Raw genomic sequence first — 56,645 nt, 5'->3', positions numbered from 1 at the left:
CGGGCGCCTCGCGCAGGCGCTGCGCCGTGCCCGTGGGTCATCTTGTGCCGTCCGCGCTGGAGCTCGTCGGCTTCGGCAGCGAGGACGAACCGCCGAGTCCGAAGGCGTGAGAGCCGCCGCGCGTGCTGCGCGGCACCTCCTCGAACACCACCCGCTCCGACAGTTGCGCCACCGCTGCTTCCCGCGCGGTGTGCCGAGCCGGTGGACTGTTCGCCGATCTCGACCACTCGATAGTCAACGCGTCCCCGCCCTCCTCCTGGTGGCGGCGATCGATTCCGCTGTGCGTGCGCGTGTTCCGTTGTGCCCGGGGGCACGCACGCCTCTTTCCCGATGGGAGAACAATGTCTGAATTCGTGTCCGGTGACCGTCTCGTAGTGGTCACCGGCGTCGACGAACGCCTCGGCTACGCCACCGCCCTGCGCTTCGCCGCCGACGGTGCGTCCCTGATCGTCCACACCCAGGATCAGCAGCGAGGCGAGCGCACGCTCGACCGCTTGGTCGCCGACGGGATCGACCCGCGCAGGGCCAGGGCGGTCACGGCCGATTTCCGGCGGCTCGCCGAGGTCGACGCGCTCGCGACCCGCCTGCGCGCCGAACTGCCCACGCTCGATGTCCTGGTCAATGCCGCCGCCGTCGCGGGGCCACAGGGCCGCGTACACACCGAGGACGGATTCGAGCTCACCTTCCAGGTCAACTACCTCGCGCCGCAACGTCTCACGATGGCGCTGACCGACGCGCTCGCCGCTGCTCACGGCCGCGTGGTGAATGTGACCTCGAAGATGCACGTCGGCGGCAATATCGACTACTCGGATCTGGACCGCAAGCGTGGCGTCTTCACCCCGACCGTGTTGTACGCGCAGTCCAAGCTCGCGTTGACCATGTTCACCCGTTCGCTCGCCGAGACCGGTCCCGGTGGCCTGACCGCGGTCAGCGTGCACCCGGCCGATTTCGAGATCGACATGCCGCGGCAGCGATCGCACGCCGAGGCGCTCCTCGATGAGCCCGCCGCGGTGATCGCCGCGCTGTGCGCACCCGAGAACGCTGTCGTCGACGGTGGCTACTACGTCGGTACCGAGCTCGCGTATCCCGCTGGGCTGGTACGTAATTCGCGAGCACGTGCCCGCCTGGCCTCCTGGTCGAACGAGCTGCTGGTGGCTGCCTGATGTCGAAACGTGCTTCGAAGCAGCGCGCCCGCCGCAAGAAGAAGGCGAACCACGGCAAGCGTCCGGGGGCCTGATCTCGCGATCGTCGCCGTTCGCGCTGGCTCAACAACCCCCAAAGTGGGGTCAGGGGTTCGAGTCCCCTTAGCTCCACAGAAATAGCAGGTCAGTCCCGGTCTAAGACCGGGCCTGACCTATTTTATTGCGCTAGCCCCCCGTTTTGGTCTTAGATCCTGTTTGCCGGTGCTGCCTACGCGGTCGGGGAAGCGCTCAAACGGGTTCGTATCCAAGCTGTTCGGCACTTGGCGGAGTGTGAGCGGAGCGAGTTGATCATGCAGGAAGGCGTCACAGGTTCGTGCCTTCGGCAGGACACGCAAACTTGGGCAACCGAGAAACGCCTGGTCATTATGGGTATTAACGCAATCCAACCGTCGCGGTGACGTTTGTTGGTCGCCCGCCAGAATTGCGGCCACTGTCGGGCGGCGGTCCGGATGCTGACCGATTTCCTCTGGGCGGTCAGCATCATCTAAGAGATCGATCGGGAACAGGGGCCTTCGCCTTCCCTGCGCTCGCAACCCGGTGAAACCGTCGGGCAACCGTGGTGAAGCCGGGGCACCGCAATCTTCTTCTCGACAGCGACCGAGCCGGTCGCGAATCCGAGGAGGAGTCATGACGAGTAACCACCCGCCTGCGATCTCGGCGACCGGGCTGCGGAAGTCCTACGGCGATCATCGTGTGTTGGACGGGATCGATCTGCGGGTCGACGCCGGAACCATCTTCGCCCTGCTGGGTCCGAACGGTGCCGGGAAGACCACCACCGTGCAGATCCTGTCCACCATGATCGCCGCCGACGCGGGCGAACTGCGCGTCGCGGGGCACGATGTCGGGCGCGAACCCGGCGAGGTCCGGGCCGCCATCGGTGTCACTGGTCAGTTCGCGGCGGTGGACAACTTGCTCACCGGCGAGGAGAACCTGGCCATGATGGCCGTGCTGCACCACCTCGGGCGGCGCGAACGCAAGGAACGCGTCACCCGTCTGATCGAGCAGTTCGATCTGGTGGATGCCGCCCGTAGACCCGCATCCACCTACTCCGGTGGTATGCGCCGACGGCTGGACATCGCCATGGGCCTGGTCGGCGACCCGCAGGTGCTGTTCCTGGACGAACCGACCACCGGACTCGATCCGCGCAGCCGACGAGCGGTCTGGCGCTTGGTACGGGAGTTGGTCGCCTGCGGCACCACTGTCTTCCTCACCACGCAATACCTCGAGGAGGCCGACCAACTGGCCGATCAGATCGCTTTGATCGACGGCGGCAAGGTGGTCGCGCAGGGAACTCCGGAGCAGCTCAAGCGCCTGGTCCCGGGCGGCCATGTGAACCTGCGCTTCACCGACGCCCGGGCTCTCGCCGCGGCGGCGCTGCTGCTCGGCGCCACCACCCGCGACGAAGACGAACTGACGCTGCAGATTCCGAGCGATGGCGGCGTCGACACCCTGCATACGCTGCTCGACCGGCTGTCCGCAGCCGCCATCCAAGCCGCCGAATTGTCCATCCACACCCCCGATCTTGACGATGTTTTCCTCGCCCTCACCGGCCAGCCGAAGGAGTCCGTGCGATGAGCACCACCATGAAGTACGCCCTGACCGATTCCATGATGATGGTGCGACGCAGCCTGCTGCACATCGTGCGCTACCCCGCCATGACGGTGCCGCTCGTCATCGGACCGATCGTCTTCCTCCTGTTGTTCGTCTACGTCTTCGGCGGCACCCTCGGGGCCGGTCTCGAAAACTCCGGTGGGCGCGGCGATTACGTCAACTATGTGACCCCGGGCATTCTGCTGCTGGCGGTTTCGGGCGCGGCGACGGCCACCGCTGTATCGGTGTGCACAGACATGACACAGGGCATTGTGGCGCGGTTCCGCACCATGTCCATCTTCCGGCCATCCCTGCTGACCGGACATGTGGTCGGCAGCATGGTGCAGACCTTCCTCAGTGTCACGGTCGTCATCGCTGCCGCGGTAGTGGTCGGATTCCGGCCGAGCGCCGGACTGCTCGAATGGCTGGGCGCCGCAGGCATGATGGCGCTGCTGACCATGGCGATCACCTGGATCGCCGTGCTGATGGGGCTGGTCAGCGACAGCGTCGAAACCGCGTCCAACCTGCCCATGCTGTTGATGATCCTGCCCTTCTTCGGCAGCGGTTTCGTACCCACCGACTCCATGCCGGCCTGGCTGGGCTGGATCGCCGAGCACCAGCCCTTCACCCCGGTCATGGAAACCCTGCGTGGCCTGATGCTGGGCACCGAGATCGGGAACAACGGCCTGATCGCCATCGCCTGGTGTGTAGCCATCACCGCCGCCGCGAGCTTCGGCGCCACCAAACTACTGAACCGGGAGCCCTAGCCCATTCCGGACCGTGTCGAGGGCTTCGGCTCGGACACCAGCCACATCCAAGGCGGCGTACGTCGAGACAGCCTCGACGTACGCCGCCCTGTCGGCGTTCTGGGCGCCGGCCCGAGTTCGGTTGCTGGACATGGTCGGATGGATCTGCCGCGGCGGGTGCAGCCGCTCGGCCAGTGCGACCATACGGGCGCCGGGCGCCGGTCGGCCCCGAGAGATCTGCACCTGAGCGAGCGCCAGCAGGCCGGCCCCGCAGGCCGTCAGCTCCGCGAGGAATCCACCCGGCTGCGCCGCTGGTTGCTCCAGCAGCGCGAGCACCTGCCGGGGCAGGTCCGCCACCAGCTCGGCGACCAGATCCAACCGGCTGTGATAGGCGTGGGCCAGCACGATCGCGGACAGGCTTTCCAGCGCCCACACCTGTACCCCGCGCGGGTCCGGTCGGTAGAACGGGTTCGCGGGATGCGATAGCAGCCCGGCGATTTCCCGCCAGCGCCACAGACCATCCTCGATGTCGCCGCGCGCCAATCGGATCTCGGCATTCGCCACCAGCGTGTACGGGTGCGCGAACGGATCGGCTGGATCGGGCACCCGCGACAGCCACCGCTGCGCCGTATCGACGTCGCCGAGTTGCAGCGCGGCCATGGCCATCGCGACCATGAGGTCATTGCGGTCGGGCCTGGGGCCGACCTCCTCGATCAGGCCGAGCGCGTATTCGCAGTGCGTGGTGGCCTGTTCGGCGCGTTCGGACAGCAAGGCGAGTTTTCCGATCCGGCAGTGCGCCTGGTACCGCAGCCACACGCTGTTCGCGCGCTGTGCGCTCCCGTCCAGGACGGTGAGCACGCGCTCGGTAGCGGTGAGCGCGGTATCCCGGTCGCCGAATTGTTCGGCACGGAAACTCGCGACCAGCCAGGCGATTCCGGCGAGCAGGGGATACGGTGACGCGCACCGCTCATCGAGCGCGGCGGGGTCGGTCGACAACTGGGGTACAGCCGTGACGATGGCCGCCATCGCCCGGACCGGAGTGTCCGGCAGCGCGGGTGGTAAGCCTCGCAACACCACCAAGGATCTCAATTCGAATCCGCCCTGGGTCGCGCCACTGAGCGCACAGACGACGGCGGCGGTCCGGGTGACCTCCGCCAGCTCCGGACCGGGCCGGAAATGCGAAAGCACCCAGGCGCATTCGCGCGCCGACTCCGCGATTCGCGGGTACTGCGCCCCGGTGTACCACCAGGCCCCCAGCGTCGCCCAGACGGCTGCCACCGTCGGCCCGTCCGCCCGGTCCAACCCGACCCGAAGCGCCCGCGCCAGATTGTCCTGTTCGGCGCGCAGCCCGACGGGATCGGCCAGGCCGGTGAACGCGCTCGCATTGCGACTGATGCCGAAATCGCGGGCCCACGCCAGGAATTCGGTCCGCGCCCGGTCATCCTCGCCCGCTTCGGCTCGTCGGGTAGCGGCGAACTCCCGAACGGTCTCCAGCATGCGGAAACGCGTGCCGGACGCCGCCTCGACAACCTGGATCAGCGACTGATCCACCAGATGCTCGAGCAGATCCAGGGTGTCGTCGAGCTCGCCGCCGCACAACCGATTCCCCGCCTCGGCGGTGAACCCGCCTGGGAAGACCGACAGCATCCGCATCGCTGCCCGGCCCTGTTCGTTGAGCAGGTTCCAGCTCCAGTCGACTACCGCGTGCAAGGTCCGATGCCGTAGGGGTGCATCACGAGATCCTCCCCGCAGCAGGGCGAACCGATCGATCAGCCGACGTGACACATCGGCGACGGTCAGCACCCGCACCCGGGCCGCTGCCAGTTCGATGGCGAGGGGCAGTCCGTCCAGATGCGCGCACAGGGCCGCCACCTCCGCCGGGGGCAGGTCGATGTCCGGCCGCACCGCGCGGGCGCGCTGGGCGAAGAGCTCGGCGGCGGTGTCGGGCGGCAGTTCCGGCAACGTGTGCACGGCCTCGGAGCTCAAACCCAGCGGTGCGCGGGTGGTGATGAGCACGCGGAGTTCGCCGGTCAGTGACACCAGAGCGCTGACCAGTTCGGCGACGCCGGCGCGGACCTGTTCACAGTTGTCGAGAATCAGCAGGGCGGGTCCCGATCCCAGAGTTTCGGCGATTCCGCTGACCAGACCTTTCCCGGTGCCCGCCGGCGAGGTGGTGCCGGTACCGAGCGCGCCGGCCACCGTCGCGGCCACCGTATTGTCGTCGCCGATGGCGGCCAGCTCGATCAGATGTATCGTGCGGTGCTCGGCCACCTGGCCGATAGCATGTGCCAGGCGAGTCTTGCCCAGCCCACCCGGACCTACGATCGACACCACCCGCGCGGACCGCAGCAGCGCGGTCACCGTCGCGATATCGTCCGACCGTCCGAGCAAAGGATTCGGATCGTGCCGGATGCCTTCTCGCACAACGGGTTCGCTCGATCGCAGCAGCTCCCGGTGGACTGCTCGCAGCGCCGCACCGGGATCGGTGCCCATCTCGTCGCGTAGTGCCCTGCGGTAGCGGTCATAGCGGATGAGCGCGGTGGCGGACCCGGCCGTTTCACCCTCCGCTCGCAGCAACTCCGCCAGCACTTCCTCATCGCGCGGCGCACCCGCCGCGATTTCCGTCAGCGGCTCGACCGCCTCGGCGTACCTGCCGGTGCGGGACAAGGCCAGAGCGCGCAGTCGCAGCAGGGTCCGATACGCGGGTGCCCGGCTCACACGCAGCGCGGTCACCGGATCGTCGAAATCGGGATACTCCTCGACCGAACCGTCCCACAGCGCCAGCCCCGCCTCCGCCTGATCGAGGGTGGCGAGGTGGTCTCCGGATCGGGCATGCCGCTGTGCCGCCGCCGCCCGGATCTCCAGCGCGGCCGAATCAACTTGCTCCGGAACCAGATTCAGGCGATACCCATTCGATGTGCTCGCGATGAGTTCGGCGCCCAACTGTGAGCGGGTCCGCGACACCAGCACCTGAAGCGCCTTCGACGGGTTCTCCGGCATCGCATCGAGCCAGATCCCCGCCACCAGCGCCGAGGCACTGACCCCGGCCCGCAATTCGCCGGCGAGCAGGGCGAGCAGAGCACGCGAACGAGCTCCCTGGATCTCCCGGCCGGACAGCGCTACCCCGGACAGGAACGTCAACTCGATTCTCACCGACACACCTTAGTGGCGCGCCGACCGATCGGCGCGCCACTGAGGTGAGATCGAACTCCGGCTACTTCGCGGATGCGGGCATGGGCGAGTTGATGGTCGCGAAATACTGCGTCACCGCAGCGAGCGCCACCGGGGCCGAGACCAGCAGCTGTCCTGCGATGGTGCCGAGCGCGCCGGCCGCCATCGCACCGCCGAGACACCCGACCGCCGCAGCGGGAAGGAACGGCCCGAACAGTCCGACGATGGTGGCGGCGGCGACCGTGGCACCGGCGAGTCCGCCCAGTACACAACCCACTGCCGCTCCGCCGATGCCGCCGACCAGCGCGCCGATACTGATACCGAGGCCGACGGTGCTGGCCATGCGCGCCCACGCCGCCTGCTCCCGCTCATATGGGGTGCGCCAGCCCGACTGGTCTTCGAAGGGTAGCGCCACCGGCTGGTAGCTGGCGAGAGCGGGGTCGAGCCGCGGGGTCAGAGTGGCCGTATTCGCACTGATGTCGGCGTGGATCGGGAAGACGAAATCGTCGAAGCGGAAGCCTAATTCGGTTCCCGCGAGCAGCTTCCCGCCGGCGGACTCGATTCTGAATACGCCGTCCTCGACGGACATGGAACCGCTGTCGATGGTGATGGTGGCCGTGGTGGCGTCACTGGTCGCGGTGAACCCGACGCTCTCGGCAGAGTCCGCGGACGCGGTACCCGCGGACAGCCCGAGTGCGGCGATGAGCGCGGCGGCGGCAAGCGTGTGGGCGCGAATGGTCATGGCGTGGAGGTCCTCTGATCGCGGGAGAGTTGGCTACTTGGCCGGGCAGAGTGCGGCGGAGGTGATATCGATCAGCGCACCCAGCGCGGTGCCGTGGTCGGCGTTCACGGTCGCCACGATGGTTCGCTCGCCGTCGCGGGTGCCCATGCTGTAGGTGAAGGCGCCGTTGATCGCGCCCGCCATGCCGTACACCGTGGTGCCGCAGGGCAGCGTCTGCTCGAAGATGCCTGCGCCATAGCGGGTCTGCGGAATCCAGCCCGCACCTTCGGTGCTCACGGTCGTCCACATTTCCCGGTGCAGTTCCGCCGGCAACAGTTCACCGCGCAGGATCGCCTCCAGGAATCGGCTGAGATCAGCTGTGGTGGAAACGATTCCACCAGCCGCGTAGCCCCAGGAGGCATTGATATCGGTGACATCGTGGACCGGGGCGGCGGGGTCGAGGCTGGCGAGGCTGGAGTACATGCGGGAGTGCGGACCGCGAATCGTGAATTCCCCGTCCGGCGGCAGGTAGGTCCCGGACAGCTGGAAAGGCACGACGACCAGTCGTTCGAGTTCCGCGGCGAAGGTTCGGCCGGTCGCCTTCTCGATGATCAGGCCGAGCAGATCGTGGTTGACGTTCGAGTAACGGAAGCCGCCGCCGGGGGCGAAGTATGGCGGGAACTTCACTGCGATCTCGACGATCTCGACCGGACTCAGGTTGTCGAAACGGTGTTCCAGGTAGTTCTCGCCGACGAAGTTGTCGAATATCTTCTGATCCTCCAGGAAGTTCCGCAGACCGCTGGTGTGGTTCAGCAGATGCCGCAGTGTGATCGCGCCGCCGTCATTGCCATTGCCCTGCACCAGACCGGGCAACCACTTCTCCACGGTGTCGTCGAGGCTCAGTTCGCCGTCGGCGACAAGTCGCAGTGTGATGAAGGCGGTGAACGCTTTGGAGATGCTGCCGACCCGAATACGGTCCTCGGCCCGCTGCTGGCGGCCGTCGGTGATATCGCCGACACCTGCTCGGCCCCACCAGGAACGATCGCCTTCACGCAGTTCGGCCGTGGCTCCCGGCAGACCGGTGGCGACCGCACGCTCGAGTGCCTGCTGGACGGCTTGGCCGGCCTCGGGGGCGGCGTTGGCCGGCGTGGCGGCGGTGCTGCCACAGGCGGCGGTGCCGAAGGCGGTAGTGGCGATGACGAGAGTGGCGAGGCCGGTGCGAATTGCTTTGGTGCTCATGGTCTTCTCCTTGTGCGCGACCACTCGGTCGCTGTCGAGAAGAAGAATGCGCGGCCTCGGATTCACCGTGGTTCCGCCGCAGTTTCACGCCCCGGCCCACGGTGAAACCGCTCGAATCCCGCAGTGGGCCCCACCCGTAATGGTTCAGCGTGCTCACGCAGTAGTCAGTTGCTACCGGCCCGTTCGCCAGCTGCTCCACCTCCACGGCCGGGCTCCGCTGTAACTGATCGACCAGCTCGTGCCCGGCTATGCGCTGCGTCCGCGTCGAGCCTGAGCCACACGCAGTCGTCGGAGAAACGGTTTGACGGTCTGTTCAAAGGGCGATTCTTCATGAAGCTCAGTGCTGCGGCACGGATGGCTGCCAGATCTTTCCGCAACCGATCGTCGCCGGAGATCTCGCCCATAGCCCGGTTCATCTCTGATCGCTTGTCGGCAAGGATGTCGAACACCTGCTGAACAACTTTCGCGTTGTGCTCGAGTCTCATCAGTTCGGGTAGAAGGGGCAGGCGTGGACTGGCGAGCAGTTGTGCCGAGCGCTTCCGATCTCTCGGCCCTGGATATGTGCGAACTTTCCGATGTTGCTCTTGAGCAGCGCATCGCCGGTGTTGACTTCCGGGCCTACGAGTAGCCGATTGCAGTCGGGGTTGGTGCACATCTAGCCCGCACACGCCGCTACCAACGCTTTGGTTGCTGCCGAGAACCTGCCATTTGCCGTCGGAACCCCGTTTGTCGAATCAGGTTGTGCTGCAAGAGGAACCGTGCCCGCCTGCTGGTACACCACGGGTGGCACCGCTCTGGTGTGCGAGTTCCGTCAAGGAAGGTTGCCGGATCGGGCATGCGCGGGGATGCTGCGGGCATGATCGGCGAGCGTGGGCGCAGTGGACAGTGGGCGGTCGTGGCAGGGCTCCCCAGCGGAAACCTCGATGTCGGGCCTGCCGTAGCCGACGCTGCCGCCCAGTCGGATCTCGGGCAGCACCGCGCGACCTATCGCTCCGCGGAACCAAGCGCGCGGCGAGCCGTCATCGAGGCGGTCGGTGTCGTCCTTTTCGCGGTGGTGACTGTGATCGGGTTCGCGATCGGAGCGGAAATCCTCGGCATCCTCGGTCTCACCATCGTGTTGATGGTCGGCGGTCGGTTGCTGTTCGATCTGCTGTGGCTGGGCTACGTCAGCAGCCGCAATCGCCACGCGCGACTGGATCTGTACGAGCACGGAGTCGTCGTGATCGTGGAGGGAACTCCACGGGCCATTCGCTACGACACCACCACGCTGAAGCGTAACGTCGTCCAGCTTGTGAGAAGCCCGAAACCGGAACAGATTTCACACGCCTACACCCTCACCGACGCCATCGGCGATCCGATTGTGTTGCGACACACGATCGCTCAGCCGGCGACATGGGGTCCGGCTATCGACCGGGCCGTGACGGCCGCGCAATTGCCTCGGTCGATCGCGATGCTCGACGCGGGTGGACGGCTCGACTTCGAACACTTCTGGATGACGTCGACGCGGATCGGTGCCGGGAACCGGTCGGCGGCTTGGCTGCAGGTGACCGAGGTCGAGGTGAGCAAGGGGTGGGTGAGCATCTACGTCACCGGGCAGTCCGGACCATTGGAATCGCTTCCGGTGAGCCTGATTCCGAACTTCACGGTCTTTCTGAAGCTGGTCGAGCGGATGCGAACGGAGTACGGCGCGTCGTCTTAGTGCGGCTGTCAATGTCGCGTCAAGACAGGATCGATTGCGGCGCAATAGATATCAAGGAAGCGTCAATACGCGGTAGCGAATCTTTCGCGGCTCACGCGCCGGTGCCATCGTCTGAGATCGGTCCATCGGTGGAAGGAGCTTGGCGTGGCATCGAAAGTCGGGGTAACTCCGGAGCAAGTGCGTGGTGCGGCAGCGAAAATGGGTGATCTGCGTGATCGGCTGAACGCGATTCTCACCAATTTGGAGACGTCACTGGACGCCAGGGGAGCGGCCTGGGGCGGTGACGGCTACGGCAGCACCTTCGCGGATGGTGATCAGGGCTATCTCGCGGCCCGTGAGAACCTCACCGAGGGGATCCGCAACACCGCCATGACCTTCGACTCGTACTCCGATGGGCAGTACGAGGCTGCGACCTTACTGGCTCGGACCGAGCGGCGGTCAAAAGACTCGTTCTGATGTCCATCACTATTCCCAGCGAACTGGAATGGCTCGGCTGGATCGCTGGATCGGATTGGCCCGATGGCGACGAAGACAAGATGTGGGCCATCGCCGAGGACTGGCGCACGGCCGCCGCCGAAATTCGGGAACTGCTACCGGATTTGGCCGGCGCCAAGAAGGCGACCATCGAGGCGTACCCGTGGGGCAATGGCGTCGAGGCTATGACCAAGGCCTTGGACAAGCTGGACCGGGGCCCGGAGTCGCTGGAGGAATTGGCCGAGGTCTTGGACTATGTCGCGGAATCCGCGGATGCCCTGGCCACCGAGATCGAGTACACCAAGATCCTGGTCATCAGCTCATTGGGCATGCTCGCCGCCGAAATCGCGCTGGCATGGCTGTTTCCGCCGACCGCACCCGCTGTTCAGGCGGCGGCGATGGCTGTCACCCGGGTGGCGGTGCGGCTCCTCGCGAACAGGGCGATCGCCGCCATCGCGCGATTCGCCGCGAAGACCGGTATCGCCGCGGTCGCCAAGTTCACGGTGAAGCACGTCGCGATCAGCACTGTTCTCGGGGCCGGGCAGGATCTCGCGATTCAGGCGTACCAGGTCGGCGAGGGGCATCGCGACGGCATCGACTGGGGGCGAGTGGGCACCACCGCGTACACCGCCGCCGCGGCAGGTGCGGTCGGTGGTCCTGCCGGAGCGCTGTTCGGCAAGTTGGCCGGGAAAGTGCCTGTACCCGAAGGGAAATGGTCCGCCAGGGGCGTCAATGGATTGACCGGGGCGGCTGTCGGCGCGGGATCGGGAATGGTCGGCGCACTGGGGGCTTGGGGCGTCGGCGGTATCGCCAATGGGTGGACATGGGATCCGCGCCTGCTCACCAGCGGTGCGGCATATGGTGTGTTGACCGGTGGCAGCAAGGGCTTGCGTCATTCGCAGACCGGTGGTTCGCCCGGTGCGAACGGATTCAACGCGGCAGACCCCGCACACTTCGGCGGACCGGACGGCAGTAGCGCACCTGTGCGTCCCGACAGTGGTCATCGCGCCGGGAATCCGGCTGGCGATCTCTCCGGGGAGAATCGGTCGACCAGTGGTAATCAGACTGGGCTACAGTCGAATTCGGGTGGTACTGCGCGCAGTGGTGAGTCGCCGAGCAGCGGTGTGAGCTCGAACGGCGCGCCCGGCAATGAGAATGCCTCCGGTGGTCGCAGCGCTGATCTCGCGGAATCTGGCGCGCAGGAGGGAAAGAACGGCGCAACACCGCAACAGGTACCCGATGTATCTCCTCATGCGGAGTCGAATGCCGGTCAACCGCACGGCGAGTCCGGCAACGTGAAAGTGGCTGCTGCCTACACCTCTCTCGAAGGCGAAGTCGGTGCTCCGGTCCAGTCCGGTGGGGAGACTTCCAGCAGCGTTCGTCATGAGGCGGGTATGGCGAATCCGAGTGGCAGCGGTCAGCAGCCAGTTGCCACGAACGCAGCTAGTCCCGCACAGCCACCGGGTGGCGCGCTGTCGAGCCCCACACCATCCACGCCGCCCCCTGCCGGCGACGGCAGCCACGCCAAGCCGACCGCCGGTGCGGAAAACCGTCCGCAGCCGACCGCGCCCAGGTCTTCCGAACCGACTGCGTCACGCGCGGGTGTCCCTGAATCCCGCGCTGGTGCCGCCGAACACCACACCAGCCGACTCGAAGTTCAACCGAGCGTCGAGGCAGGTTCCGCCGGAAAGGAAGCCGCACCGTCGACGCACTCCGAAACCGGCGCACCTCGCGAGGCGCAGCCGCAGTCAGAAGTCGCGCCGAGGCCGGACGGCGAGCAGAAGCCTGAGGAGCCGAGGTCGCGGGAAGCCGAGCTCGATTCAGTTCGGGAGAAGCTGCGTGGGTTCGGTGTCGATCCGGAGGGAATGGCGCCGGAGCAGATGCGGATCGCCGCGGACGAAGCACTCGCGAAGCGGGTGGACGAGCTCGCGGAGCGGACTGCGGCGCTCGAGGGGGCCGGGCTGCGACCGGACGAACTGATGGCGCAACGCCGGGAGCTGCACAAGGAGATCAACGAGTTCATGAACCAACGCCGAGAGCTCCGGGCCGAACTCGACGGCTATCGACCCAGCACTGAGCTGAACCCGCTGCCGGATCCCCACCCGACCCCCGAGCCACAGCCGACCACGACTGGAGAACTGGCACCTGGCGGAGAGCAAACGCCGGAGGGCGAGCACGTACCCGCAGCACAAGAGAAGCCAGACGAGTTTCCCGATACGACATCGAAGATCCCGTATACGCCGCGGTACTTCAGCGTCCCGCCGATCGAACGATACGAGGCAGCTGCTCCTCCGGATGACACTATTTGGGAGCCGCAACCCGAGCCGGAGCCGGAGCCCGAGCCGGAGCCCGAGCCCGAGCCGGAGCCCGAGCCCGAGCCGGAGCCCGAGCCGGAGCCCGAGCCGGAGCCGGAGCCGGAGCCCGAGCCTGAGCCGGAGCCGGAGCCGGAGCCGGAGCCCGAGCCGGAGCCGGAGCCGGAGCCGGAGCCGGAACCCGAGCCCGAGCCGGAGCCGGAGCCCGAGCCGGAGCCGGAGCCCGAGCCGGAGCCCGAGCCGGAGCCGGAGCCCGAGCCGGAGCCCGAGCCCGAGCCGGAGCCGGAACCCGAGCCCGAGCCGGAGCCGGAGCCCGAGCCGGAGCCGGAGCCCGAGCCGGAGCCGGAGCCGGAGCCCGAGCCCGAGCCGGAGCCGGAGCCGGAGCCGGAGCCGGAACCCGAGCCGGAGCCGGAACCCGAGCCCGAGCCCGAGCCGGAATCACCTTGTTCTGACAGTGGGAGCTGATGACCGAGAAGTGCCCTCTAACTCCCGTCGCTGTCCGGGACTGCCCATGGGCCAGCCGAGGCGGAGCCGGCCCGTCAGATCGTCTGCGGGGAAAGCGGATTCGTCACTGTCGAACACCGCCAGATACGTCATCGCTCGCTCTCCGATCCTCGAACTCGAAAGGTGGTCGGCGAGTATGTGACTACCATCGGCTGATCGCTGCCGAGTTCTAGCTGCAGGGATCCGATGCGCAGGTCGGACAGGGATGCGAGTTGTCGGTGCGCAGGAAGCGAAGGTTGTCAGTTTCTCGGGCAGAGAGGGGTGATCTGCAACCCGTTCACCCGGACGTGGCCTGCATGCGCCATGCTTGTGGCGTGGTTATCGCGTCTGATGTCGTCCCCGTGCGTGGCAGTGAGTACTCGGTCCTGTTGCGTCGCGTCCGGGCGGCGGACCTGCTCGACCGGCAAGTGGGGTATTACGGGTGGAAGAGCGCGCTGACCGCAGGGGCCTTCGTGGCTGGTTGGGTAGCTTTTTTCGCCATCGGTGACTCGTGGTGGACGCTGGCGGTGGGGGTGTTCCTGGCCGCGGTGTTCTCGCAGATCGCGTTCCTCGGCCACGATGCTGGGCACAAGCAGATCTTCGCCGGGCGCCGGGCCAACTACCTGTACGGGCTGATCGCGGGCAACCTCGCCATCGGGCTGAGCATCGGGTGGTGGACCAGCAACCACAACCGGCATCACGCCCACCCCAATACCGAGGGCATGGACCCGGACGCGATGGGTGTGCTCGCGTTCTCCGGTGACCGCGCGCGGGACGGAAAAGGTTGGCGGCGCTTCATTTTCCGCTACCAGGCGTGGCTGTTCTTCCCGCTGCTGCTCCTGGAAGGCGGCAGCCTGCACTGGAAGAGCATCGTCGCGGTGTTCCGCTGGCCGATCCCGAACCGGGTCTGGGAAGGGGCGCTGCTGGCTGCCCACTTCATCGGCTTGCTCTCGGCGGCGTTCCTGGTGTTGTCGCCGGGTAAAGCGTTGGTGTTCATCGCGGTTCAGCAGGGTCTGTTCGGTCTGTACATGGGCTCCACCTTCGCACCCAACCACAAGGGCATGGAAGTTCTGCCGGATGGCGACAACACCGACTTCCTGCGTCGCCAGGTACTCACCTCGCGCAATGTGCGCGGCAGCTTCCTCGTCGACACCGCGATGGGCGGGCTGAACTACCAGATCGAGCACCACCTGTTCCCGTCGATGCCGCGCGCCAACCTGCGCCACGCCCAGCCGATGGTCGCCCAGTTCTGCGCCGAGATCGACGTCCCCTACTGCGAGACCGGCTTGTTCGAGTCGTATCGCCAGGCGATGGCTCACCTGAACGAAGTCGGCCGCCAGGCGGCCCGCTGACGCTTACTCGCCGGCCGCCGCGAGGTAGGCGGCGGTGAGTTCTGCGAGCACCCCGTCGTCGGGAAGCGGCGCGCCACGGAGATGGGTGGCGCGCAGTTCATCCATGAATCGCTCCCACATCGGGGGCCCGCCCGCGGCCAGTAACTCCGCGCGCACCGTCAGCTCGGGCGCCGTGTGCAACCATCGAGCGCCCCACGCGCCCAGTGCGGCCAGCACCGGAACGAGCTGAATCGCGGCCTCGGTGAGGTGGTATTCGACCTTCTGCCGGTGACTGGGGTCGTCGTCGCGAGTGAGTAGACCCGCGGCGACGAGTTTGGTCAGCCGCGCGGCCAGGATGTTCGAGGCGATGCCCTCGATGGACCCGGTGAGTAGTTCCCGGAAGTGCGTGTGTCCGCCGAACATGATGTCGCGCACAATGATCAGGCTCCAGCGGTCGCCGAGGAGCTCGACCGTCAGGTTGATCGGGCAGCCCGACTTGCCCGGCGGCACCGGCAATTTCTCCTGGGCAACTGGTTGCGACACAGGATCAGTCTAGGATACGTTCATCACTGCTTGCACATTGCAATCAGAAAGGGCACCTCGATGGCTCAGATGGTCCGCGTTCAGAACTTCAGCATTTCCAGCGACGGATACGGCGCGGGGGAGGGGCAGAGTCTGGAACGCCCCTTCGGTCACGCCGACCCCTCCGACTTCATGTTCTGGGCCGGCGCCACCGCGCACTGGCCCAACCGCACCGATCCCGGTGGCACCTACGGCCTCGACGACTACATCACTCGCGACTTCGCCTTCAACATCGGCGCGGAAATCATGGGCCGCAACAAGTTCGGCCCGCAGCGCGGACCGTGGGAGAACTACGACTGGCAGGGTTGGTGGGGCGACATCCCGCCGTTCCGCACTCCGGTCTTCGTCCTCACCCATCATGAGCGCCCGTCGTTCACCTTGGCCGACACCACTTTCCACTTCATCGACGCCACCCCGAAGGCCGCGCTCGCCCAGGCTCTCGACGCCGCCGACGGCAAGGATGTACGCATCGGCGGCGGCGTCGCAACGGTCCGCGAGTTCCTCGCCGCCGACCTCATCGACGCGATGCACATCGTCGTCGCACCGGTGGAAATCGGTAAGGGCGAACGACTGTGGGAAAGCCCCGACGAATACGACGACCGCTTCCACCACGAGCAGGTTCTCAGCCCCAGCGGAGTCGTCCACCACTTCTTCTGGCGGCGCTGAAGTATCGCGTGACTCGCGCGGTGGGTTGTCGCGCTCGAGCTCACGCGAGGTGGCATCGACATCAATGCTCGCAGAGGGAGAATTCGCGCTCGTACAGCTCGTTGTTGTGTTCGTCGACGAAGAACTTCCGCTCTCGCATCAGTTCCGTGCGGAAGGCGTCGGCCTGTGCCGCTGTCATCGTCGACGTCGTGGACCAGGGTTGTTGGGGTGGGATATCGGAGGTAGAGACGATGGTCACCGAAGGGTCGACCAGGAAGAAGGCCAGGATTTTGCGGTGGCCGTTTCGGGTGGGGTCGTGGAGTCGGAACGGGGCGACGCGATGTTGGAGGATGTTCGGGAAGGCCACGCAGCGACCTGCGGTGGCCTGGACTGATCCCAAGTCCTGATTGAGGATGTCCTCGTCGGCGAGACCGAAGACTTCGCGCATCCCGGTCTCGTCGTTCTGCTGGTACTCCGGGTCGTCGACGGCGGCGCGGAAACCGAGCACGCTGTCGGTGATGTTCTCGTTGTCCCAGTAGTAGATTCCGGTGGCGACGATGCGCTCGTTGAGCATTGCTTCGACGTGCCACGAACCGCCCGGGTATTCCGGCTTGTCGGGCGTGAGGTGAATGTTGGCGAGTTTGACGATGACCTGCAACCGGCGGCCGTTGAGGTCGACTCGGACGGAGTCGTCGGCCGGCGTCGGCGGCTCGAAGACGGGGGCGTCGGGGATGGCCGGTCGGCGGTTCTCCCACCAGTGGTCCCAGGCGGCGTCGTAGGCTTTCTCGGCTTCGTCGCTCTCCTCGGTCGGCTGGGTGGGTTCGCTGTCGTCGTACCAGGTGAACGGGTTCACGTCGATGCGCACAGGCCGTGGTTGCCGAAGGTCGGTGAGTACATTCGCCAGCAGGGGGAGCATGCGAGCGAAGAGTTCCGGCAGTACGGATTCGAGTGCGTGATGGCGAGCCGGGTCGACGTTGTTGACGTAGGAACGGAAGGCAACGTCGCCGCCGTCGGTGACGTCGACGTCGGTGGGCAGCCATTGGAACTTCTTCGAGTACGCGTACTTGGCATCGTTGGTCGCCGGGTTGGGCCACGGTGCGTCGGCGGAACGGCTGACGCCGTGTACCAGGCAATACAACGAGGGGTGGACGAGATTGCGCACCTGACCGTTCGAACCGGGATGCCAATCTTGTTCGGACGCGGGGACATCCTCCAGTGCCCGCGCCGCCTCGCCCAGTCGAGCACGCAACGCCTCGTCGATCAGCGTGTCCGACTGCCACACCCCATCGACAGCGGACACCTCGATCCCGGTCGTCTCGTCGCGCAGCCCGGCGTAGTACGCGAGTTCATCGAGCACATAGCGGATCTGGGCCTCCGTCAGCCCCAGCTCGGAGGCTTCCCGAGTCCACCGGGCGACGATGTCGGCTTCGTTGATCTTATGGTGCCACTGCGATTTCGCCCGGATCGCGGCACTCAATCGCATCATCTCCAGCTCGCGCACCGTCCGGACCGGCGCGACTGCCACCAGGTCAGCGATACGAAAGGGCAGGGGAAACGGGGCGAGCTGGGTCAACTCTTTATTCTCTCAACAGTTCTGGCGAGCAAGGCGAGGCGAATGCCGCAGACGACACTAACCGACAGCAGGCTCGCCGCCACGTACGGCCGATCGTTGACATAGCGCCCGAGTGCGGACCCGCACGCGGTCGGGATGCTCGACCACGAGGTATCCGAGGTCGGTCGCCGGCGGTTTCGCTGTGTTGTCAGATCATCCGAAATCGAACGACGGCGGGATGGCGACGATCGTGGCGGCCGCCCACACGCCGTACACGGGCAGGTAGTCGGTCTGCCAGCGTTCGAGAGCGGCGAAGGTCTTCGTGCCGCGTACGAACCCGAAACCGAGGTGGCCCGACCAGATGAGGTTCACCAGCAGCACCACGTTCAGTCCGAGCGCGACCACCTTGTTCGGAGTGGAACCGAATTCGGCGATCCGGGTGAGCATGGCGGCCAGCATCACGACGTCGACGACCAGTGCGGTCACGACGAGGAGTAGTTGCAGGCGGTCGAAGAAGCCGGGTGGGGTCAGCGGATCGCGGGCGGAGATCGTGTAGAGGAGCAGGCCGAGGACCAGCACGAGGATCAGGTCCATCAGGATGAGCAGGTCACGGTCGATCGCGGTCAGGCTGTGGGTGGTCGCGAGGGCGGCGAGCAGCGCGAACAGCATGATGATGGTGAGCGGGGTGAAGACCCTCGTGAGCACCGGCGCGATGTTCTCCACGACGTTCTGTTTGGCCTCGACCAGCCAGGCGGCGACGATCACCGCGCCCGCGATGCCGAAGGGCAGTACCCAGTCCTCGATCACCGGCTCGATGTCGAAGTCGAGGGTTCCGAACGCGCCGACCGTCAGTCCGATCAGCACGCCGCCGCCGAGCGCCAGCAATGTCAGGTAGACGAACCATTCCCCGGTGAACCGGATGAAATCCATCCGCCGCCGCCCGGATCGCCAGTCACCGCCCGCGTAGGCGAGGCCGACCGTCAACCACAGCAGGATCGGCGCGTGGATGGCGGCGATGATCTCGGTCGCCCCTTCGGGCTCGAACGGATAGAGGTTCAGGACCAGCGCGGTGAGTGTGAACGGCACGAGCAGCACGGCGGCCACCCGTGCGGAAACCTGGCGCTTCCACGCGAAATATGCGGCGAGGAAAGGTAATACGAGCAGGCTGAGGTTTCGGCCGAGCGCGGGGCCGTCCAGCCAGGTGAAGCCGGCCTTCACCGTGAGCGCCGCTCCTACGGCGAGGGTGAGAACCACCATCAGCTCTCGATTGCCCGCACCGCCCTCGGACTCCTCCGGCACCAGAACGAGCTGCTTCCAGAGTCTTTCGGAATGCTCGAGCGCGAACTCGCGCGAGATAGCGTCCATGCTGCCCATCCGTTTCACCGCGACGAGAAAGGCCTCGTCGCCGGACAGGCCACCGGCCTGCAGGGTGGAGATCTGTTCGCGCAGATGGTCTTCCATCTCGTCGACATCGGCGACCGAAATCGCACGATGGCGCTGGACGTACCCGCGCCACTGATCGATATGGGCTTGCAACTCGGTCTCCATCACGCCCATCCCTTCTCGACCGGGCTGGTCGCGCTGCGCCAGACCTGATCGAGTGCCTCGGCGACCACGCTCCACTGGGCTTGTCGTTCGGCGAGCGCGGCTCGGCCGGAATCGGTGATCAAGTAGTGCTTGCGCCGACGTCCGCCCTCGGACACCCGCCATGTCGACGACACGTGCCCGAGCCGTTCCAGTCGGTGCAGCAGCGGGTACAGCATCCCGTCGGTCCATTGCATCCGCCCGTGCGAGAGCTGGTTGACCTGCTCGAGGATGGCGTATCCGTACGACTCGCCCTCGGCCAGAATTCCGAGCACCAGCGGCGTCGCAGAGGCTGCCACCAGGTCTTTGTCTATCCGCATCGCACTCCTATACCTAGAAGATCTATGTCATAACCTAGCAGATCTAGGTATATGGGGGTGAATGTCGCACCCTTGGGTGAGGATTTCGTTGAATCGCCTAACGACCGTGTGGAGGGCCCCGATGAAGTCTGCATATACGCGCTACAGCGCGTAGGGGACACAGAATCGAGGAACCATGAAGAACGCAGTTCGGATGGGTGCGCTGATCGCCGTCGCCGCGGCGTTGGTCGCAGGCTGCACTGACGAGAGTGGTTCAGGGACAACCACTTCCACTTCCCGCGCGACGGCCGCCTCGTCGACGACGCGCGCGCCCGCGCCAGGCACCCAGGCTCCAGGGGCGACCGCGCCCGAGGAGACGGCCGCACCCCAGCCCGGCGCCACCACCGAGCCGGAGCCTGAAACACCGCCGGTCACACAAGCTCCCACGCTGATCCCGGCGCCCGACACCACCGCTCCCGCCCCCGCTGACAACATCAGTGGACCGGGTCGGTGCGTAGACCCGGCCTCGACCGGTGTGCAGAACGCCCTCGCGAGCCTCGAGGGAAGCTGGGTCGCCGGACAGGCTTCCACTGATCAACCGGGTAGCTGTGGTCAGCTGTTGTATGTGCGCGCCATCGGCGGCAATTCCGCGGGTGCGCCGATCCACATCCTGTTCTTCCGCAATGGAAAGTACCTGGGCACAGGCACTTCCGAGCCGTATGCCTTCACCACCGTCGTCGGGTCGAGCAACAACGCGGTCACCGTCGACTACCGCTGGCTCGCCGGTGACGAACCCTTCGCCGCACCCCAGGGCGGCCCCGCGACGATCACCTACTCGTGGAACGGTTCGAAGGTGGTGATGGGCGGCACGCTGCCGACCGAAGTCACCCAGCCACACCGCTGATCCGATCTCGGATGCCCTGTGCGCCGGGCAGCTGGGGTTCAGTTGTGCGGGTGCAGCACCAACACGGTGATCTCGCTGGGTGCGAAGACCCGCAGCTGCGGACCCCAGAAGCCGGTGCCACGGCTGGTGTAGAGCTGGGTGTTGTTCGCGTGCCTGCTCAGGCCCGCGACCACCGGCTGGTCGAGCCGGACGAGGTAGTGGAACGGCCAGATCTGCCCACCGTGGGTGTGGCCGGAGATTTGCAGTGCTACTCCTGCCGCGGCGCTGTCGGCGATCTGTTTGGGCTGGTGGGCCAGTAGAACGACCGGCAGCGAGGGGTCTGCGCCCGCGAGCGCGCCGGGTAGATCGGGGCCGTGACCTGGTAGGCCGACGCCGGTCGGGTCGTCGATGCCTGCGATGACGAGCCGGTCGCCGTCGCGGGTGAGCACGCTGTGCTGGTTGTGCAGCGGCTGCCAGCCGAGCGAGGCCATGTAGTCGATCCAGCCCTGGGCGTCCCCGAAGTACTCGTGATTGCCGGTGATGTAGAACCGGCCCAGCGGCGCCTCGACCTTGCCGAGCGGATCGACCTGCGCCTGGCGTTTCGCGACCGAACCGTCGGCGAGATCACCGGCGTGGCAAGCGATATCGGGCCGCTGGGCATTGACCACCTCGACCACGCGCTCCGACCAGCGTCGCCGATTCAGCGCCGCGTAGTGGGTGTCGGTGACGACCACGACGCGCAGCCCGTCGAGCCCCTGCGCCAGCCCACGGATCGCGACATCGACCGTGCGCACCCGCGGCACCCGACGCGCCTCGTACACACCCCAGCCGACCAGCACCGCCGAGGTGACCAGTACCCCCGCCGCCACGATGCGCGCACTGTCGACCCCACCGACGGCCAGCGCGCCACGCACGAACAACCCGATCACCGACCAGGAGAACACCACCCACAGGACCCCGAGCAGGGTGTCGCCGACGATCACCGCCGGATCGGACTGCGCGGGCCCGTGCCCGAGGAACATCGTGAGGGGCAGGCACACGAGGGCGGCCACACAGACGGCCGTCCCGATCCAGAACAGCGTCCCGCTGCCACCGGTCGGCGACGAGACCAACGTCCACCAGGGCACCCCGAACAGCAAGGCGAGGACCAGCGACAACATCATCAGGCGTACGGCGATCTTCACAGCGGTCCGTTCTCGGCAGGGGCGGCCGGGCGCGGCCACGAGTCGACCTCCCAGGGTAGCCCTCCGGCCGGGCGCCCCTTTCGCCGAGAATCCGCAGTTCCGGGCATACGTACGAAGCTGGCTGCCTCACTTCACAATTCGAGGTTTCCCGGGGATCGAGGGCGCGCTATGCTGCCCGGCAGGGCCCCGCGCGCAGGTTTCGCACCGCGGCGGGTCGAGTGGGGAAGCGGCGTGGCCGCACAACGGGAAGGTCAGTACACCGATCATGCGTGGGGTAAACAAGCTTTTTCGGGGGGTCATGGCGGGCGCCGTGGTGGCGGTGCTGCCGTTCGGCGCGTCGGTCGCGCCCGCGGCCGCCGATGCCGACCCGTCCGCGATCGACTTCCGGGTGGAGACGTCGATGGGGGAGATCAACACCAGGATCATTCGCGCGGCCGACGGCAACACCGATCGGGTGGTCTACCTGCTCGACGGCGAACGGGCCGAGGACGACCTGAACGGCTGGGAGAAGCACACCACCATCCCGGCGCAGATCGCGAAGTTCAACATCAATGTCGTGATGCCGGTCGGCGGGCAGTCCAGCTTCTACGCCGACTGGGAGCAGCCGAGCAACTTCTTCGGCGTCAACCCCGACGGGTCGTTGCTGCCGAGCGCGGACTCCGGTTCGGCGATCGGCGGCTGGGAGGACACCCAGGGCAAAACCAACACCTACCAGTGGGAAACCTTCATCACCAAGACCCTGCCGGACGCCATGAAGTCCCGGCTCGGCTTCAGCTCGACCCGCAACGGTGTGGTCGGCCTGTCCAGTGGTGGTAGCGCGGCGATGTTGATGGCGGCCTATTACCCGGAGCAGTTCACCTACGCGGGCTCGCTGTCGGGCTACCTGCACATGTCGATGCCGGGCATGCGTGAGGCGCTCGGCGGGGCGATGATCGCCAGCGGTGGATACAACATCGAGGCGATGGCGCCCGCTGGCAGCGAGAAGTGGAAGCGGATGGACCCGTACGGGTTCGTCGAGAAGCTGATCGCCAACAACACCCGCCTCTATGTCTCCGCCGGTAGCGCCAAGCCCGCCGATCAGGACCTGTCCTCGGTCGACGCGATCACCCAGGGCATGCCATTGGAAGCGATCGCCCTGGCCAACACCCGGTCGTTCGAAAAGCGCGTGACCGCACTGGGTTACGAGAATGTCAGCTACGACTTCCCCGACATCGGCATCCACAACTGGGGCACCTGGGAACAGGTCGCCATCCGCCTGATGCCGGACATGGCACGCAATATCGGCAAGCCGTTGCCCGCGGGCGCCACGCCGCCCGCCGGTGGTGCACCGCCCGCCGGCGGACCCCCGGCCGGTGGTCCGCCCGCTGGCGGCGAACCACCGAAGTAGCTTCTGACACAGATGAAACCGCCGCTACCCACCTTCGGGCAGCGGCGGTTTCGCTCTTTCGAGGCGTCAGTCAGTGCCGGATTCGATGCGGTGCTGCTCCACCACGACCTCGTAGTGCGTCCGCTGGTCGGCCGTCATGTGTTCCTCGGCGACGGTGCTGATGCTCCAGGGGATCGGGCAGGGTGGCGTGTGATCCGGGTCCGGGCACAGCAGCCGTTCGATCTGCTCGGCGAGCGTGCGCGCCTCGGCCTCGGACGCGACGACACCCAGGCTGATCTCCCACAGCTTCTTCTCGTCTGTCATCTGCCGGGTCTCCTTGCGGTAGCGGTCAGTTCGTTCTGATCGGGCTCTCGTTCGACCAGCCCCACGTGGTGCTCGAACGGTGGCCGATCTCGGCGGGTGGTGCGGCGACGGTGCGGGTGAGGCGTTGGAGTTCGCCCCAATCGCGGGTCCAGTCGTCGGCCAGGTAGGCGGGGATGGTGCGTGACTGCATGAGCATGCCGGTCCAGCCGAGGGGGCCGCCGCCGGTATCGCCCTGCCAGGTCTCGGAGACCTGGGCGTTGAGTTTGTCGGGTTGGATCCGCCAGATCGGCATCTCCGCGACGCCGTTGTGGTGGTCGAATGGGCGCTGGCACGGGAAGGCCAGTCCCACATGCCAATCCGCGAGGACCGGGTCGGTGCTGCCGACCACGGTGTTCAGGCTCGACAGTTTCGGCAGTCGCGGTGGGGTGATCGCGAGCCACTGCATGGGGTCGGGCTCGGCTGCGTCGACGACCAGTCGAATGGCTGTGGTGCCTGTGGGAATTCGGTTCAAGTCGACCGGGATGTTGCGCCAGCCCGGAGCGCCGCCGACCGATGGCGGGGTCGAATCGCCCAGGGCAGTGATGGTTCCGTCACCGTCACGACGAGCGAACTCCACCCGCAAGCGCTGACCCGGCATGCGCGAACCATCGGGCGCGGTCGACTCGATTCGTCCGGCCACTGTCAGGATCAGCACTCTGTACGCCGGGTTCTGCTGTGCGGCAGCGAGATCCATCCGATACCACTGTGTGGTCAGCTGCGTGCGCTGGGGCTCGCCAGTCGAATAGCTGCCGAGCACCGGCGTCCGTTCCGGGGCAAGCCCGAACGGCAATGCCGCCGTGCTCCCGTTCACACCGGTCACGGCGGGGCTGGACGCACCAGGTGCTCCCGGCGGTCCCGCGTTCGGACCGCTCGGCGGTGCCCCAGTGGAACCACCTGGTGCGGAGCTGTTCGTGCCGCCAGGAGTAGCGCCCCCAGTTGGTGCCGCGCCGCCGGGCCCACCTCCACCGGGACCAGAGCTGCCGGGTGCGCCTCCACCGGGACCAGAGTCCCCGGGTGCACCTCCACCGGGGCCGGGTCCGCCGGGGCCAGGTCCTGAACCCGACGGTGGGGCCGAGGATTGGCCGGGTCCGGGATCGGGGGCGAGGCTGCCGACACCGTTCGGGGTGAAGCCGGTGTTCTCGGCGGCCAGCCCGTCGACGACGGTGCCGCTGTAGGGGGTGAGCAAGGAGTCCGCGGTATTTGTCTCGACAAGAACGTCATCGGCCATCGCGCACTGGTCACCCGTCAGTGCGCGCAGATTCGACAGCCCGACCGAGTACGCCGGGTACTGCGAAACAGCTGCCACGGCAAGCGATCCCACCTCGAACAGGACCATGGCCGCTGCGGCAACGGTCAGCGGCGCGACAGCCGGGAATGTGCGATCGGGCCGGCTGCGCCGAGCGCGATAGCCACCGGACTTCAGCTGTCCGCCGTTGGCGCGTTCGAGTACGTGACTCGTGTCGGAACCGACTGGAACCGCGGCATCGTTGTCGGTTCCGTCATCGCCGGTGCCACCGTCGTCAGCGCTCGGGTCTCGGAGGTCATCGGCACCGTCGTTTACCGCCGGGGCTTCGATGCCTGCGCGGTAATACTGGAACAGCGCCGCGAGGAGGGTTGCGGCCGTTGCGGCGAGGAAGAGTGTCGACACCTCGATGCCGCCGAGGGTGGGTGCGCGGTCGGGCCAGGGGACTCCGTAGCCGGAGACGTACCACCAACCGTTGGATCCGGTGAAGCTCACGGCGAGCAGGAACAGCACTGCGGCCGCGAACAGGGTTCGCAGATAGTTCTGGCCGAGGCGGACCAGAGCCACCGCCGTGATCGCGGCGAGTGCGGCCGCCAGGCCCGCGTAGACACCGAAGTGATGGGTCCATTTGGTGGGGGTGAACATCATCAGCAGCAGGGCCATGAAGACGACGGCGAGGATTCGGGTCATCGGACCACGGGCGGTCGCCGGGATGCGACCGCGGCGCAAGGTCGCGACGATGCCGACCGCGAGACACAGGAGCATGGCGAGGACGCCGAAGCGACGGGCCAGGGAGCCGTCGGGGTTGACCGACAGCAGGGAATCCCAGCGGGTGCGTTCCTCGAACCAGGACATGTCGGGGCCGACGAGTTGGCGCACGCGGGTAGCTTCGAGGACGGTCGACAAGGTCTGGTCGGCGAAGACGACGACCAGCACGAGAGTGCCCGCGGCGAGGATCGGGGCCACGAGCGCGGTGTACCGGAGGAAGACGGCTCCTCGACTGGCGCCCGAATCCGGTGTGGCGCGCGCGATGAGCGTCTGGATCACCGGTCGCGAACCGGCCAATAGCGCTGCTACGCAGATCAATCCGGTGGGACCGGCCGCCAGGGAGAACGCGGCGATCAGCACCGCGACGGCGGCGGGCAGCAGGCGGCGGGTGGCGATCGCCCGTTCCATCGAGCACCAGGTGAGCAGCGCGCCGACCGCGATCAGGGGTTCGGGTCGCAGGCCGTTGTTGAAGGGCAGCCAGATCGACAGGAACACCAGCGCCGCTGTCCAGCGCGCCGTTCGACTCGAACTGACGCCGGAACCCAGGCGCGGCAACGCTTCCCGGCTGAGGACCAGCCAGCACACGAACCCTGCGAGCAAAGCAGGCAATCGCATCCACAGCCCGGTCTCGCTGACCCGGGTCATCTGGGCGAGCACCTCGTAGGGCCAACCGAACGGTGCCTCGGCGACCTGGAACCACCGGTAGTAGTTGGCGGTGTAGCCCGCCTCCTTCGACGCGCGCGCCATCGTGAGGATGTAGCCGTCGTCAGAGCTGTTGGCGCCGATCACATGCCACACGACCAACGTGCCTGCGACCACCGCGTCGAGACCGGTGAACCGCCACCAGCGCGCGGGCAGGATGCGACGCGTACGGCGACCGTCGCGAGTGTCGCTGCGGTGCAGGCAGATCAACGTGAGCAGCGCGCACAACAGTGCCCCGATGATCGCCGCCAGTTTCCAGCCGGTCGGACTCGACGAGAACCGCGCATCGATCTCGGCATGCAGCCGCGCGTCTCCCATCCGTCCGCGATCCAATTCGGTGAAGACCCCGACCACTTGCGGGCGCACATCAGTGTCGACGGTCGTCTTCATCGGCGACCCGTCGGCCCGGGCCATGCCGGTGAGCTCGGCGGTGGTGCTCGTCGCCGTGGACACCACCGTCAGCGCACCGCATCGAGCATGCTGTGCACTCTCGGGAACGGCTGCTCCCGGAGCGCCGGGCCCGCCATTCGCACCGGTCGGTGGCTTCGCAGTCGATGGTGGTGCGGTGCTCGGCCCGTTCGACGGAACCGCGCCCGAAGGGGGAGCGCTGCCGGGGAACGGCGCGCCGTTGGGGGGAGGGCTGTCGGGAGATTGTGCGCCAGCGGGGACAGGCGGCCGGTTCGCGTCGGTAGGCGGAGGTTGTGTGCCATTCCGATCGTCGGCGACCGCGCCCTCTTTCGCGGGAGCATTCCCCGCGATATCCGCGATCGGCGCGCTCAACAGCAGCTTGTCGCGCAGCACCACCGACAACGTGCGCCCGGCTCCCGGCCGGTCCTCGATACGCGCGACCAAGCCTTTCGACCCTGCTCGCGGCGCCTGGGCGGGAACGGTGGACAGCACGGTCCCGCCGGTCATGTCGCGCAAGGCCGTGCACGGAATGCTCACATCGAGCGATAGCGGCACATAGTCCACGAGCGGCGCGCTGAGTTGCATCGACTGCGGCTGCGGCCAATCAAGACTCGCGCGCTGCTGCTGAACCGGCAGTAGCGGAGTCGCCACCGCCAGCACCACACCCAGCGCCCCCGCCGCGATCCCGATTTTCTGTACTCGGCCGAAGCCGGAAGAATCTCCACCCACAAACGACGATGCTAGCCCCGGGGGCGGCGCAGTTCGGTGACGGCGATCCGCGCCGCCTCGCCGATCGCGGCGTCGACCACCGGCAGCATCGGATCCGCGCGCGCGGCACGGGTGAAAACCGCAACCGCTACCGGTGTTTCGCCAGGGAACTCGATGACGGCGACCTCGTTGCGGATCACCCCGATGGTGCCGGTCTTTCCCGCGACGAGCACCCCGCGATGGGGGAATCCGGCGGCGATGCGGTGCGGCCAGATCTGCTTGCTCATCGCCGTGCGCGCGAATTCGGTGCTCGCGGTGGACACTATGTCGCCCGACCACAGCTTCCACAGGAACCGGGTCATCTCCTCGGGCGTGGTCGCGCTGGCGTAGGAGGGGTCGTAGGCGGAGACGGTCCACGCCTCGTCGTTGTCGGCCAGCGCCGCGAAAGCCTCTGCGGTGCTGTGGGTATCGGTATCACGGACCAGGCTGAGGTGCTGGTCGGCCGTGCCGCCGACGATGCGGGTATCCGTGAGGTCCAGTTCTTGGAGGAGCTCGCCCACGGCGGCGAGGCCGACCTCGCCGAGCAGGACATCGGCGGCGGCATTGTCGGACACGGTCATCATCGATGTCGCCAGATCGCGGCGGCTCAGAGTCACCGGATCATGCAGTGCCGCAAGGCCGGTCGGGCCCGGAGTGCAGTCGGCGGGATCGATGGTGAGCCGACCCGCGGGGTCGATCAGGCCGTGGTCGACCTGTCTCAAGAACGCAGCCAACAGCAGCAGTTTGTAGACCGACGCGACCACCACGCGGTCGTGCCCACCGACGGAGACCTCGCCGGCGGACCCATCGCAGCGCCGGGCGTGCAACCACCCGACGCAGCCCGCGTCGGCGAACACGGCACGGATCCGGGCACTCGCCGATTCCGGACCGCCGGCACCGCCGTTCCTCGCCGCGTCGAACACGCTCATCGCAGCCGCTCCCGGTACAGCACCCGATCCAACGCGTCGGCATGCGCACCCGCGTCCGCTCGGCGAATCACCCTGACCCGTAGGGCAATCGACTGCGGCGCCAACGTGAGCCAAACGACCCCCGGTGTCGGCGTCGGCGAGGTGGCGGTGACGCCGAAGCTCGTGCCCGCGGCCACGGCGGCCATCACCGCTCGATCGTCGGGAGCCGCGAGCGGCGGTGCGTCCAGTCCACGTTCGCGCAGCAGATCGATGATGCTGTCGAAGGCAGGCGGGTTCGCGGCGCGCGGTGGATGGGCGAAGTTCAGTCCGGCGAGCATCGGGAAGGTCGGTCGTTCGGCGGTGGTGGTGCGGTGCTCGGCGGGCACTACCAACCAGCGCGGTATCTTCACCACCGGTCCGGCCTCCACCCCGTCGACCAGCGCCGGATGTTCGATCACCGCCACATCGCACACGCCCGCGCGCACCTCGGTGACGAGATCGACGGTGGTGGCCAGTGTCGTCGCCACGCTGCCACCCGCGGCGCGCAAGCCCGTGACACACGCGGTGACCAGGCGATCGGGCAGCGCGGTCGTCGCGGCGAATCGCACGGTCCCGCTGAGCTGCGCCATCCGCTGTGATTCGGCGAGCAATCGGTCGGCGTCGTCGACGAGCAGCCGGGCACGCGGGAGCAGGTGCTTGCCCGCGGTGGTGAGCAGCGCGCCCTGGCTGGTGCGGTGGATGAGTTCGACGTCGAGATGTTGTTCGAGGCGGCGCAACCCCTGCGACAGGGGAGGTTGGGTCATGTCGAGTGCCGCTGCTGCCCGCCCGAAGTGGCCCTCGTCCGCGACAGAGACGAAGAACCGGAGGTGGCGGATCAGATCCATATCGGCCATTGAACCAGCGCTCTTGCCGCGACTCGGGCGATCTGCGGTGACGAGCTGGTCGGTATCGGTCTTCCCCGTCGCCTTACCGCTGTCCACCTGCGGTGATATCGGGTGCGACTCGTCCAGCCCGCTGTCCGATATTGGCTTCGACCCGGTCCGCGATGATTGCGTGCACCGGTGACTTCCTCCACACTGACGCCCCGCCTCCGCACCCGGATCGCCGCCGTAGCGCTGGCGATCTCGGCCGTGACGTTCACCGCCTGCTCGAGCAGCGACGCCGAACCGGCATCGAGTACATCGGCCACCGTGCCGGCCACCGCGACGTTCGCCGATATGGAGACGAAATACGGTGCCCGGCTAGGTCTCTCGGTGGTCGATACCGGAAGCGGAGCGACCGTCGACTACCGGGAAGGTGAGCGCTTCCCGATGGCCTCGACTTTCAAGGGTCTGGCATGCGGCGCTCTCCTGCAAGCGCATCCGCTGTCCACCGGCTATTTCGACCAGGTGATCCGGTACACCGCGGCCGACATCGTCGTGAACTCGCCGGAGACGGAGAAACACATCGACACCGGCATGACCGTCACCGCGCTCTGCGACGCGGCGATCACCCAGTCCGACAACACCGCAGGCAACATGCTGCTCCGATTGCTCGGCGGCCCAGAAGGTTTCACCGCCTTCCTGCGCACCCTGGGCGACACCGTGTCCCGTCTCGATCGCTGGGAGCCCGAGCTCAACACCGCGATCCCCGGCGACGAACGCGACACCACCACCGCCGCCGCTCTGGTGGCGAACTACCGCGCCCTGGTCGTCGGCACCGCCCTCCCCGAACCCGAACGCGACCAACTCGCCACGTGGCTGAAGGCGAGCAAGACCGGCGCCAAACGCATCAAGGCAGGTCTGCCCACGGACTGGATCGTCGGCGACAAAACCGGCAGCCCCGCCTACGGCTCCGCCCTCGACGTAGCGATCGCCTGGCCCCCCAACCGGGCCCCGCTCGTCCTCGCCGTCCTCACCACCAAGCCGGATCAGAACGCTGAACCTTCCAACGACCTCGTCGCGGAGGCAACGAAAACCGCGGTAGCCCAGCTCAACTGATCGCGCGTGTCGAGGAGCGGACCTGTCACGCGGTCTTTCGCATGCTGAGGTGCGTATGCAAGCCGAGGCGCGCGCCGAACCCGATCAATCGCTCCAGGCTGTACACCCCCTGCTTGCCGGCGCGCATCTCATAGATCCGCGACCTGGAAACACCGAGTCGCTCAGCAGCCTGGGCAGGCGTGAGTTCCAACTCATCGATCCGTGCGAGCACGGCGTCCAGCGCGTCGGCCCAAACCCGAAGCCGTTCCGCCTCTTCAGGGGAGTCCGTGATCGCTTCCCACACATCGGACGTTCGCTGAATTCTCATGGCTTCCTATCCTTTCCGTGCATCCGCTTCCGCCGCGCGATAGCGGTCGCGGCCGACGGACAAGTCGCCGGGCGCGGTCTTCTGTGTCTTCTTGGTAAAGGTGTGGAGCACGTAAACGACATCGCCGAATCTCGCGACGTAGAACATGCGGTAAGCGCCGGTCCGGTCGCGGAATCGAAGTTCGAATGCGCCGGACCCGACAGTCGGCATCGGTTTGAAATCCAATGGCGTTTGGCCGGTCTGTACCCGGTGTAGGCCGTAGCCGAGGCCACGCTGGACCGGCTGTGGCAACTCGCGCAGCCGGTCCAGCGCGTCGCCGACCCACCGGAGCTCTTCCTGCCCTGAGTATACAGATGGCATGTATACATTTGATCGCCTACAGTAGTTCGAACGGGCATTCGAACGATGGGGTTGGCATGACGGTGGAACTGGTGAATCCGGACGGGCTGCCCAAGCCCGAGGTGTATCGGCAACTCTCGATCGCGACCGGGTCGCGGCTGGTCTTTCTGGCGGGGCAGGTCGCTCGGGACGGTGCGGGGAATCCGGTCGGCGCCGGGGACTTCGCGGCGCAGGTGGAGCAGGCGTACCTCAATATCGGTACCGCGCTGGCGGCGATCGGTGGCTCGTTCGACGATGTCGCGAAGCTGACGATCTATGTCGTCGACTGGAGTGCGGAGAAGTATCCGCTGCTCGGTGAAGGTGTCGCCAGGGCGGCGGCGAAGCTCGGTGTGGATCCGGTCAAGCCGATCACATTGATCGGGGTGGCCGCGCTCGGTGAGCCGGATCTGCTCGTCGAGGTGGAGGCTACGGCCGTGCTCGACTGAGGATTACCGCGCGCCCGCCATCAGGACCTCGGTCGGCGTCGAGCGGTAGCGGCCCGGGGCCGTGCCGAATTCGCGTTTGAAGGCCTTGCTGAAGGCGTACTCGGAGCCGTATCCGGTGTGCCGCGCGACGGTCGAGAGTGGGTGGTCGGTGTCGCGGAGCAGGCGGGCGGCGGTGAGCATGCGCCAGCGGGTGAGGTAGGTCAGTGGGGGTTCGCCGACCAGGGTGGTGAAGCGTTTGGCGAAGGCGGCGCGGCTGAGACCGGCTCGGGCGCCCAGTGATTCGACCGTCCAGCCGTGGGCGGGGTCGTCGTGGACGGCGCGCAGGGAGCGGGAGATATCCGGGTCGGCGACTGCGGCGGCCCAGCCGGTCGTCTCGGCGGAGTCCGCGAGCTGGGCGCGCAGGAGATAGAGCAGCAGCAGGTCCAGCAGTGGGGGTATCGCCGCGTCGGCGCCGGGGTGGGTGTCGGTGAGTTCGTCGGCCAGCAGATCGACCGCGGCGCGCAGCGACGGGTGCGTGCCGAGCCGGGCCGGAACGTGCACCACCTCGGGCAGTTCCGTCAGCAGCGGATGGGTTCGGTCGGCAGCGAGCTGGTAGGAACCGCACAGCAGGGTCGCGGGAGCGCCCGGTCCCGCCACGATCCGGACATCGTCGGGGCCCGCGGTTTCGGTCACCGGGCTGTCGAGCTGGTCGAGCAGATCGTGGGCGATCCCGCGCGGCATGAAGACCGCGTCACCGGCGCCCAATGCCAGCGGCTCCGCATCGGGTCGCGTCAGCCAGCACGAACCCTGCAGAACCACATGGAAGCCCGCGCTCTCGATGCGCGGATACGACCGACCCCACGGCGCGTGCCGCACGAACATCCCGGAGGCCGGGCTGCCGGTCTTCGCGGTGGCCAAGACATCGCTCAGCAGATCCATGTTCGAAACGATACTTGCAGAGACGATCAGATATCTAGGCAAGATTGTGGATGATTTCTTGTCTCATGGATGGCTCATACGCTGTGTTCATCAGCCCGATGAGAACAAGGAGCACGACATGAAGATCGCCGTCTACGGAGCCAGTGGCCACGTCGGAACATTCGCGGTGCGGGAACTGCGCGAGCGCGGTATCGAGACCGTGGTCGTCGGCCGCAACGCCGCGCGGCTCGCCGGACTCGACGCCGAGGTTCGCGTTGCCGAGGCCGATGATCACGCCGCGCTCGTCGCCGCGTTCGCCGACGTCGACGCCGTGATCAGTACGCTGCCCGACTACACCGGTCGCGGCGAGGGCGTGCTGCGCGCCGCCATCGCCGCCGGCGTCCATTACGTCGACGTCGCGGGCGAACAGCTCTTCGTCGAGAAGGTCTTCGCCGAATTCGGCCCGCGTGCGGCCGAAGCCGGGGTGACGCTCTCGACCGCGACCACCGAAGCGGGGATCTTCGGCGACCTGCTCGCCCACCTCGGCGCCGAGCGACTCGGCGGCGCCGACGAGATCGTCCTGAGCCATGTCGCCACGCCCGGCGGCGAGGGCTCGCGCGGAAGTATGCGCACCGTCTTCCAGAATCTAGATGTCTTCACCAGTGGCGGCCTGTCGTGGTCCGACGGCGAATTCCAGACCGGCCCCCAGCCCCGCCGGACCACCTTCCTACTTCCTGACGAGACGGAACCCATTGCCGTGATGAAGTTTCCGCAACCCTCCGTGGTGACGATTCCGCGCCATACCACGGTGAGCTCGGTGGAGGGCGTACTCGCGAAGTCGATCTTCGAGATCGTCGGCACGGTCACCGAGGCCGATCTGGACGCCGCGCCCGAAACGCCGTCGGTCCCGGCGGCGTACTCGATGGTCGTGGACATCCACCGCGACGGCCGGACCTTGCGTGGCATCGGCAGCGGTCCCGACGCCTACCGCAACAGCGCCCAACTGGCGGTCGAGGTCGCGACGCGCATCGCGACGGGTGCGGGCACGCCGGGTGCGCAGTCACCCGCGGAGCTGTTCGATCCGGTCGAATTCCTCGACGCTCTCGCGCCGTTCGGCATGACATGGTCGCTGCGTTGACGGTGCGCCTACGGTGGATCGCCGCCCCCATCGCTGCCGTGGCCGCGCTGGTCCTGGTGGCGTTCGGTGTCCGCGACACCGAAACCACATGGTCGAGTGCCTGGACGACCGCGGTGCAGTACCCGGTCTACCAGAACTGGTCCGCCATGGGTTTCGCTGATCAGACTGTGCGACAGGTGTTTCGCTTGTCGCAGGAAGGGCCGGAGGTCAGGATTCGGTTGTCGAATCGCTTCGGCGAGTACCCCCTGCCGGTGTCGGCGGCGACGGTGGCCGCCAGTGCGGGGGGCGCGGCGATCGTCCCGGAATCGGTGCGGGGGTTGAGCGTCGGTGGGCAGTCCACCTTCGTGATCGCGCCGGGGGCCGAGGTGATCAGCGACGCGGTGCGCACCGTGGGGGCATCGATCGCGGTCACTCTCTATTTCGACCGACCCACCGGCCCCGCGACCCAGCACGGGCAGTCGCTGGCCACCAGCTACCGAGCACAGGGCGATCACGCGGACGACCCGTCGGCGGCACCGTTCACCGACACCTCGCAGTCCTGGTACTACGTGGCAGGCATCGAGACGCTGCGGTCGAGCGGCGGCGACGTCACCGTGGCCTTCGGCGATTCGATCACCGACGGCTACCGCTCGACACTCGACGCCGACCTGCGCTACCCCGACCAACTCGCGGCGGTAGGCCACCACGGCCCGGTGGTCAATGCCGGAATCAGCGGCAACAGGCTGCTCACCGACTCGACCGTGCTGGGCGACAGCGCGCTGGCCCGGTTCCGTCGCGATGTTCTCGACCAACCGGGCGTCGGTACCGCCGTCGTTCTGATCGGGATCAACGACATCGGTCTGTCGGACAGCGTCGGCCCGGATGGTGCTGTCTTCCCGCCGGTTTCGGCCGACCAGCTCATCACCGGATATCGCGCGTTGATCGCGCAGGCGCGCGCGGCGGGTGTGCGCATCGTCGGCGCGACCATTCTGCCGTTCGCCGGGTCGGCGTACTACTCGCTCGAGCGGGAGCGGTTGCGCACCGAGGTGAACACTTGGATTCGGGAGTCGGGCGCCTTCGACAAGGTGGTCGATCTCGAACAGGCGTTGGCCACTCCCGGTGATCGCACCCGTCTCGCGGACGGTTTCGACAGCGGTGATCACCTGCATCCCAATGATTCCGGCTATCGGGCCATGGCCACGGTCATCGCGCCTGCTCTCGCCGCGTGATCGCCGTCTCGCCCCACCTGTCCTGACCTGGCCGGATGCTGACCCGTAGCCCAACGGTCGGTGAACCCTGATCCGTCGACTGGCAGGTAGGGCGGGGGCTCGATATGCTCGACTCCGACTTCGAAACAGGCTGCCTTGCTGCGTGTTTGATCGACCACTGATGGCAGGGGGCCTGTGAGTACTGCGGACGTACTGCCGATGGCACAGACAGTAGCTGCGCCGAAGGCGTCCGGTGACAGCGCTGGATCTGTGGTGCTCGGCGCCGGCGTGGCGGTGGTGGCGATCGCCGCCGTGACCGCGGTGTTCGCGCCGCAGGCCGTCGGTATCCCGGTGCTCACCGCCGCTGTCGCCGCGGCACTGATCGGCTGCCCCGCGGTGTGGTTCGCACTGCGTCAGCGCGCGCAGGCGCGCGCGAGTCTGGCCGCCGCCCAGCGGGCCGAACAGCAACTGGCCGCCACCGTGGCCGAGGCGAGCGCACGCCTGACCCAGGCCGACGAGCACACCGCCGCTTACGCCTGGGAAGCCCAGGAGAATTCGCGGCGGGGCGCGGCGGCACTGGCCGCGTTCGCCGGCGCCGCGGGCCGTATCCAGGCGATGACCACCTCGATGCTGGCCGAGCTGCGGGAGATGGAACACCGCCACGCCGACCCCCGGGTACTCACCGACCTGCTCCACATCGACCACCGCACCGCCCAGGCGGGTCGCCTCGCCGACAGCATCGCGGTGCTGTCGGGTGCGCGCACCGGCCGTCGCTGGGCGAAACCCATTGCGATGGAATCGATTCTGCGCGGCGCGATGGGTCGCGTCGCCGGGTATCAGCGCGTGCGGCTGCGGGCGATCGCCGAGGTCGGTGTCGCCGGGCACGCCGCCGAAGGCGTGATGCACACACTCGCCGAACTGCTCGACAATGCCTGCAACTTCTCGCCGCCCACCACCGAGGTGCACGTCTATGCCGCGGAAGTGCCCGCGGGCGTGGTGATCACGATCGAGGACAGCGGCCTGATCATGAGCGATTCCGCGCTGCGCCGCGCCGAAGCCGCCGTGTCCGGACGCGATCACAAGGGCAAGGGCGCCGACCTGGCCTCGTTGTCGGGGACCAGGCTCGGGCTCGCCGTGGTCGGGTACCTGGCGCGCAAACACGAACTCACCGTCTCGTATCGGCCGTCGGCGATCGGCGGCACCGCGGTCGTCGTCGTCGTTCCGCGAGAGCTCACCGCGCGCGCCGAACGTCGCAGTCGCAATGTGGTGGCCCCGCCGCGCTTCGCCGAGCCGGCCACACTGAGCCAGTTCGACAGCCCGATCCCGCGCAGAACCGATACCGGCACCATGGATTTCAGCGAGCCCGTCGGCGAACACGCGCAACCCGAGACCGATGGCGCGTCGGCCTCTTCGCCCATGCTGCCGAAACGTCGCAGGGGCGACACGCTGGCGCAGGTCCACCCCGAAGGCCTCGCCGCCACGCCCACCGCCAAGGCGCCGCCGGCCAAACCCACCGCCCTCGGTGCCTTCCAGCGTTCCGCGCCGGGCCGCACCATTGCAAGCCACGATCCGGGCAGCGCCGCTGCGGCTCCCGACCCACTGGAGGACCGATGACCACCACCGCCCCCGCGAACCTCGGCTGGCTGCTCGAGAAGCTGCTCGCCCGCACCCCGCGTGCCCGCCACGCCCTGCTCCTGTCTGGTGACGGATTGAAGATCTGCCATACGCCAGAACTCGACGTCGACCGCGCTGATCAGTTGGCCGCCATCGCCGCGGGGTTCCAGAGCCTGTCGCACGGGGCTTCCGTCGAGTTCGGTGACGGGCGTGGCGGAGTTCGCCAGTCGATGACCGAGTTCTACGGCGGCATCCTGTTCGTGGTCGAGGCGGGGCGCGGCGCGCACCTGGCGGTGGTCGCCGCCGAGGACGCCGATGCCGGTCTGGTCGGGCACACGATGCACGAGTTGGTCGAACAGCTCGGCGAGCATATGGCGGCCCAGCCCAGACGCGGAGCGATCGATTGACCAGGGCCGGTCGCGACGACGATCCCGACCGCTTCTATACCCTGACCGGCGGCCGAGCTCCCGTCACCGAGGACTTCGACCTGGTCACCCTGGTGGTCAGCGAGTCGGCGGCCACCCCGGGGATGTCCTCGGAACAGGTCGCGGTCCTCGACATCTGCCGGGCGCCCACCGCGGTGGTGGAGATCGCGGCCGAGCTGCGGCTGCCCGTCGGTGTCACCACGGTTGTCCTGTCGGACCTGCTGGCCGCGGGCAAGATCACGGTGCGCCCACCGCTGTCCGCGGCGATGTCGCTGGATGCTTCCACCCTCGAGAAGGTGCTCGTTGGACTTCGCAAGCTCTGAGAACGTGCCCGAGCGGGCGAAAGCGCCGCTGCACAGCACGGCAATGCACGGGTTGAAGATCGTGGTCATCGGCGGATTCGGCGTCGGCAAAACGACATTGGTGCGCTCGGTGAGCGAGATCCGGCCACTCGACACCGAGGCCACCATGACCGATGTCGGGACGGGCGTCGACGACACCACCGGTGTGCCCGGCAAGTCGACCACCACCGTCGCCTTCGACTTCGGCCGTATCACGCTCGACGACGAACACGTGCTCTACCTGTTCGGAGCCCCTGGGCAGCAACGGTTCTGGTTCCTGTGGGACCGGCTGTTCACGGGTGCGCTCGGCGCGATCGTGCTGGTCGACCAGCGCCGGATCAGCGACTCCTGGTACGCGATCGACCGCCTCGAACACCAGGGCACTCCGTTCGTGGTGGCCTGCAACGACTTCGGTGACTCCCATTCGGCGGGCGCGGTGCGTGACGCACTCGATCTCGATCCGGCTGTGCCGCTGGTGATGTGTGACGCGCGCTCGCGCGAATCGAGCAAGCAGGTGCTGATCGCACTGGTCGAGCACCTGTATTCCGCTGTCCCACAGGGAGAAACCGTTTCATGAGCACACCGACCGGCGCGTGCCCGATCACCGGCGCGGTGCCGTTGAGCGGTCCCGAGTTCCACATCGAACCGCACGAGGTCTATCGGCGGATGCGCCGCGATCACGGTCCCGTCGTGCAGGTCGAGTTGCCCGGCGGGTTCCCGGCGTGGCTGATCATCGGTTACCGCGAACTGCATCAGGTGACCAGTGATCCGCTGCTCTTCCCGCGTGACGTGTCGCTGTGGAATCAGTGGGGACGGGTGCCGGAGGACTGGCCGCTGCTGCCGATGATCGGGCAACCGATGCCCTCGATCTACTTCACCGCGGGCGCCGAACATCGCAGGCACCTGGCGATGGTGGAACCGGCCCTGGACGCGGTCGACCACTTCGAATTGCGCAGGGCCTGTGAGGAACTCGCCGACCGACTGGTCGACGGGTTCTGCGGTCGCGGCAGCGCCGACCTGATCGCCGAGTTCGCGGTGCCGCTGCCCGCCCTCGCCCTGGCGCGCATCCTCGGTCTGCCCGACAACGACGCGGCAGACCTCGCCCTGACGATGAAGCAGCTCGCCGACGGTGGCGCCGACGCCCAGTCCGGGCACGCCCGCTTCGCCGAACACATGGCGCGGCTGGTCGCGGTGAAGAGGGCTCGTCCCGCTGGGGATCTGGCCTCGATGATGCTGGCCGACCCCGAGCCGTTCACCGACGAGGAATACATGAACGACCTGATGGCGATCGCCGCCGCGGGTCACCTCACCACCGCGGACTGGCTCGGCAGTTCGATGCGGCTGATGCTCACCGACGACCGATTCGCGAACGCGCTCGGCGGCGGCAGGCGCAGTGTCGGCGAGGCCATGAACGAGGTGCTCTGGGAAGAGGGGCCCACCTCGATTCTGGCGGGCCGGTGGGCAGCGCGCGACACCCGTCTCGCCGACAAGACGATTCGGGCGGGTGACCTCCTGCTGCTCGGTCTCGCGGCCGCCAATCTCGATCCGCATGTGCGCCAATCCTTTACCGACGGTGGCTCCGTACCCACCGGCAACAGCGCCCATTTCGCGTTCAGCTACGGCGAGTACCGCTGCCCTTTCCCGGCGCAGCAGATCGCGGAGATCATCGCCAGGACCGGGATCGAGGTGCTGCTCGACCGGCTTCCCGATGTCGATCTCGGGGTGCCCGCCGACCAGCTCACCCGGCGACCTTCGGCTTTCCTTCGGGGCATGACCGCACTGCCCGTTCGTTTCACACCAGTTCGACCCGTCGGAGGTTTTTCGTGAGCTCGCCATGCCCTTTCGCCATCGACCCCATGGTCGGTGACCTCAACGGGGAAACCGCCCGCCTTCGAGCACTCGGTCCGATCACCCGGATCGACCTGCTCGGTGTGCCCGCCTGGACCGTCACCGATCACGCCGTCGCACGTCAGCTGACCACCGACACCCGGCTGGTCAAGGACATCAACGCGTGGTCGCTGTATGCCGACGGCGTGGTGACCACCCAGTGGCCGCTGATCGGGATGGTCCTCGTCGACCGTTCGATGTTCAGCGTCGACGGCGCCGAGCACCGCCGGTTGCGGCTCAAGACAGCCCAGGCACTGGCCCCGCGGCGGCTGGAGGAGCTGCGCCCGGTGATCGAACAGCTGACCGCCGACCTGCTCGACGACCTCGAGGCCGCCGGCGCCGATGGCGCTGCGGTGGACCTCAAGGAGGTTTTCGCCTATCCGCTGCCGATGCGCGTGGTCGGCGACCTGATGGGCGTCGCGCGCGAAGACCACGCGCAGCTGCTCGAGTGGTACAAGAAGTTCTTCTCGGTGATGACCCCGCAGGACGAGCGCCTCGAGGTGATGAGCGGCCTCGATGTGTACTTCACCGACCTGGTCCGGCAGAAGATCGCCGACCCGGCCGATGATCTGACCTCGGCGTTCGTCACCGCCGACGAGGGCGGCGAGCCGCTCACCGAAGAAGAGGCGATCGGCAACATCAAGGCCCTCGTCGCGGCAGGCCACGAGACCACCGTCAGCCTGATCATCAACACCGTGCGCGCGCTGCTCGCCGAACCCGAGCAGCTGGCGAAAGTCCTTGCCGGGGATGTGGAGTGGAAGCAGGTCATCGAGGAATCGCTGCGCTGGGACGGCCCGGTCTCGCACCTGCTGATGCGTTTCGCCACCGAGGACATCGTTGTCGGCGACACCGTGATCGCCAAGGGCGAGGGCGTGGTGATGTCCTACCGTGCCGTCGGCCGCGACACCGCGGTGCACGGCGAGACCGCCGACGAGTTCGACGTGACGCGCTCGACCGCCAACCGCCACTTGGCCTTCGGCTACGGCCCGCACATCTGCCCCGGCGCCGCGCTGTCGCGTCTGGAAGCCGCGATCGCGCTGCCCGCGCTGTTCGCCCGCTTCCCGAAGCTGCGCCTTGCCGTTCCCGACAGTGAGATCGGCAACCTGCCGGTGCTCACGCAGAACGATCTGGCCGCGCTGCCGATCATCCTGAGCTGACCGGCGACGCGTCGCGCCCGGTGGTTCCTACGCCGGGCGCGACGCTATCCGTGCGCTACAGACCCAGATCGCGGCCGATCAGTTCCTTCATGATCTCGTTGGAGCCCGCCCAGATCTTGGTGACCCTGGCGTCCATCCACGCCCGCGCGACCCGGTATTCACGCATGTAGCCGTAGCCGCCGTGCAACTGCACACACGCGTCGAGCACATCGTTCTGCACCTGCGCCGACCACCACTTGGCCTTCGCCGCGTCGACCGCGGACAGCTCACCGGCAGCGTGGGCGACGATGCCCTGATCGACGAACGCCTGTGTCACTTCGATTTTGGTGACCAGCTCGGCGAACAGGAACTTGTTGTACTGGAAGCTGCCGATCTGCTGCCCGAATGCCTTGCGCTCCTTGGCATACTGCAGCGTCTCGTCCAGGATCGCCGAGGCATGGGCGAGGTTGGAGATCGCCGCGCCGATGCGTTCCTGCGGCAGCCGCTCCATCATGGCGATGAAGCCACGGTCGACCTCGCCGAGCCGGTTGGCGTCGGGGACACGCACAGTGTCGAAGAACAGTTCGGCGGTATCGGATTCGGGCTGACCGACCTTGTCGAGCTTGCGCCCGCGAGTGAAGCCGTCCATCCCGGTCTCGATGGCGAACAGCGTGATGCCCTTGGCCTTCTTCTCCGGGCTGGTGCGGGCGGCGACGATCACGAGGTCGGCGTTGAAACCGTTGGTGATGAACGTCTTCGAGCCGTTGATGATCCAGTCGTCGCCGTCACGCACGGCGGTGGTCTTCAGCGCGGCCAGGTCGGAACCGCCCGACGGCTCGGTCATGCCGATGGCCGTGATGATCTCGCCGGTGCAGAACTTCGGGAGCCAGCGCTGCTTCTGCTCATCGTTGGTGAGCTCGACCATGTAGGGCGCACACACGTCGTAGTGGATGCCGAACGAGGACGCGATCGCGGCGCTCGCCTTCGACAGCTCCTCGCCGAACACCGCGTTGAACCGGTAGTCGCCCGCGTCGCTGCCACCGAACTCCTCGGGCACACCGAGGCCGAGGTAGCCCAGTTCGCCTGCCGCGAGCCAGGTGTCGCGGTCGATCGCCCGTTCTTCGACGAAGCGTTCGGCATTCGGCGCGATCGAGCGTTTGACGAACTCGGCGACCGACGCGCGGAAGGCGTCGTGGTCCTCGGTAAAGATGGAGCGCTTCATGGTGTCCTTTCGCTGACTTACTGTTCGGGCCGTTCGCCCAGCAGAACCAAAGACGCCCGGACAACTCTGGCCGCGTCGGGTTCCTCACCGCTGATCACATCGGTGTAGATGAAGGTCTCGGTGATCCGCACCAGCAGCAGCGCCAACTCGGGCACCGGCAGCAGCGGATCGAGAGCATCGGCCGAAATCTCTTCGGCGAGTAGTTCTTCCACGATCGCCACGATGCGATGCTGCACCGTTCCCGCGCGGGTGGTGAGCAGTCGCAGCGACCGTTCGGGTTCGCGCAACAGGAATTGGCGGAAGGCGTGGGAGGTGTTGGTGGCCTGGGCGAAATCGCCGAGGATGGTCGCGATGCGGTACGCGCCGTGACCGGGAGCCGCGGCGGCCGCGCGACGCAAGGTGGGCTCGGCGACCGACCAGATGACCTCGGCGAGCAGTTCGTCGCGCCCGCCGACCCACCGGAACAGCGTTGCCCGGTTCACTCCGAGCGCGACGGCGAGTTCCTTCATCTCCAGTCGGTGCCCGGCCAGGAATACGGCCCTGGCGGCGCGGAACGCGCTCACGGCATCGGGGCGCGCCGCCGCGTCCTGGAGTCTTTTCTCCAGGGCCGTCTGCTCGATCACGTCACCTCCATGCACCGTTTCCTACAGTGTATGAACTGTGCAACGTCTGTCAATATGTTGCACTCCGGGCACAAGAACGGGCACGAAAAAACTCCCCGGTCACCATGACCGAGGAGTTCTCGTTGTAGCCCCGACGGGATTCGAACCCGCGCTACCGCCTTGAGAGGGCGGCGTCCTAGGCCGCTAGACGACGGGGCCAGAACAACAGCTCACCGGGGTGAGCCGCGCGGAACATACGATAGCCGACGACCTGGTGATCGACCAAAACGGGTGGTCGTCCCGGTTGACCGCCCCTTGGCAGCGGGGCACAGTGGGGCCATGACCAGCAATGAGCTGCGCGGTGGGGTGGAGATGAGCAATCTCGATCAGCCGCTGTTCGACGGGGCCGAGGCGACCAAGCGGGATCTGGTCGACTACCTCGAGTTCGTGGGGGAGCGGCTCGTTCGGGTGTTGCGGGGGCGAGTGCTGTCGGTGGTGCGGGTCCGGCCGGGACAGCCGCCGTTCATGCAGAAGAATCTGCCGAAATACACCCCGGAATGGGTGCCGCGCGCGACGGTGTGGGCGGAGAGCTCACATCGCGAGGTCACCTACGCGCTCGGTGACGACGTGCGCACGCTGCTGTGGTTCGGCAACCAGCGCGCGGTGGAGTACCACCCGCTGCTGTTGCCGGTCGACCACAGTGCGGGGCCGACGCACCTGGTGCTCGATCTGGATCCCTCACCGGGGCAGACGTTTCGCGATGCGGCGGCGGGCGCGCAGCTGATCCGGGCCGCGCTGGAAGCCGACGGGCTCGCCGGTGCGGTGAAGACCAGCGGCGCCAAGGGATTACACGTCTACGTGCCGATCGAGCCCGGCGTCGCGATCGAGGACGCCGCGGCGGCGACCCGGGCCGTCGCGGCCAGAGCCGAGCGCATCGATCCCACCGTCGGAACCACCGCGTTCATTCGCGAGGACCGAGCGGGAAAGGTTTTCCTCGACTCCACCCGAGCGGGCGGCGCGACGGTGATCGCGGCATACAGCCCGCGGATCCGACCGGGAGTCCCGGTGTCTTTTCCCTTGCGCTGGAACGACATCGAGTCGGTGACCCCCGCCGACTTCACCCTGCGCACCGCCCCGGATCTGCTCGGCGACACCGACCCGTGGGCTACCGAAATGCCCGCACCGCAAGCACTCCCGGCCGACCTGATCGCCGAAGGCCACACCATCCCGATCGCCCGAGTCCAGGCCATGCACGAGGGCAAACGCCGGGCCCGCGCTCGCCGCGCCGAATGAGCACTGCCGGAGGTTGATCAGCCGCCGAGCGACGCGACGCCCGCCTGGGCGAACTTCTCGTCGAGGTCGCCGCTCGGAGCGCCTGCCACGCCGATGCCCGCGATCGGGGCGTTGTTCGCCTTCACCGGGGCGCCGCCACCGAGGAAGAGGGTGCCGTCGATGTCGGCCAGGTGCGGGGCCGACTCGAGGCGCTTGGCCAGTTCGGTGGTGGGCGCGTTCCACGAGACGGCGGTGAAGGCCTTCTGCTGGGCGGCGTCGTAGGACTGCGGGCCCGCGCCGTCGCCGCGCAGGGTGACGATGACATTGCCGTTGCGATCGACCACCGCGACGCTCACGCGCTGGTTCTCCTTTGCGGCGGCGTCGAGGGCGGTCTGCGCGGCCTTGGTGGCGGCGGCGATCGACAGGTGGGTGGACTGGGCCAGGTTGGCATCGGCGGCATCGACGATCACGGGGGTACGGGCCGCCGGGTCCTGATCCTGCGCCTGGACGGTCACGACGCCGACCACACCGGCGGCGACGACACCGGCGGTGGCGCCGGCGATGATGAGGCGATTGCGGGTGGTGGACTTGGCGGTCATGAGTGCTCCTGCGTGGATCTCGGCCGCCCGGCGGTCTGCCGTGGCGTGGTGATATCCATCCTGTTCGCGCAGTGGCTCGCGCGGATCGGCGTACCGGCTGCACTCCGGGGACGGATCGGCCGACACCCGGGTCAACCGATCGGATGACCCGTATTCTTGGCGGCTGGCGCCGCGTATTCGCGGCCTATTGACCTCGATCTTCCCTCCCTCCGGGCACTCCTTCGTCGCACCCTCTGGTCAGTCCGGATCGAGGCGGCCGAGAACTGATCTTCGTTGGCGCAGCGACGCCACCGTCTGCAGAACAGAGGTGGTTCCTTTGACTCAGCTACTCGGGCAGCAGCGAGACGACACGCGACTGCTTGCTGTCATCGTCCACAGTGCCTTCTATGTCCTGCTGGCCGCTTCGTTGATGCGATGGCTGATCCGGCACAGCGAGACGCGCTCGACACCGTTGATCGTCGTGCTCGCTCTGCTCCTCGCGGTGCTGTACGCGCTGAGTGAACTGCGACAGTCGCATCGGCTGGAATGGTTCGCGCTGCTGGTGCTGACCTGGTCGGTACTGGTGGTGCTCGCACCGAGCTTCGCCTGGTGCGCGGTGCCGCTGGTGTACACGGGACTGCGGATTCTGTCGGAGCGCGTGGCGGTGATTCTGGTCGTGGCGCTCACCGTATTGGTGGTGTCGAGTCAGGTGCGCATCGCCGGATGGCTGGATCCGAATCTGGTGCTGGCCCCGCCCGCGGTGGCCGCGGTGACCACGGCGCTGTTCGTCGGTATGCGCCGTCAGACGGAACGTCAGGCCGCGCTCATCGACGACCTGGTGCGGACCAGGCAGGAACTGGCGGCCACCGAACGCAGGGCGGGCACCCTGGCCGAACGGCAACGGCTGGCCATGGAAATCCACGACACCCTGGCCCAGGGGCTGTCGAGCCAGCGCATGCTGCTCCAAGCCGCCGACCTGGTGTGGGACAGCGATCCGGATCTCGCGCACACGCATCTGCGCTCGGCGGCCGCCATCGCCGAACACGACCTGACCGAGGCGCGCCGGTTCGTCCACGACCTGGCTCCGGCCGACCTCGCCGTGGGCGGATCGTTGCCCGCCGCGCTGGCCGCACTCGCCGAACGGGAGACGAGCGATTCCCTGACCGTTCGTCTCCATATAGAAGGAACGCCCGGCCAGTTGCCCCAGCGGGTGGAGGCCACCCTGCTGCGCATCGCCCAGGGCGCGCTGGCCAATGTGCGCGAACACGCGGCGGCCACCACCGCGACGATCACGCTGACCAGCCTCGACGACCAGATCGTGCTCGACGTCGCCGACGACGGCCGCGGCTTCGACCCCGACGCACGGGTCGACCCCGCGCGACATCGCGGCCACGGTCTGCCCGCGATCCGGGCGCGGGTTCGTCAACTCGGCGGCACCTGCACCGTGGAGTCCGCGCCCGGCGACGGCACCGTGCTCTCCGCCGCCGTTCCGCTCGCTACCGGCCCGACGTAGCCGCACTACCATCGGCACCTGTGACCACCACCGTGCGCCTGTTGATCTGCGACGATCACGCTGTCGTCCGCGCCGGACTGCACGCGCTGCTGTCGAGCGCGCCCGATATCGAGGTCATCGGGGAGGCCGCCGACGGACCGACCGCGGTCACGCTGGCCGCGAGTCTGTACCCCGATGTGGTGCTGATGGATCTGCAGCTCGGCAAGGATATGGACGGTGTCGAAGCGACCCGCCGGATCACCGCCCAGCCCGCGCCGACCCCGCACGTGCTGGTGCTGACCACCTACGACACCGACGCCGACATCACCCGCGCGATCGAGGCGGGCGCCACCGGTTATCTCCTCAAGGCCGAACGGCCGGAGGAACTGTTCGCCGCGATCCACGCCGCCGCGAGCGGGCAGACCGCCTTGTCCGCGCCGGTCGCCGCCAAGGTGATGGCCAAGATGCGCAATCCCGGCCCCACGCTCACCGCCCGCGAGCGTGACATCCTCGGCCAACTCGCCCACGGCCTCGGCAACCGGGAGATCGCCCGCGCTTTGCACATCAGCGAGGCGACGGTGAAAACCCACCTGGGCCGCATTTACGACAAACTCGACGTCGACACCCGCGCGGCGGCGGTCGCGGTGGCAACCGAGCGGCGCTTGCTCGCCTGAGCCGTCTGGCGGTCCTAAGCGGGCGCCAGGGTGGCGGCGCCGAAGGACACACGGAAGCGCTCGCACCAGATGCTGACCGACTTCACCGTCGACAGATCGGTGCCCGCGGGCAGCTCGTAGTTCTGGCTGCCCTCGTTTCCCTTCAGCGAGCCGAGGTCGATGTGGCTGCCGTCGTCGAAGTTGTGCCAGTCGTCGACGATCACCGGCTGATCGGTGAGCCAGACGTGCAGGGCAGGCCCGTCGGAGGTGTTCAGGTCGACGATCCGCAGCACGATGGTGCCCTCTGACGTGCGCTGGAGCTGCGCGGTGCCGGAGGTGTCGTGCTCATGGGAGAGGAAGGAACCCTCGGCGATCACCGGCGGTGGCGCGCCGTCCACCGCGGCGATCGGCGCCTCGTCGACGGTCACCGTGGTGAACAGCCGCCACGGCTGGAACAGGTAGAGGCCCACGGTCACGGCCGCGACCAGGCCGACGGCGATGACGGTGAACAGGGTCCGGCGAGTGCTCATTGCGCCTCCTTTTCACCCATCATCCCCCGTCCCGACGCGGGCTGACTGCCCGAATTGCCGGAAAGAAAACGTGACCGGGGTCTCGGAATCCCTATGAGCCCGGTCACATTACGGCACTATAACGACAGTAATGTGATTACGGATTTATTACGGCCGACCAGCGGTGAACAGTGTTCCTTTGGACAATATCCGCTACAAACACGTCCGTGATCGGTACGTGATCTCGGCGCGCATTCCGGCTACATTCGGTCACGGCTTGAACAACAACCCGAGCCGAATCGAATCGCAGAACGCCGGAAAGCCTGCCCCGTGATTCGAGGATCCCCGACATGACTGAGGGGCAGGGACGCGGTAGTTTCCATCACCGAGTCGGTGGACGCAGGCAGGAAATACTTTATGTCTTTGAATCGCAAGTTCACCACCCGTGCCCTCGGTATTGCCGCTGTTGCCGGCGCGATGATCGCCGTTCCGGCCGGTCTGACCACCGCAACCGCCTCGGCGAACAACTGGGACGCCGTGGCGCAGTGCGAGAGCACGGGCAACTGGAACATCAACACCGGTAACGGCTACTACGGCGGCCTGCAGTTCTCGCAGAGCACCTGGGAAGCCTACGGTGGCGCGGGCTCCGCCGACAACGCCAGCCGTGAAGAGCAGATCCGCGTGGCCGAGAACGTGCTGGCCGCGCAGGGCCCCGGCGCCTGGCCCGTGTGCAGCGCCTACCTGTAAAGAGCGCTGACAAGTAAGACTTTCCTTGTCGGGAAACGAATTACCCGCTATTCGAAGCACACGTCGAATAGCGGGTTTTTTCGTTGTCCGGAGAATCCAATCGATATACCGTGAGCGATGCCGCGAGCATGCGTGAATCCGACGGATCGGACGGGTCGAGGCCGGTGAGCTCGGCGATTCTGCGCAGCCGATAGGTAAATGTATTCGGGTGTACGTGAATCAAACGTGACGCTGTTTTCCGGTCGCCGCCGTGGACGAGATGCGCTTCCAGCGCGTCGATCAGGTGCGGACTGCTCAGGAGCGGAATCACCCGCTGCGCCAGGCGTTCTCGGGCCGGACCCGGCCGGGTGAGTTGGTATTCGAGCAGCAGATCGTCGAGTCGGTAGCAGCCACCGGGCTTGCCACGTAGTCGCGCCAGTTCGGTCAGTTCGGTCGCGTCTTCGGCCGCGGCCGGAATCGCGTCGCGGCTGATGCCGGAGAATTCGGCCAGATACACCGGGACGCCGAACTGAGTGCGCAGTCGGTCGGCGAGTTGGTCGAACTTCGCCGCTTCCAGGATGTCGGTTTCGGAACTGTGACTCAGCAGCGCGATGCCGTGGGTGCCGTCGAAGGTGGCCGGGGTGGTGGTGCCGGTGAGTTCGTCCAACGCGCGTTGCAGCACGCGGATCCGTCGCCTGGTCACCAGGTTGGCCGCGGTGCCGACGCGGGGCGGCTCGCTCAGGTGAACCGCCAGCACCGTGTACTGGTCGGCGAGGATCGTGTCGGCGCGGGCCGCGAGTTCCTCGGCGGGCAGGCCGCGGACCAGCGCCGAACACAGCTCCCGGCGCGCCTCGCGTTCGGCGTGGTAGATCGACTGTTCGACCTCGGTGTATGTCTCCACGACCGTCATATTGATGTGGCGCAGCAGATCGAGCAGTCGGTTGCCGACCCGTGCCATCTCCGCGGTCTCGGTGGGCAGGGCCAGCGACAGCGCCTCCGCGAACACCGACTGCGCCGACCCGTGGATCGCGCCGATCAGCATCGGCAACGGCAGCCGGTCCTCCGCGTGGCGCTCGGCGACCGGGGCGACGAACGCCGCGACCTCGGCGTAGGTGAACTCCCGGTCGGCGCCGATCGCCTCGAGCACGGCCCGCCCGCACGCGTAGATGGTCGGCAGTACCTCCGCGGTGAAGTGGCCGTCGGGAAGTTCGGCGGGCGCGTTGGCGCCGAGACCGGCGGCGAGCATGCGCTCGGAAATCTGTGGCCATCGCGTCAACAGACGTGCGGTCAGCGCGGGCAGGGCGGGAAGTTCGGAGATGGGGTGTTCAGCGAGCATGACTCGATTGTGTCCGACGACAGGCCGGTGCAGGACGATCCGATCGAGAACGAACAGAGCTTGGCTCCCGCGCCAATCACGTCCAGAGTTTCTCGTTGCCCGGTGCAGTGACATCACTGTGTCCTGGGTCATAGATTCGCAGAGCGCGTCCGAGCTACCTGTTCGTCGACGCGGATCTACGGAAGTGAAACCATGATTGCAACGACGCATTCCCTTCGCCGCGCGCTGTGCGGAATCGGCATCGCCGCGGTGTTGACCGCGGCATCCGGCCCGGCCACCGCGGAGCCCGTGCTGGAGCCGACGATCGCCTCATTGGCCGAGTACGTGAACGCGGGCACGGTGCCCGCCGCCGACGGCCGCACCCCCACCGCCATCGCCGACACCGGCAGCGCCTCCGGCAGCAGTTCGGGTTCGGCGGGCAGCCGCGCCTCCGACGCCGTCGGCGAGGGTCCCGAGATGTCGGCGTACCTGCCCGCCTTCGCCTACGGCCTGCTCCACCCCGACGCGGCGCCGCCCGGCGCCAACCGCTGGGACTGCAAGCCCTCCGCCCAGCACCCGCGCCCGGTGATACTGCTGCACGGCACCTGGCTCAACGCCTACGACACCTTCTCCTACCTCTCGCCGCACCTGGCGAAGGCTGGGTACTGCGTATTCACCCTGAATTTCGGCAAATCCGGGCTGCTGGAGGCCGGTGGACTCGGCGCCGTGCTGCCGGGCCGCTACGGGGTCGGCCCGATGGCCGACTCCTCGCGCCAGGTCGGCGCCTTCATCGAGCGGGTACGCGCGGCGACCGGCTCGGACCAGGTCGACATCGTCGGCCATTCCCAGGGCGGCACCATCGCCAATCACTATCTGAAGTTCGGGGGCGGCCAGGGCAAGGTCGGCAAGCTGGTCAGTTTCGGCGCCACCCACCACGGCACCTCGCTGCTCGGGATCGCCACGCTCGGTCGCATGATCAACAACGCGGGCATCGACATCCTTGGCTTCTACCGGCCGATCATCGGCGCGGCCAATGTGGAACAGGCCATCGGCTCACCGTTCTACACCACCCTCAACGCCACCGGTGACACGGTGCCCGGCGTCGCCTACACCGCCGTCGGTTCCCGCTACGACGAGGTGATGAACCCCATCGACCTAGGGTTCCTGCGGGCCGGGCCGAACGCGACCGTCGACAACATCACCCTGCAGAACGGCTGCGAGCAGGACGTCTCCGACCACCTGACCATGATGTATTCGCCGCGCGCCACCTCGATCGCGCTGCGTGCTCTCGATCCGGAAGGCAGTCCCACCTTGGCCTGTACGTTCAACCCCTGGTTCTTCGGTGGCGGCGGCAGCCTATGACCGTCGACGCTCCGCCAGCGACCCGGCACGACGCGCCTGTGCTGCCGCCCGACGACCCGTTCTATGACACCCCGCTCGGCATCGCCGCGCTCGCGCCGGGGACGGTGGTGCGATCGCGGCCGGTGGAGCTCGCGCTGTTCGGGGTGATCCGGCAGCGGATCACCGCGTGGCAATTGCTGTATCGCACCTGCGATCTCGACGGTGCGCCGGAAGTCTCGGTGACGACGGTGCTGCTGCCGTGGGGTGCTTCGGCGCGGCCCCGACCGCTGGTGTCGTTCCAATGCGCGATCGATGCCGTTGCCCCGCAATGCTTTCCGTCCTACGTGTTACGGCGCGGCGCGTGGACGATCGGTTCGATCGCGCCGCTCGAACTGCCGATCATCGCGATGGCATTGGAGCGGGGTTGGGCGGTGTCGGTGCCCGATCACGAGGGCCTGGGTGGTCGTTTCGGGGCGGCGCGTGAGCCCGGATACCGTGCGCTGGACGGGATTCGGGCCGCCCTCGACTTCGCCCCGATGGCGTTGACGCCGACCACTTCTGTTGCCCTGTGGGGCTATTCGGGCGGCGGGCTGGCCACGGCGTGGGCCGCGGAATTGGCCGCCGAGTACGCGCCGGAGCTGAATATCGTGGGTGCGGCGGCGGGTTCACCGGTGGGCGACCCGGCCGCCGCCTTCGAGCGGCTGAACGGCGGGTGGTTCGCCGGGTTCCCCGCGGCGTTCATCGCGGGATTGCGGCAGGCCTATCCCGAACTCGGTGCGGTGCTGCACGATCATCTCGACGCGCGATACCGCGGTCTGCTCGGTGAAGCCGAGGAACGCAGCACCTTCGCGCTGTTGCTGCGGTTCGCGCGTCGCGATGTCACCGGGCATCTGCGCGGCGGCATGGCGGAGTTACTCGCCGAACCCGCCCTGCGCCGCATTCTCGCCGACATCGAACCCGGCACTCGCGCGCCCGCGGCACCGTTGCTCATCGTCCAGGGGGTGAACGACGAGGTGATCGCGGTCGCCGATATCGACGCGCACGTGCGCCGTTATCAGCGGGCCGGGGCGACGGTGCGCTATCTGCGCGTGCGCCGCGGTTCGCACCTGTCACTCGAATTCCTCATCGTGCCTGCGATTCTCGACTGGCTCACCGACCGATTCGCCGGCGATCCCGCGCCGACCGGGACGTGCACCGTCGCCTCCGTCGCGCGTTCGCCGCGAGCCCTACGTACACATCTCGCGTTCGTGCGGACGGTGCTGCGCATGCTCGGCGGAATGCCGATCGGCGGGACGGAGACGGGGACGTTACCTGAACGACCCCGCTTGGGTGGCGGCGACTCCGAACATTCGCACGTTGTCGATGATGCCTCGATCGCGGTCCGGTGATGAGTCCGTGCTCTCGCGGAGGTGGGTGATCGGTCGTGGTGCCACGGCAGCGGTGGTGCCGGCAGTGAACTCATCGGTCGAGCTCACAGGTCTGCCACGTATCTGTCGTCTTCGGGGTGCGCTTCGACCGCGGCGAGGTAGATGTCGAGGCGGCGTCGCAGCTCGTGCACGGCCAATTCCTGTGCGGCCACCAGCTCGTCGATCGTCACACCGGCGGGCGACGTCACGGTCGGCCGGTAGGCGCACAGGTCGCCGCGGTTCGCCTCGATCAGCATGCGTTTCGCGGCCCGCTCCTGCTTGTCGATCGCCGTGGCGCGGCGGCGGTTGCGGGCGTCCTCGTCGAGTCGATGACGGGCGATGGCGGCGATCAGGGAGTGTCGTCGCCGATCCGCCCCGTCGACCTCGCTGTCGCGCTGTCGCCGAGCTGTTTCGGCCTCGGCTGTCGCGGCGAGCTCCTCGGCCCGGGCGCAGGCGTCTCGCACGGTGTCGTGATGCTTCGCCTCACCCTCGACGAGCAGCAATCGCGCCTGGGCTTCGAAAGACTCGGCCGTAGTTCGCAACCCCGTCCTGGCATGCGCGCTCACCTGGAACACCATCGAGGCGGCGACAGTGAGCCGGTGCGCAGCGTCGCTTCTCGAAGGTGTCATCCCCGCGTTCCTCACTACCGGTCGTCGAGAACATAGATGCGCCACGACCCGAGAGCGGTTCGCCGCGAACCGTTCGTCCCCCGTACGGCATCAGTGTCGGTGAGGGGTTTCACCGACGTCGTCGCTTCACCGCGGCGGCGTCGGTGAAGTACTGCTGCCCCTGGGGGTGACGGCCGCGCCGCCGCGCGCCGAGTGGAGCCGCAGGGGGGTTCCACGCGGGTCGGTGGTGCGCCCTCCCAGGGCGCATCCGAACCCGATTGCCGGACGAACGTTTCCGGTAATCGGGTTCGTATTCCGTGCAGCGACAGTGACGATCAGCTCAAGCCGGCGACGATCGCCGCCCGCACCGGATCGCCGGCGGGCAGACCCTTGGCCACCCTGCGCCACGCGTTGCGTCCGGCCGTGAGCGAGCAGCGCACCGCGTCGGTGACCGCCGATGTATGCGTGCTGCCGAGCGCGGCACCCGGCAGCAGCGAGATCTCGAGATCCTCGGACATGGTGAGCGCCCTGGTGACGACCTGACCGGTGAGCGTGCCGTCGGCTTCGGCGTAGAGGACAACGAGCAGTTCGGTGCGCTCGGCGCCGAGGCTCACCGCCACTCGCACGATGTCGCCCGCCGCGGCCCGGGCGCCGAACGAATGCACCGAGATTCGCGTCTGCTCCGCGCCCGCGGGCGAGCGGGTGAACTCGATACCCAACTCCCGGTCGAGCTGTTTCTGCACCGCGCGGGTCGCCGTCGTCTCACCCTCGGACGACGCGGCGAGCGGTTGCACGGTCCAGCCCGGCACCGCCATCGCGGCGCGGCGCGCGTCGAGGTCGCCGACGGCGGCCGAACCGCCGCGTAACAGTCGCGCCGCGATCCGTGCCCCGGCGGCGGCCGACTCCGCATCGACCTCCGGGCCGTCGGCCTCGGCGAAGGCGATCAGCACATCGATATCGATAGGCAGACTCAGGCGGTCCGCGTCATGATCGGGCGCCATCAGGATGTCTCCTCGTTGTCCCTGGCGTCGAGTTGCGCGCGCACTGCCGCACGCAGCATCTTGGCGCCCGCCGCGCGTAAACGCTTGACCTTCTCCTGGCTGAACTGCAGGTCTCGGGCCACCTCACCGGTGGTCTGCACATCGGCATAGCTGCCGTCCGTCGCGATCACGAAGGTCGCCCGGAGCACGGCCGCGGTCTCCGCGTGCGCGATCGAATCCAGCGCGTCCCGCAGGATCGCGCGGTCGGCGAGCCGGTTCTCGGCATCGCCGCACCGATGATCCTCGAGTACCAGCACGGTCGACTCGTAGTCGACCCGGTGACCCGGGTGACGCTTCTCGGCCGTGCGACTGCGCCGGTCCTGCAGCACCTGCCACTGAAGATTCTTGAGCACCAACGCTTTCCAGTGCCGGATTCGCTCGGTGGGCAGCGTCGCGGTGAGCTCGACCATCGTGTCCTGGGCGACATCTTCGAAGTCGCTGCGCATATCCGGGTCGAGCCGATCCAGGACGTAGCGCGCCTTGGTCGCCGCGTAGCTCGACATGGTGACCAGATCGGCGCCGAAGATGTGGTCGACGACAGCGGGACGCAGGCGTTCGGGGACCTCGCTCCACGCGGCGCCGAGCCACTGGTCCAAGGGCTCAGAACTCAACTGACACCCCCACTCGGCCGGCGACGGGCACACCACGGCTCGTTTTCTCGTCGCCGTCGATGCTACCTGCGCCGCAGGCCGGGCCGACGGGAGACAGCGGAGCGCGCTGTGGGATCGAACATGTCCCATCGCGGAGCCTCCTGTCGGGTCGATCGGCTCCTACACAGATGCGGTTGCCGCCCCGAGCGGTTCGCGTCACCGACGCCCAGACCCGCGTGATCAGGCCGGGCAGGCCGGGGAGGCGACCATGAACGAGAACGCGATCTGGCAGTACCAGGCCTTTTCGACCTTCCACTTCCCGTCTTCGGCGACGAAGTTGACGATGAGCGGGTACGGCGGACTGCCGTTGATCGACGCGGTGCCGTCGGCGAGCATGCCGGGTGGTGCGGTTCTGGTGCCCGCGATGGTGATCGTGATGGTGGCGCCGCCCTGTCGGGGGGCGTCGGCGACTCGGTTCGGCAGTTCGGGGTCGCTCTCGATGCCCTGGATGAGTTCGATCTTCTCGGCGTTGGACACCGCCGGGTCGAGCAGTCGCTGCATCAGGGCCCCGACTTCGTCGGCACCAGGTAGTGGTAGCGGCGCGGAGATCTCGCGCGCTACGACTTTCGCCGGCTCGGTGGTGGCGTCCTCGGCGGCCGAACAGCTCGCCGATACCGCGATCACGGCGAGCAGGGCCGCGACGGTCGTGGTGCGTCCGGCGCTGTGTCGTCTCGGCAACGTGGTCCCTCGGGTCGATCGATGGTGTGCTGGAATTCAATCGTATCGGGGCATTCTCGGGAGGGTCGGGTGATGCCCGGCGGGGAGACGGGGGAGACATGGCGGTCGAATCGACGGATCAGTCGGGCGCGCTGTCGACCGATGACGCGGTGCTGATCGAGTTGACCGGTGCGCCGCAACGGTGGCTGGCCCTGTGTCGCGATGCCGTTGCCGCCGGGCCGGATGCCGCGCGCCGCCTTCTGGAGCACCGGCGTGAGACCGGTGTACTGGCGCGGCAGTCGCTGGCCCGGTGGAAGGATCTCGCGGCGGACGAGGATCTGCTCGAGGAAGAGTCCGAGGATCCCGACGCGCAAGACCGCCGGATCACCGCGGATCTGTCGGCGGCCCGCGCGATGGCGGTGCTGGCGCAGGCGCTGACCGGTTCGATCGACACCGACGACGCGTGTGAGGCCTTCCTCGATCACGCTGAACGCGCCGGGTTGATCTCTGTCGGTACCCAGTTGCTGCCCGCGGGTATTCCGATCACCAGCGCGAATGCCCCGCTCGGCGAGATCGTGCGCCATCTGCTCGGGCAGGGCGGTCGGGCGGGGCGCGGATACGCCATCATGGCCGCGCTCGAGCTGGCCGGGCACACCCTCGCGGTCGTGCGCAGCAGCCGGATCAGCGTGCTGTTCTCGAGCTTCGGCGGTGGTGGCGAGGTGGGCGTGCTGCGCCTCGACCAGGTTCGTGGCGGACCGAGCGGCCTGCATCCCGACCCGGCGCGGATGGGCTTCCTGCAGGCCGATCGCGAATTCACCGACAGCCTCGAAAGAGCTTGGCGCATCAGCAGATTGGCCGGCACCGATGCGTGTGTGCGGTGGTCGGTCTCGACGCACGGCAGCTCGCCGGCCAACGACATGAACGGCGCGTCGATGGGCGCGGCGTTCGCGGTCGCCCTCGACGACCTCGCCCCGCGGCACGCGCTGCTGCGTCGCCTGCGGCCCCGACGGCTCGACCCCGAGTGCGCGGTCACCGCCGGGCTGTCGGGCGCGAACCTGACGGCCGTCGGCGGCTACGCGGGCAAACTGACTGCCGCGCAACGCTCGTCGCTTCGCGTGGTGGTCGCGTCGGAGGCCTACCGGGCAGCCGCCGACGAGGCGCCACAGAACTACGCCGACCGCATCTCGGCCGCCCGCACGGTGTCCGAAGCGATCGCGAGGACCCGCACCCGGGCGAACCTCGCGCTGTGGATGGTCTCCGTCGCGGCCGGGCTGGCCGTGCTGCTGGCGGTGGGGTCGGTGACCGAACTGGTCCAGCTGCGCATCGAGAACGCGGCCGCGCGCGCGGAATCGAATTCGCGCCTGTTCGCCGGTGTCGCGCGCGGCGGAGGAAACCTCAATCCCGCACTGTCCCAACAGATCGCGCTGGCCGCCTATCGAACCGCTCCGACCGAGGAGGCGCGATCGGCACTGTTGGAGAACACCGCGACGAACGCGCCCATCCGAATCAGCCCGGGTGTCGTGCTCGGCCGCGGCGTGGTCTTCGATCCCGACGCGCCGCGCATCGCGACCACCCCGCAGGGCGACGTGATCGCGATCGGCGAAGGCGACGGTTCGGTGGAATTGGTGCGGGTGACCGAGTCCGGCGTCGACCGCTGGCCACGGTTCGCCACCGACAGCGGCCACATCCGCGGCATCGCGATCAGCGCGAACCACGAATGGCTGGTGGTCGCGGGCGATCTGCGATCGGCGCTGTGGAATATCGCCGACCCCGGCGCACCGCGTCTGGTGACCCAGTTCCCCCTCGCCGGTCGGTTGCCCTCGTCGGTCGCGCTGAGTCCCGACCTCGAGTTCGTCGCCATCGGCACCCACAGTGCGACGGTGTCGACCTGGCGACTCGGCGACGATCCCGCGCACCCGGTCGCCCTACCGACGCAGTCGGTCTCGGGCCAGCGTGCCGAGGTCGCCCTGAGCGATCGCACGCTGGTCGCGGCGGTGCCGTCGTTGTTCGGCGGCGTCTGGACGACCACGGTGCGCGGCTGGAACACCGAGACCCTCGACCACGATCAGACACCGGTGTTCGACCGTCGCCTCGAACGGCCCGGCGGCGCGGAGGCGAGGTCGGTCGAGTTCACCGGCGACGGCGCCGTGCTGGCCGTCGCTCTCAATCCGGGTGAGGTCGCGCGCTGGCGCGTCGGCGCGAGCACCGTCGAGCCGATGCCCGCCGTGATGAGGGGCGCCAACGAATACCTCGACGTGTCGCTGACCGAGGACGGTCGATCGGCCGTGATCGTCGGCGGTGACTCCAGGGCCCGCATCCGCGACCTGGACACCGGCGTGGAGCTGGTCACGCTCCCGATCGATATGGTCGCGCACGCTCGCTTCCTGCGCGGTGGAAGATCGCTGGTGACAACGAGTTTCGACCATGCCGTGCATGTTTTCGCACTGCCGGGTCCGGTCGTGTCGACCAGCCCGCTCACGCTGTTCCGGTTTCCGCTCGACCAGCCCGTCCTGCCGCAGGAGCTGTTCCCGCACCTGCGAATGCTGGCCAGAACGCCCTTCGCCACCGATCGAACGTTGCTCGACGGCGACCCCGCCGGGCTGATCGACGTCGTCGCGATCGCCCCGGACGGGACAA

General features: G+C 67.7%; 53 protein-coding genes, 1 tRNA gene and 1 pseudogene (2 of these 55 running past the window's edge). 29 read left to right on the top strand and 26 right to left on the bottom strand.

Features of this window, described 5'->3' with window-relative positions:
• The 5 genes from ASD42_RS35605 to ASD42_RS08770 form a co-directional block, all read left to right on the top strand.
• On the top strand, positions 1–110 hold the 3' portion of the coding sequence (locus ASD42_RS35605; protein ID WP_268793512.1) for a hypothetical protein. 13 nt of this gene lie to the left of the window's left edge; 110 of the gene's 123 nt are visible here — the last part of the coding sequence; its start codon lies off the left edge, out of view; the stop codon is at positions 108–110.
• A 231-nt stretch (positions 111–341) separates the two neighbouring features.
• Complete coding sequence (locus tag ASD42_RS08780) at positions 342–1,163, top strand: SDR family NAD(P)-dependent oxidoreductase (protein ID WP_056812522.1); 822 nt, start codon at positions 342–344, stop codon at positions 1,161–1,163.
• Entirely contained in the window at positions 1,163–1,237 is a 75-nt protein-coding gene (locus ASD42_RS35825; RefSeq protein WP_442938651.1) for a 50S ribosomal protein bL37, read from the top strand. Before ASD42_RS08780 ends, ASD42_RS35825 begins: the two co-directional genes overlap by 1 nt.
• Positions 1,238–1,829: 592 nt before the next feature.
• Positions 1,830–2,777 (top strand): ATP-binding cassette domain-containing protein, encoded by a 948-nt coding sequence (locus ASD42_RS08775; RefSeq protein ID WP_056812520.1) that lies wholly within the window; start codon positions 1,830–1,832, stop codon positions 2,775–2,777.
• Entirely contained in the window at positions 2,774–3,559 is a 786-nt protein-coding gene (locus ASD42_RS08770) for an ABC transporter permease (RefSeq protein WP_056812517.1), read from the top strand. Before ASD42_RS08775 ends, ASD42_RS08770 begins: the two co-directional genes overlap by 4 nt.
• Here the strand turns inward: ASD42_RS08770 and ASD42_RS08765 are convergent.
• The 3 genes from ASD42_RS08765 to ASD42_RS08755 form a co-directional block, all read right to left on the bottom strand.
• Positions 3,539–6,691, bottom strand: coding sequence for an ATP-binding protein (locus ASD42_RS08765; protein WP_056815818.1), 3,153 nt, complete (start codon positions 6,689–6,691; stop codon positions 3,539–3,541). The two genes, ASD42_RS08770 and ASD42_RS08765, sit on opposite strands and share 21 nt — an antisense overlap.
• Positions 6,692–6,752: 61 nt before the next feature.
• Positions 6,753–7,451: a hypothetical protein gene (locus ASD42_RS08760; RefSeq protein WP_056812513.1), complete on the bottom strand. Its 699-nt coding sequence runs from the start codon at positions 7,449–7,451 to the stop codon at positions 6,753–6,755.
• A gap of 33 nt (positions 7,452–7,484) precedes the next feature.
• Positions 7,485–8,669 carry a serine hydrolase domain-containing protein gene (locus tag ASD42_RS08755; protein WP_063893621.1) on the bottom strand — a complete coding sequence of 395 codons (1,185 nt, stop codon included), beginning with the start codon at positions 8,667–8,669 and terminating at the stop codon, positions 7,485–7,487.
• 835 nt (positions 8,670–9,504) lie between these two features.
• Between ASD42_RS08755 and ASD42_RS08750 the strand changes: the two genes are divergently transcribed.
• The 4 genes from ASD42_RS08750 to ASD42_RS08735 all read left to right on the top strand — a co-directional run bounded on the left by ASD42_RS08750 (position 9,505) and on the right by ASD42_RS08735 (position 14,989).
• Positions 9,505–10,368, top strand: a complete 864-nt coding sequence (locus tag ASD42_RS08750; protein ID WP_156677404.1) for a DUF6585 family protein — start codon at positions 9,505–9,507, stop codon at positions 10,366–10,368.
• Between the two features lie 144 nt (positions 10,369–10,512).
• On the top strand, positions 10,513–10,824 hold the full coding sequence (locus ASD42_RS08745) for a hypothetical protein (protein ID WP_131816785.1): 312 nt from the start codon (positions 10,513–10,515) through the stop codon (positions 10,822–10,824).
• Positions 10,824–13,619 carry a WXG100-like domain-containing protein gene (locus ASD42_RS35175; protein ID WP_235569349.1) on the top strand — a complete coding sequence of 932 codons (2,796 nt, stop codon included), beginning with the start codon at positions 10,824–10,826 and terminating at the stop codon, positions 13,617–13,619. Before ASD42_RS08745 ends, ASD42_RS35175 begins: the two co-directional genes overlap by 1 nt.
• A 353-nt stretch (positions 13,620–13,972) precedes the next feature.
• Complete coding sequence (locus tag ASD42_RS08735) at positions 13,973–14,989, top strand: fatty acid desaturase family protein (protein WP_235569348.1); 1,017 nt, start codon at positions 13,973–13,975, stop codon at positions 14,987–14,989.
• Between the two features lie 3 nt (positions 14,990–14,992).
• Here ASD42_RS08735 and ASD42_RS08730 read toward each other — a convergent pair whose 3' ends face one another.
• Positions 14,993–15,511 carry a winged helix-turn-helix transcriptional regulator gene (locus tag ASD42_RS08730; RefSeq protein WP_082843890.1) on the bottom strand — a complete coding sequence of 173 codons (519 nt, stop codon included), beginning with the start codon at positions 15,509–15,511 and terminating at the stop codon, positions 14,993–14,995.
• 60 nt (positions 15,512–15,571) lie between these two features.
• On the opposite strand from ASD42_RS08730, the gene ASD42_RS08725 reads away from it, so the two are divergent.
• On the top strand, positions 15,572–16,216 hold the full coding sequence (locus tag ASD42_RS08725; protein ID WP_056812497.1) for a dihydrofolate reductase family protein: 645 nt from the start codon (positions 15,572–15,574) through the stop codon (positions 16,214–16,216).
• Positions 16,217–16,277: 61 nt separating this feature from the next.
• On the opposite strand, the gene ASD42_RS08720 is transcribed toward ASD42_RS08725, so the two are convergent.
• Genes ASD42_RS08720 through ASD42_RS08710 form a run of 4 tightly spaced genes read right to left on the bottom strand, consistent with a single transcriptional unit; the run spans position 16,278 to position 19,651 of the window.
• Entirely contained in the window at positions 16,278–17,768 is a 1,491-nt protein-coding gene (locus ASD42_RS08720) for a DUF4246 domain-containing protein (RefSeq protein ID WP_056812494.1), read from the bottom strand.
• Positions 17,765–17,905, bottom strand: coding sequence for a hypothetical protein (locus tag ASD42_RS35820; RefSeq protein WP_442938650.1), 141 nt, complete (start codon positions 17,903–17,905; stop codon positions 17,765–17,767). The genes ASD42_RS08720 and ASD42_RS35820 overlap by 4 nt, the downstream gene beginning before the upstream one ends.
• Positions 17,906–17,960: 55 nt before the next feature.
• Positions 17,961–19,304, bottom strand: coding sequence for a permease prefix domain 1-containing protein (locus ASD42_RS08715; RefSeq protein WP_056812491.1), 1,344 nt, complete (start codon positions 19,302–19,304; stop codon positions 17,961–17,963).
• Positions 19,295–19,651 carry a PadR family transcriptional regulator gene (locus ASD42_RS08710; RefSeq protein WP_056812488.1) on the bottom strand — a complete coding sequence of 119 codons (357 nt, stop codon included), beginning with the start codon at positions 19,649–19,651 and terminating at the stop codon, positions 19,295–19,297. Before ASD42_RS08710 ends, ASD42_RS08715 begins: the two co-directional genes overlap by 10 nt.
• Before the next feature lie 175 nt (positions 19,652–19,826).
• Between ASD42_RS08710 and ASD42_RS08705 the strand changes: the two genes are divergently transcribed.
• A complete protein-coding gene (locus tag ASD42_RS08705) occupies positions 19,827–20,534 on the top strand; it encodes an LppP/LprE family lipoprotein (RefSeq protein ID WP_082843889.1) in 708 nt (235 codons plus the stop codon).
• 38 nt (positions 20,535–20,572) lie between these two features.
• On the opposite strand, the gene ASD42_RS08700 is transcribed toward ASD42_RS08705, so the two are convergent.
• The gene (locus tag ASD42_RS08700; RefSeq protein WP_156677457.1) at positions 20,573–21,676 is read right to left on the bottom strand and encodes a metallophosphoesterase; all 1,104 of its coding nucleotides are present in this window, start codon (positions 21,674–21,676) and stop codon (positions 20,573–20,575) included.
• 319 nt (positions 21,677–21,995) lie between these two features.
• Between ASD42_RS08700 and ASD42_RS08695 the strand changes: the two genes are divergently transcribed.
• Positions 21,996–23,084, top strand: coding sequence for an alpha/beta hydrolase (locus tag ASD42_RS08695; RefSeq protein ID WP_056812483.1), 1,089 nt, complete (start codon positions 21,996–21,998; stop codon positions 23,082–23,084).
• A gap of 66 nt (positions 23,085–23,150) precedes the next feature.
• On the opposite strand, the gene ASD42_RS08690 is transcribed toward ASD42_RS08695, so the two are convergent.
• Genes ASD42_RS08690 through ASD42_RS08675 form a run of 4 tightly spaced genes read right to left on the bottom strand, consistent with a single transcriptional unit; the run spans position 23,151 to position 29,095 of the window.
• The gene (locus ASD42_RS08690; RefSeq protein ID WP_056812481.1) at positions 23,151–23,387 is read right to left on the bottom strand and encodes a hypothetical protein; all 237 of its coding nucleotides are present in this window, start codon (positions 23,385–23,387) and stop codon (positions 23,151–23,153) included.
• A gap of 25 nt (positions 23,388–23,412) precedes the next feature.
• Positions 23,413–27,276, bottom strand: a complete 3,864-nt coding sequence (locus tag ASD42_RS33710; RefSeq protein WP_084787047.1) for an arabinosyltransferase domain-containing protein — start codon at positions 27,274–27,276, stop codon at positions 23,413–23,415.
• A gap of 11 nt (positions 27,277–27,287) precedes the next feature.
• A complete protein-coding gene (locus ASD42_RS08680; protein WP_056812479.1) occupies positions 27,288–28,223 on the bottom strand; it encodes a serine hydrolase in 936 nt (311 codons plus the stop codon).
• Entirely contained in the window at positions 28,220–29,095 is an 876-nt protein-coding gene (locus ASD42_RS08675) for a LysR family transcriptional regulator (RefSeq protein WP_200950393.1), read from the bottom strand. Before ASD42_RS08675 ends, ASD42_RS08680 begins: the two co-directional genes overlap by 4 nt.
• 168 nt (positions 29,096–29,263) lie before the next feature.
• On the opposite strand from ASD42_RS08675, the gene bla reads away from it, so the two are divergent.
• Complete coding sequence (bla, locus tag ASD42_RS08670) at positions 29,264–30,181, top strand: class A beta-lactamase (RefSeq protein ID WP_056812476.1); 918 nt, start codon at positions 29,264–29,266, stop codon at positions 30,179–30,181.
• Between the two features lie 25 nt (positions 30,182–30,206).
• On the opposite strand, the gene ASD42_RS08665 is transcribed toward bla, so the two are convergent.
• Positions 30,207–30,488, bottom strand: a complete 282-nt coding sequence (locus tag ASD42_RS08665) for a helix-turn-helix domain-containing protein (RefSeq protein ID WP_063816115.1) — start codon at positions 30,486–30,488, stop codon at positions 30,207–30,209.
• 6 nt (positions 30,489–30,494) lie between these two features.
• Positions 30,495–30,848 (bottom strand): type II toxin-antitoxin system RelE/ParE family toxin, encoded by a 354-nt coding sequence (locus ASD42_RS08660; RefSeq protein WP_056812471.1) that lies wholly within the window; start codon positions 30,846–30,848, stop codon positions 30,495–30,497.
• A gap of 56 nt (positions 30,849–30,904) precedes the next feature.
• Here ASD42_RS08660 and ASD42_RS08655 point away from each other — a divergent pair, with 56 nt between their 5' ends.
• A complete protein-coding gene (locus tag ASD42_RS08655) occupies positions 30,905–31,312 on the top strand; it encodes a RidA family protein (protein WP_056812467.1) in 408 nt (135 codons plus the stop codon).
• A gap of 3 nt (positions 31,313–31,315) precedes the next feature.
• Here the strand turns inward: ASD42_RS08655 and ASD42_RS08650 are convergent, their stop codons facing one another.
• The gene (locus ASD42_RS08650; RefSeq protein WP_056812465.1) at positions 31,316–32,230 is read right to left on the bottom strand and encodes an AraC family transcriptional regulator; all 915 of its coding nucleotides are present in this window, start codon (positions 32,228–32,230) and stop codon (positions 31,316–31,318) included.
• Between the two features lie 118 nt (positions 32,231–32,348).
• Here ASD42_RS08650 and ASD42_RS08645 point away from each other — a divergent pair, with 118 nt between their 5' ends.
• The 8 genes from ASD42_RS08645 to ASD42_RS08610 all read left to right on the top strand — a co-directional run bounded on the left by ASD42_RS08645 (position 32,349) and on the right by ASD42_RS08610 (position 39,958).
• Positions 32,349–33,347, top strand: a complete 999-nt coding sequence (locus ASD42_RS08645) for a saccharopine dehydrogenase NADP-binding domain-containing protein (RefSeq protein WP_056812461.1) — start codon at positions 32,349–32,351, stop codon at positions 33,345–33,347.
• A 2-nt stretch (positions 33,348–33,349) separates the two neighbouring features.
• Complete coding sequence (locus tag ASD42_RS08640) at positions 33,350–34,555, top strand: SGNH/GDSL hydrolase family protein (protein ID WP_235569463.1); 1,206 nt, start codon at positions 33,350–33,352, stop codon at positions 34,553–34,555.
• Between the two features lie 198 nt (positions 34,556–34,753).
• A complete protein-coding gene (locus ASD42_RS08635; protein ID WP_056815802.1) occupies positions 34,754–36,148 on the top strand; it encodes a sensor histidine kinase in 1,395 nt (464 codons plus the stop codon).
• Positions 36,145–36,555, top strand: coding sequence for a roadblock/LC7 domain-containing protein (locus ASD42_RS08630; RefSeq protein WP_056812459.1), 411 nt, complete (start codon positions 36,145–36,147; stop codon positions 36,553–36,555). The genes ASD42_RS08635 and ASD42_RS08630 overlap by 4 nt, the downstream gene beginning before the upstream one ends.
• On the top strand, positions 36,552–36,896 hold the full coding sequence (locus ASD42_RS08625) for a DUF742 domain-containing protein (RefSeq protein ID WP_056812456.1): 345 nt from the start codon (positions 36,552–36,554) through the stop codon (positions 36,894–36,896). Before ASD42_RS08630 ends, ASD42_RS08625 begins: the two co-directional genes overlap by 4 nt.
• Before the next feature lie 43 nt (positions 36,897–36,939).
• The gene (locus ASD42_RS08620; protein WP_056815801.1) at positions 36,940–37,491 is read left to right on the top strand and encodes a GTP-binding protein; all 552 of its coding nucleotides are present in this window, start codon (positions 36,940–36,942) and stop codon (positions 37,489–37,491) included.
• On the top strand, positions 37,488–38,741 hold the full coding sequence (locus ASD42_RS08615; RefSeq protein WP_056812454.1) for a cytochrome P450: 1,254 nt from the start codon (positions 37,488–37,490) through the stop codon (positions 38,739–38,741). Before ASD42_RS08620 ends, ASD42_RS08615 begins: the two co-directional genes overlap by 4 nt.
• The gene (locus ASD42_RS08610; RefSeq protein ID WP_056812450.1) at positions 38,738–39,958 is read left to right on the top strand and encodes a cytochrome P450 family protein; all 1,221 of its coding nucleotides are present in this window, start codon (positions 38,738–38,740) and stop codon (positions 39,956–39,958) included. The genes ASD42_RS08615 and ASD42_RS08610 overlap by 4 nt, the downstream gene beginning before the upstream one ends.
• A gap of 55 nt (positions 39,959–40,013) precedes the next feature.
• On the opposite strand, the gene ASD42_RS08605 is transcribed toward ASD42_RS08610, so the two are convergent.
• From ASD42_RS08605 to ASD42_RS08595, 3 genes are all read right to left on the bottom strand, one after another.
• Positions 40,014–41,159, bottom strand: a complete 1,146-nt coding sequence (locus tag ASD42_RS08605; RefSeq protein ID WP_056812447.1) for an acyl-CoA dehydrogenase family protein — start codon at positions 41,157–41,159, stop codon at positions 40,014–40,016.
• Positions 41,160–41,176: 17 nt separating this feature from the next.
• On the bottom strand, positions 41,177–41,782 hold the full coding sequence (locus ASD42_RS08600) for a QsdR family transcriptional regulator (RefSeq protein ID WP_082843886.1): 606 nt from the start codon (positions 41,780–41,782) through the stop codon (positions 41,177–41,179).
• 125 nt (positions 41,783–41,907) lie between these two features.
• Positions 41,908–41,980: transfer RNA gene (locus tag ASD42_RS08595), tRNA-Glu, on the bottom strand.
• Positions 41,981–42,100: 120 nt separating this feature from the next.
• On the opposite strand from ASD42_RS08595, the gene ASD42_RS08590 reads away from it, so the two are divergent.
• Complete coding sequence (locus ASD42_RS08590; RefSeq protein WP_056812444.1) at positions 42,101–43,054, top strand: DNA polymerase domain-containing protein; 954 nt, start codon at positions 42,101–42,103, stop codon at positions 43,052–43,054.
• Between the two features lie 17 nt (positions 43,055–43,071).
• Here the strand turns inward: ASD42_RS08590 and ASD42_RS08585 are convergent, their stop codons facing one another.
• Positions 43,072–43,632: a GlcG/HbpS family heme-binding protein gene (locus ASD42_RS08585; RefSeq protein ID WP_056815795.1), complete on the bottom strand. Its 561-nt coding sequence runs from the start codon at positions 43,630–43,632 to the stop codon at positions 43,072–43,074.
• Between the two features lie 316 nt (positions 43,633–43,948).
• On the opposite strand from ASD42_RS08585, the gene ASD42_RS08580 reads away from it, so the two are divergent.
• Both ASD42_RS08580 and ASD42_RS08575 read left to right on the top strand, forming a co-directional pair.
• Complete coding sequence (locus ASD42_RS08580) at positions 43,949–45,124, top strand: sensor histidine kinase (RefSeq protein ID WP_056815792.1); 1,176 nt, start codon at positions 43,949–43,951, stop codon at positions 45,122–45,124.
• Between the two features lie 20 nt (positions 45,125–45,144).
• On the top strand, positions 45,145–45,777 hold the full coding sequence (locus ASD42_RS08575) for a response regulator (protein WP_056812442.1): 633 nt from the start codon (positions 45,145–45,147) through the stop codon (positions 45,775–45,777).
• A 14-nt stretch (positions 45,778–45,791) separates the two neighbouring features.
• Here the strand turns inward: ASD42_RS08575 and ASD42_RS08570 are convergent, their stop codons facing one another.
• Complete coding sequence (locus tag ASD42_RS08570; protein ID WP_056812439.1) at positions 45,792–46,286, bottom strand: DM13 domain-containing protein; 495 nt, start codon at positions 46,284–46,286, stop codon at positions 45,792–45,794.
• A 396-nt stretch (positions 46,287–46,682) separates the two neighbouring features.
• Here ASD42_RS08570 and ASD42_RS08565 point away from each other — a divergent pair.
• Positions 46,683–47,009: pseudogene (locus ASD42_RS08565) on the top strand (transglycosylase family protein); the annotation flags it as partial.
• Between the two features lie 43 nt (positions 47,010–47,052).
• Here the strand turns inward: ASD42_RS08565 and ASD42_RS08560 are convergent.
• Complete coding sequence (locus ASD42_RS08560; protein ID WP_056812433.1) at positions 47,053–48,327, bottom strand: PucR family transcriptional regulator; 1,275 nt, start codon at positions 48,325–48,327, stop codon at positions 47,053–47,055.
• Between the two features lie 192 nt (positions 48,328–48,519).
• On the opposite strand from ASD42_RS08560, the gene ASD42_RS08555 reads away from it, so the two are divergent.
• Both ASD42_RS08555 and ASD42_RS08550 read left to right on the top strand, forming a co-directional pair.
• A complete protein-coding gene (locus ASD42_RS08555; RefSeq protein ID WP_056812430.1) occupies positions 48,520–49,668 on the top strand; it encodes an esterase/lipase family protein in 1,149 nt (382 codons plus the stop codon).
• Positions 49,665–51,035, top strand: a complete 1,371-nt coding sequence (locus ASD42_RS08550) for a lipase family protein (protein ID WP_084787046.1) — start codon at positions 49,665–49,667, stop codon at positions 51,033–51,035. The genes ASD42_RS08555 and ASD42_RS08550 overlap by 4 nt, the downstream gene beginning before the upstream one ends.
• Positions 51,036–51,118: 83 nt before the next feature.
• Here ASD42_RS08550 and ASD42_RS08545 read toward each other — a convergent pair whose 3' ends face one another.
• From ASD42_RS08545 to ASD42_RS08530, 4 genes are all read right to left on the bottom strand, one after another.
• Complete coding sequence (locus ASD42_RS08545; protein ID WP_156677402.1) at positions 51,119–51,682, bottom strand: hypothetical protein; 564 nt, start codon at positions 51,680–51,682, stop codon at positions 51,119–51,121.
• A 314-nt stretch (positions 51,683–51,996) separates the two neighbouring features.
• On the bottom strand, positions 51,997–52,662 hold the full coding sequence (locus ASD42_RS08540) for a hypothetical protein (protein ID WP_056812424.1): 666 nt from the start codon (positions 52,660–52,662) through the stop codon (positions 51,997–51,999).
• Positions 52,662–53,312 carry a hypothetical protein gene (locus tag ASD42_RS08535; protein ID WP_156677401.1) on the bottom strand — a complete coding sequence of 217 codons (651 nt, stop codon included), beginning with the start codon at positions 53,310–53,312 and terminating at the stop codon, positions 52,662–52,664. The genes ASD42_RS08540 and ASD42_RS08535 overlap by 1 nt, the downstream gene beginning before the upstream one ends.
• Before the next feature lie 219 nt (positions 53,313–53,531).
• A complete protein-coding gene (locus tag ASD42_RS08530; protein ID WP_056812418.1) occupies positions 53,532–54,029 on the bottom strand; it encodes a hypothetical protein in 498 nt (165 codons plus the stop codon).
• Positions 54,030–54,127: 98 nt separating this feature from the next.
• On the opposite strand from ASD42_RS08530, the gene ASD42_RS08525 reads away from it, so the two are divergent.
• A protein-coding gene (locus tag ASD42_RS08525; RefSeq protein ID WP_056812415.1) for a WD40 repeat domain-containing protein crosses the window boundary here: on the top strand, positions 54,128–56,645 show its 5' portion. Its footprint extends 842 nt past the window's final position; only the first 2,518 of its 3,360 coding nucleotides appear in the window; the start codon lies at positions 54,128–54,130; the stop codon falls past the right edge of the window.

This window comes from Nocardia sp. Root136, from assembly GCF_001427185.1.
GTDB classification, from domain to species: domain Bacteria; phylum Actinomycetota; class Actinomycetes; order Mycobacteriales; family Mycobacteriaceae; genus Nocardia; species Nocardia salmonicida.
The sequence above is the reverse complement of the archived record's forward strand: the minus strand, read 5'-3'. Positions and strand labels throughout refer to the sequence as shown.

Bases quoted from the DNA above. Each gene is read 5' to 3' on its own strand.
- ASD42_RS08675 (WP_200950393.1), bottom strand. From the start codon at position 29,095: ATGGCCGATATGGATCTGATCCGCCACCTCCGGTTCTTCGTCTCTGTC.
- ASD42_RS08555 (WP_056812430.1), top strand. From the start codon at position 48,520: ATGATTGCAACGACGCATTCCCTTCGCCGCGCGCTGTGCGGAATCGGC.
- ASD42_RS08550 (WP_084787046.1), top strand. From the start codon at position 49,665: ATGACCGTCGACGCTCCGCCAGCGACCCGGCACGACGCGCCTGTGCTG.
- ASD42_RS35175 (WP_235569349.1), top strand. From the start codon at position 10,824: ATGTCCATCACTATTCCCAGCGAACTGGAATGGCTCGGCTGGATCGCT.
- ASD42_RS08635 (WP_056815802.1), top strand. From the start codon at position 34,754: ATGGCACAGACAGTAGCTGCGCCGAAGGCGTCCGGTGACAGCGCTGGA.
- ASD42_RS08755 (WP_063893621.1), bottom strand. From the start codon at position 8,669: ATGAGCACCAAAGCAATTCGCACCGGCCTCGCCACTCTCGTCATCGCC.
- ASD42_RS08725 (WP_056812497.1), top strand. From the start codon at position 15,572: ATGGCTCAGATGGTCCGCGTTCAGAACTTCAGCATTTCCAGCGACGGA.
- ASD42_RS08650 (WP_056812465.1), bottom strand. From the start codon at position 32,230: ATGGATCTGCTGAGCGATGTCTTGGCCACCGCGAAGACCGGCAGCCCG.
- ASD42_RS08620 (WP_056815801.1), top strand. From the start codon at position 36,940: ATGCACGGGTTGAAGATCGTGGTCATCGGCGGATTCGGCGTCGGCAAA.
- ASD42_RS08655 (WP_056812467.1), top strand. From the start codon at position 30,905: ATGACGGTGGAACTGGTGAATCCGGACGGGCTGCCCAAGCCCGAGGTG.
- ASD42_RS08690 (WP_056812481.1), bottom strand. From the start codon at position 23,387: ATGACAGACGAGAAGAAGCTGTGGGAGATCAGCCTGGGTGTCGTCGCG.
- ASD42_RS08780 (WP_056812522.1), top strand. From the start codon at position 342: ATGTCTGAATTCGTGTCCGGTGACCGTCTCGTAGTGGTCACCGGCGTC.
- ASD42_RS08630 (WP_056812459.1), top strand. From the start codon at position 36,145: ATGACCACCACCGCCCCCGCGAACCTCGGCTGGCTGCTCGAGAAGCTG.
- ASD42_RS08570 (WP_056812439.1), bottom strand. From the start codon at position 46,286: ATGAGCACTCGCCGGACCCTGTTCACCGTCATCGCCGTCGGCCTGGTC.
- ASD42_RS08560 (WP_056812433.1), bottom strand. From the start codon at position 48,327: ATGCTCGCTGAACACCCCATCTCCGAACTTCCCGCCCTGCCCGCGCTG.
- ASD42_RS08775 (WP_056812520.1), top strand. From the start codon at position 1,830: ATGACGAGTAACCACCCGCCTGCGATCTCGGCGACCGGGCTGCGGAAG.
- ASD42_RS08590 (WP_056812444.1), top strand. From the start codon at position 42,101: ATGACCAGCAATGAGCTGCGCGGTGGGGTGGAGATGAGCAATCTCGAT.
- ASD42_RS08700 (WP_156677457.1), bottom strand. From the start codon at position 21,676: ATGATGTTGTCGCTGGTCCTCGCCTTGCTGTTCGGGGTGCCCTGGTGG.
- ASD42_RS08660 (WP_056812471.1), bottom strand. From the start codon at position 30,848: ATGCCATCTGTATACTCAGGGCAGGAAGAGCTCCGGTGGGTCGGCGAC.
- ASD42_RS08770 (WP_056812517.1), top strand. From the start codon at position 2,774: ATGAGCACCACCATGAAGTACGCCCTGACCGATTCCATGATGATGGTG.
- ASD42_RS08695 (WP_056812483.1), top strand. From the start codon at position 21,996: ATGGCGGGCGCCGTGGTGGCGGTGCTGCCGTTCGGCGCGTCGGTCGCG.
- ASD42_RS08760 (WP_056812513.1), bottom strand. From the start codon at position 7,451: ATGACCATTCGCGCCCACACGCTTGCCGCCGCCGCGCTCATCGCCGCA.
- ASD42_RS08605 (WP_056812447.1), bottom strand. From the start codon at position 41,159: ATGAAGCGCTCCATCTTTACCGAGGACCACGACGCCTTCCGCGCGTCG.
- ASD42_RS08585 (WP_056815795.1), bottom strand. From the start codon at position 43,632: ATGACCGCCAAGTCCACCACCCGCAATCGCCTCATCATCGCCGGCGCC.
- ASD42_RS08680 (WP_056812479.1), bottom strand. From the start codon at position 28,223: ATGAGCGTGTTCGACGCGGCGAGGAACGGCGGTGCCGGCGGTCCGGAA.
- ASD42_RS08540 (WP_056812424.1), bottom strand. From the start codon at position 52,662: ATGGCGCCCGATCATGACGCGGACCGCCTGAGTCTGCCTATCGATATC.
- ASD42_RS08710 (WP_056812488.1), bottom strand. From the start codon at position 19,651: ATGCGGATAGACAAAGACCTGGTGGCAGCCTCTGCGACGCCGCTGGTG.
- ASD42_RS08750 (WP_156677404.1), top strand. From the start codon at position 9,505: ATGCGCGGGGATGCTGCGGGCATGATCGGCGAGCGTGGGCGCAGTGGA.
- ASD42_RS08665 (WP_063816115.1), bottom strand. From the start codon at position 30,488: ATGAGAATTCAGCGAACGTCCGATGTGTGGGAAGCGATCACGGACTCC.
- ASD42_RS08715 (WP_056812491.1), bottom strand. From the start codon at position 19,304: ATGGGCGTGATGGAGACCGAGTTGCAAGCCCATATCGATCAGTGGCGC.
- ASD42_RS08705 (WP_082843889.1), top strand. From the start codon at position 19,827: ATGAAGAACGCAGTTCGGATGGGTGCGCTGATCGCCGTCGCCGCGGCG.
- ASD42_RS08545 (WP_156677402.1), bottom strand. From the start codon at position 51,682: ATGACACCTTCGAGAAGCGACGCTGCGCACCGGCTCACTGTCGCCGCC.
- ASD42_RS08615 (WP_056812454.1), top strand. From the start codon at position 37,488: ATGAGCACACCGACCGGCGCGTGCCCGATCACCGGCGCGGTGCCGTTG.
- ASD42_RS08645 (WP_056812461.1), top strand. From the start codon at position 32,349: ATGAAGATCGCCGTCTACGGAGCCAGTGGCCACGTCGGAACATTCGCG.